Below are 57,671 nucleotides of genomic sequence, written 5' to 3'. Positions count from 1 at the left end.
CCATCTGTACGCCGAGTTCGCCGGCCTGGCGGATGAACAGACTTTACGTACGCGAGTGAGGCTTTATCCATGAAAGCACGATTCAACCGAGGCGCACGGCGTGCGCAGACCGGCAGCGTCGCTGTCGAGGCGGCGATCATCCTTCCAGTGTTGATCCTGTTCCTGGCGGTTCCCCTTTTTATGGCAAGAATATTCTGGTACTACAGTGTGGCTGAAAAGGCGGCCCACGACGGCGCACGATTCATGTCCCAGGCAACCCGCATGGAAATTCAGGATTCCACTGGCGGCGCGGAACCCGCCGTTGCGGCGCTCGCGAAGGCGATTGTCAACGCCGAGCTCGATGAGATCAGGCCCGGCCTGGTCGGGGTGACGCCGTCGGTCCTGTGTGATGGTCTGATCTGTGGTGGATTGAGCATTCCATCCACGGTACGTGTGGCCGTCCAGATACGTGTTCGTGACGATATCTTTGGATTCGTCACCGCCCCGCTCTTCGGCGAAGACGGGCTGCTCCTGACCGCAGACGTCACGGTGCGCTATGCGGGTAATTGAGCAGCGCCGCACGAGGCCGACGCGCAGCAGGAAGCAGCAGGGCGTTGCTGCCGTCGAGTTCTCGGTCGTGAGCATCGTCTTCTTTCTGCTGTTCTTCGGTATGGTCGAAATGTCGCGCGCGATGTACGTCATCAATACACTGCAGGAGGTGACGCGTCGTGCGGCCGCGCTTGCGACGAATACCGACTTCAGCAATGCCGCAGCTATGCAAGCGGTACGTCAGCGCGCCATCTTCCGCGACTCGCCAGGATTCCTGCTGTTCGCACAGCCGGTCACCGACACGCACATCATCATCGACTACATGTGGATTCAGCGCAGCGGTGGGGTGATGACCATGGTGGCAATTCCATCCGGATCGCTGCCCGCAAGCCCGGCCGCCAATTTTGCGAACTGTCTCGGCGATCCTTACAGTGAAGGCTGCATACGGCTGGTGCGCGTGCGCGTATGCCAGACAGCCAGCGCGGATGACTGCGATCCGGTGAGCTATCGGAGCCTGGTGTCGATGGTGCCGTTCTCGTTCGGGCTGCCGGTATCGATGACGATCGCGACCGCCGAGACATTGGGCATGCCGGCAGGCGTTCCCTGCGCGTGCCCATGATGATCCGGTAGCGCGCCGGCGCCGCCAGCGCCGCGTCGATCGCGTTGCCACAGCGATATTCCGGGCTGCTTAAAACCCTTCCAGCGCCCCGGGTCTGACCAACATGGTTTGCATCAGGGAAATCCTTGCCGTCCTGCTTGCGTCAAGCTGGGCCGGGATGGCCATCCCTTCGGCCGGGCCCATCGCTGCCGGGACTACCATCTGACCACGGCGGGAACTGCGTCCCGCAAACGCCATGGCCTGGACAGTCGCTGCCTTGCGTAGCTTTATATACGGATAAATATCTATCATCGGAAAGACATCGCCAGTATCACTGACACCGATATGGAAGACCTGTAGCTTGGCGAGCGCGCCGGCGGGAATGATCAAGGTTGCGCCAAAGGGTAATGCGGCCACTGTGCGCACCGTCGGCAGGTAACGCACTACATGGCCTTCGGGATGGAAATACATGCTGGCGGCCGCGGTCGGAACATACCGCGTTCGCCCGGGCCATGCCAGCCTGCGCACGGCGATCATGAGCTCGAGCCCCTGGAATCCTTTTTCGACCGCGAGCGGCGTCTCCAGTTTCAGGTGGCCTTGGACGGTCGACATCCCTGCCACATCGGTGAAATAGATATCCGTCACTGTTGTAAACGGTAGTTTCACATCGGCCACGACTTCGGCAACGCCTCGGGATGTGCTTTCGACAGCGACGATACCGGAAGTGCGGGCCCGGTAGCATGCCGAGCGGGAACATAACAGGATATCGCCGATACGCACGTTCCGCTCGGGCTGCTGCGCGTCGCCTGCGATGGTAATGCGCATCCTGATGGTGTCCTTATCTGCCTTGTTGCCAGCTGCAAAATTGTCCAGGACGGTGGTGTACCGCGATTCGATGGCGCCCACGGCGCCCAGGCCGAACATCAACATGAATGCTGCCCCAGGAATAAGCTTCGGCATGGTTGCTCACCAGGATCCCAATGCGTTCGAACGGCCGACCGACTTGATAGTCGGAAGAGCATAGCCGGCTTTCGGATTCCCGGGTTGACGGCGCGCAGCTGCCGGGACCGCCAGCACCAGGGGACGCGGGTTCGAAAGACTGCCTACTCCCGGTCCACCGCCTGCCGATCCAGCCACACCCCCAGCTGCGCCAGCAACTGCCCGCTATCCACCGGCTTCGACGCATAATCCGACGCCCCCGCCGCCAGGCACTTGGCGCGATCCTCCAGCATCGCCTTGGCCGTGAGGGCAATGATGGGCAGGTGGGCGAAGCGGGGATCGGCGCGAATCCGGCGCGTGGTCTCGTAACCGTCCAGGTCCGGCATCATGATGTCCATGAGGACGATGTCGATGCCGGGATGGATGTCGAGCTGCCTGAGCGCCTCCTTGCCCGATTCGACCGCATTGACCATCATGCCGGCATTCTCGAGCATCCCGGTCAGCGCGAACAGGTTGCGCACGTCGTCGTCGACGATCAGCGCGCACTTGCCGTGCAGGATCTCGGCGGCCTCCGGGCGTGCGGCCGGGTCGGGTGCGGACGCCTCGACGTCTTCCCTGATCCGTTCCAGGAAGGCGGATACCGCTGCCGTCTTCTCGGCCAGCGACTGCCCGTCATGGCCGAGCACCGCGGCATCCAGTTCGGCCAGTTGCTCGAGCGTGGCCGGATCGAGCATGCGCTCGGCGTACAGCACGGCCGGGATGTGCGCCAGGACCGGATCGCCGCGCATCTTGCGCAGTAAATCGATGCCGTTCGCGCCGGCCAGGTCGACGTCGATCACGATGCCCTGGTAGGCATGCCGTTCCAGCGCGGCCAGCGCCGCCGGGGCGTCGGCGACCAGGTCGAGCGCCCGTCCGGGCCCGGCCAGCACCTGGGTGATCGCCTCCCGGCGGGCGCGGTTGTCGGCCGCCAGCAGCAGGACCCGGATCGGCGGCGCCAGCTGGGCGGTCAGGTCGGCGAACACCTGGGCCAGCGTCGCCAGGTCGGCTGGCTTGGTGGTGTAGCTGGCCACGCCGTGCCGGGCGCCGCGTCCGGGGCGGTCGCGCACCGAGATCACGTGCACCGGAATGGCGCCCGTCGCATGGTCGGACTTGAGGCGGTCGGCGATGTCCCAGCCGTCGGTGTCGGGCAGCTCGAGGTCGAGCGTGATCGCATCCGGCCGGTTGCGCTGGGCCAGCATGAAGCCGTCCTCGCCGTTGTCCGCGACCAGCGTGTCGAAGCCGCGCTCGCGCGCCATGTCCTGCAGCGTGCGCGCGAACACCGGGTCGTCCTCGATCACCAGCAGCAGCGGGGCGCTCTGATGCGCCGGCGCACGCGGGAACCCGGCGGCGGAGGTGCCGCTGGTTTGGCCGGCGGGCGCGCCGTTGCCGCCGTTGTTGCCGTTGCCGCCATTGCGCATGCGATGGTTCAGGCGCTGGCGGATGGCGTCGCCATCCGGCGCAGCGGTCCCCGGGGCCTGCTGCGGCAGGAAGAAGGTGAAGGTGCTGCCCACGCCTTCCTCGCTCTCCACGCTCAGTTCGCCGTCGAGCAGGCGCGCAATCTCGCGGCTGATCGCCAGTCCCAGGCCGGTGCCGCCGTAGCGCCGCGAGGTGCTGGCGTCGGCCTGCTGGAATGCCTCGAAGATCATCTGGCGCTTGTCCAGCGGGATGCCGATGCCGGTGTCGGTGACGCTGAAGGCCACCACCCGCGGCGCATGCTCCAGCGCCGGCTGGTCGCGCGTCCAGCCGCTGCCGGCGATGCGCGCCGCCAGCGTCACGCCGCCCTTCGAGGTGAACTTCAGGGCGTTGGACAACAGGTTGGTCAGCAACTGCTTGACGCGCTGGCCGTCGGTGCGCAGCAGCGGCGGCAGGTCGGGCGCGAAGTCGATCCGGAACGTCAGCCCCTTGGCCTCGAACTGGTAACGCATGCTTTTCTCGAGGTCGGCCGCCAGCGCGGCCGGCGCCACGTCGGCCAGGTCGAGCGAGACGCTGCCGGCCTCGATCTTCGACAGGTCGAGGATGTCGTTGATCACGTTCAGCAGGTCGCGTCCCGACGAATACATCACCTTCACCATCTCGATCTGCCTGTCGCTCAGGTTGCGCTCGCGGTTCAGGCGCAGCTGCTCGGCCAGCAGGAGCAGGCTGTTCAGGGGCGACCTGAGCTCGTGCGACATATTGGCCAGGAATTCGGACTTGTAGCGCGAGGTCAGGGACAGCTGCTCGGCCTTCTCTTGCAGGCTGCGGCGGGCTTCCTCGATCTGGCGGTTCTTGGCTTCGACCTCGGTATTCTGGTCGGCCAGCTGGTGCGCCTTGCGTTCCAGCTCGGCGTTGATGTCCTTGAGTTCGGTCTGCTGCGACTTGAATTCGTTTTCGAGCTTCTGCGCCTGCTGGCGCAGCAGCATCTCGGTGCCGGACGCCGTCTCGATCGAATTGAACACGATGCCCAGGCCGTCCGACAGCTGGTCCAGGAAGTTCAGGTGGATCGCCTGGAACGCCTCGAACGAGGCCAGCTCGATCACCGCCTTCACCTGGCCCTCGAACAGGATCGGCAGCAGCACGATATTGCGCGGACTGGCCTGGCCCAGCCCGGACACGATCTGAATGTAGTCGTCAGGCAGGTTGGCGACCAGGATGCGCTGCTTCTCGAACGCGGCCTGGCCCACCAGGCCTTCGCCGACGCGCCACTCGCGCGACAGGTTCTTGCGCTCCTGGTAGCCGTAGCTGGCCATCAGGGTGAGCATGGGAGTGGAACCTGAGGCGCCCGGCGCCGCCTTGCCGTGGCGCGGCGCCTGCATCAGGTACAGCACCGCGTGCTGGGCCGCGACCAGCGGCGCGAGCTCCGACAGCAGCATGCGCGAGACCGTCATGATGTCGCGCTGGCCCTGCAGCATGCGGTTCAGGCGCGCCAGGTTGGTCTTGAGCCAGTCCTGCTCGGTGTTGCGCTCGGTGGTCTGCTTGAGGTTGCGGATCATCTGGTTGACGTTGTCCTTCAGGTCGGCCACCTCGCCGCGCGCCGCCACCGCGATCGAGCGCCCGAGGTCGCCCTTGGTGACGGCGGTCGCCACTTCGCCGATCGCGCGCACCTGGGTCGACAGGTTGGCGGCCAGCTCGTTGACGTTGTCGACCAGGTCGCGCCAGCTGCCGGCGGCGCCGGGCACGGTCGCCTGGCCGCCCAGGCGGCCCTCGACGCCCACCTCGCGCGCCACCCGCGTCACCTGGTCGCTGAAGGTGGCCAGCGTGTCGACCATGTCGTTGATGGTGTCGGCCAGCGCCGCCACCTCGCCCTTGGCCGGCACCACCATCTTCTGCTTCAGGTTGCCGACGGCGACCCCGGTCACCACCTTGGCCATGCCGCGCACCTGGTCGGTCAGGTTGGCGGCCATCAGGTTGACGCTGTCGGTCAGGTCCTTCCACACGCCCGAGACGCCCTTGACCTGGGCCTGGCCGCCCAGCCGGCCCTCGGTGCCCACCTCGCGCGCGACGCGCGTGACTTCGGCGCAGAAGGCGTTGAGCTGGTCGACCATGATGTTGACAGTGTTTTTCAGCTCCAGGATCTCGCCCTGCACGTCCACCGTGATCTTGCGCGACAGGTCGCCATTGGCCACCGCCGTGGTGACGGTGGCGATATTGCGCACCTGGCCGGTCAGGTTGCTGGCCATCAGGTTCACGTTGTCGGTGAGGTCCTTCCACACGCCGGCCACCGCCGGCACGTAGGCCTGGCCGCCCAGGCGGCCCTCGGTGCCGACCTCGCGCGCCACCCGCGTGACTTCGCCGGCGAAGCCGCGCAACTGGTCGACCATGGTGTTGATGGTCTGCTTGAGCTGCAGCACCTCGCCATGGACGTCGACCGTGATGGTCTTCGACAGGTCGCCGTTGGCCACCGCGGTGGTGACGGTGGCGATGTTGCGCACCTGGTCGGTGAGATTGCTGGCCATCAGGTTGACGCTGTCGGTCAGGTTCTTCCACACGCCCGACACGCCCGCGACCTCGGCCTGGCCGCCCAGGCGGCCCTCGGTGCCGACTTCGACCGCCACCCGCGTGACCTCGCCCGAAAAGCTCTTGAGCTGGTCGACCATCACGTTGATGACGTCCTTGATCTGCAGGATCTCGCCCTGGACCTCGACCGTGATCTTGCGTCCCAGGTCGCCGTTGGCGATGGCGGTCGCCACCTTCGACACGTCGCGCAGCTGCACCGTCAGGTTGCCGGCCATGGCGTTGACGCTGTCGGTCAGGTCCTTCCACACGCCCGACACGTCCTTCACCTCGGCCTGGCCGCCCAGCTTGCCCTCGGTGCCGACCTCGCGCGCCACCCGCGTCACCTCGCTGCAAAAGGCGTTGAGCTGGTCGACCATGATGTTGACCGTGTTCTTCAGCTCGAGCACCTCGCCGCGGGCGTCGGCCGTAATCTTGCGCGACAGGTCGCCGCGCGCCACGGCGGTGGTCACCTCGGCGATGTTGCGCACCTGGCCGGTGACGTTGCTGGCCATGGCGTTGACGCTGTCGGTCAGGTCCTTCCACACGCCGCCCACATCCTTGACCTCGGCCTGGCCCCCCAGCTTGCCTTCAAGGCCGACCTCGCGCGCCACCCGCGTGACTTCGCCGGCGAAGCCGTTCAGCTGGTCCACCATCAGGTTGATGGTGTCCTTCAGGCGCAGGATCTCGCCGCTGACGTCGACCGTGATCTTGCGCGACAGGTCGCCCTCGGCCACGGCGGTGGTCACTTCGGCGATATTGCGCACCTGGCCGGTGAGGTTGCTGGCCATGCGGTTGACGTTGTCGGTGAGGTCGCGCCACACGCCCGAGGCGCCCTCGACCTGGGCCTGGCCGCCCAGCTTGCCGTCGGTGCCGACTTCGCGCGCCACCCGCGACACCTCGCTCGAAAAATTGTTGAGCTGGTCGAGCAAGGTGTTGATCGTATTGGCGTTCCTGAGGAATTCGCCGCGCAGCGGACGGCCTTCGATCTCGAGCAGCATGCTCTCGGTGAGCACGCCGCGCGCGACGGCGCCGATCACCCGGCCGACCTCGCGCACCGGCTGCACCAGGTTGTCGATCATCGAATTGATGGCGTCGACCTCGTCGCCCCAGGCGCCGTCGGTCTTGTCGAGGGTCATGCGCTGGCCCAGGCGGCCCTCGATGCCGACCGCTACCGAGACCTGCTCGACCGCGCCGGCCAGCTTGCCGTGGGTGGCGACGATGTCGTTGACGGCGTCGGCGATCTTGCCGTCGATGCCGGTCCAGTCGTGCGGCAGGCGTACGCTGAAGTCGCCCGCGCGCAAGGCCATCAGCGCGTCCAGCAGCAGCGCCTGGGACGGCGCGCCGCCCGCGCCGTCGGGCGCGCTGATGCCGATGCCGGCCCCGGCGCGCCCGCCGCGGCGTTCGTGGGCGGCGGCGTCGAGCGCACGCCGGCCCGGCGTGCGACGTGCCTTGACGCGGCGCTCAGGCGCCGCCTGCTCGGTTGTCATCGTGTTCCCCGGTGGCCTCGATGCGGAACGGTCCGCGCCTGAGCAGGCCGACCGCATCTTCGTTGGAAACCGCGGCGCTGAAGTAGTTCCCCTGCAATTCGTCGCAGCCGTGGGCGACCAGGAAGTCCACCTGTTCCCGGGTTTCGACCCCTTCGGCGATCACGGTCAGGTCGAGCACGTGGGCCAGGCCGATGATGGCCAGCACGATCGCGGCGTCGCTGGGGTCGGTGGCGATGTCGCGCACGAAGGAGGCGTCGATCTTGAGCTTGTCGATCGGAAAGCGCTTCAGGTAGGCGAGCGAAGAGTAGCCGGTGCCGAAGTCGTCGATCGCGATCGTCATGCCCAGCGCGTGGATCTGGTGCAGGGTCTCGATCGCCTGGGCCGGGTTGCTCATCACGCCCGATTCGGTCAGCTCGACCTCGAGCATGGCCGGCTCGATGCGCGCCGCGTCCACCGCGGCGCCCAGGCAGCGCGCTACGTCCTCGCGCCGGAACTGCAGCGCCGAGACATTGACCGCGATCGGGACGTCGGCGAAGCCGAGCCCGGTCCAGCGCTGCAGCTCGGCCGCCACCTGGCGGATCGCCCAGGCGCCGATCGGGTCGATGCGCCCGGTTTCCTCGGCGATCGGGATGAACTGGCTGGGCGAGATCGTGGCCCCGTCGGCCTGCGGCCAGCGGATCAGGGCCTCGAAGCCGATGATGGCGCCGCTGGCGGCCTGCACCTTCGGCTGGTAGTGCATCACGAACTCGTCGTTGCGGATCGCGCGCTGCAGCGCGCTGCCGAGCGCCAGGCGGTGGCTGGCCACCTCCTGCATCTGCGCCGTGAAGAAGCAGTAGTGGGCGCCGCCGTCGCGCTTGGCGTGGTACATCGCGATGTCGGCGTTGCGCAGCAGCGTGTCGGGGTCGCCGCCGTCGCCGGGAAAGATGGCCATCCCGATGCTGGGCACGATGTGCAGCTCGCTGCCCTCGATCTGGCAGGCTTCCGAGACGGCGGAGATGATCTTCTCGGCCACCAGCGCTGCGTCGGCCAGCTGGTGCAGCTCGACCAGCATCACCACGAACTCGTCGCCGCCGACCCGCGCCACCGTATCGCCCTCGCGCACGCTGGCGGCCAGGCGCTCGGCCACCACCTGCAGCAGGCGGTCGCCGGCGGCGTGGCCGAGGGTGTCGTTGACTTCCTTGAAATGGTCGAGGTCGAGAAACAGCACCGCGACCTGGGCGCGCTGGCGTTCGCGCTGGGCCGTGGCCTGGCCCAGGCGGTCGAGCAGCAAGAGCCGGTTCGGCAGGCCGGTCAGGCTGTCGTGGAAGGACTGGTGCAGCACGTAGGCCTCCATTTCCTTGCGCTCGGTGATGTCGCGCGAGATCAGCACCAGTTGCGAGACGGCGCCGTTCGGCGCGCGGATCAGGCTGGCGTCGGATTCGAAATACCGCTCGCTGCGGCCCAGCACGCGGTACTGCAGGCGCCAGTGGGATTCGCCGGCGGGCGGGTGCTCGACCAGGGCGCGCACCCGCTCGCGATCGTCCACCTGCACGATCTCCAGGTAGCGCGCGCCGGGGCCGACGGCGGCGCCGAACTCGGCGCGGTAGCTGGGGCTGGTGTACAGCCAGGCCCCGGCAGGGTCGAGCAGCGCGACGTAGTCGCCCGCGTGCTCGAGGATCAGGCGTTCGATGCCGGCGTCCGGCGCCTCGCCGTGCGCCCCGGGCGCCAGGGCGCGCACGGGGCGCCGCTCGGGCGCGCCATCGAGGAAAGCCTGAACCTTCGCCTTGAGCACTTCGGGCGCCACCGGCATGAACACGTAGTCGCTCGCGCCGACCTCGAAGCCGCGGCTGCGATCGAGGTCGCTCGCGCGGTGCGAAGTCAGGAACACGATCGGCGTGGCGCGCGAGCGCGGCCGGGCACGCACCAGGCGCGCGGTCTCGAAGCCGTCCAGGCCGGCCATCTTGACGTCCATGAGGATGACGCAGAAATCCTGCTTGAGCAGGCGCAGCAGGGCCTGTTCGCCGGAGCTGGCGGTGACGAGGTCGGCGTCGAGGTCGCCAAGCACGCTGCGCAGGGCGAACAGCGCGCCCGGGTCGTCATTGACCAGCAGGACCGCCGGCGCCTCCTGGTTCGCGGCGGGGGCGACGCGGGCTTGGGGGATGAGCATGGCAGGTACTCCGCGGTCCAGCGGGCGCAGGTGTGCACTTTCCGTGGACATCTGAATCAGGTACGAATGCCGGGTGATTCTATGTCACCTGGCCACAAATATCGACCGGGCGCACGATACGCGCTGTCCTGGACAGGACCGTGGCCGGCAAGGGCCGGGCGTGAGCGGCCATATCGTGGCGCTCTCGGCCAACCTTCGCGAAAAGGACTATCATGAACGCTTTACCAACCGGACCTTGATGCTCATGACGACCTCCAGCTATCCCGACATCCGCCTCCTGATCGCCAACGAATGGGTCGACGCCACCGGCGGCAAGACCATTCCCGTGGTCAACCCGGCCACGGGACAGCCGATCGGCAACGTGGCCCATGCCGCCATCGCCGACCTGGACCGCGCGCTGGCCGCCGCCCAGAAAGGTTTCGAGGCCTGGCGCTTCGTTCCCGCCGCCGAGCGCGCCGCCACCATGCGCCGCGCCGCCAACCTGCTGCGCGAGCGCGCCGGCGACATCGCGCGCCTCCTGACCCAGGAACAGGGCAAGCCGCTGGCCGAAGCGAAGATGGAAGCCTTGGCCGGCGCCGAGATCATCGACTGGTTCGCCGCAGAAGGCATGCGCGTGTATGGCCGCATCGTCCCATCGCGCAATCCGGCCGCCCAGCAGTTGGTGCTGAAGGAACCGGTCGGCCCGGTCGCCGCCTTCACGCCGTGGAACTTCCCGATCAACCAGGTCGTGCGCAAGCTGGCCGCGGCGCTGGCCACCGGCTGCTCCTTCCTGTGCAAGGCGCCGGAAGAAACCCCGGCGTCGCCGGCCGCGCTGTTCCAGTGCTTCGTCGACGCCGGCGTGCCGCCGGGCGTGGTCGGCCTGGTGTTCGGCGACCCGGCCGAAATCTCCGGCTACCTGATCCCGCACCCGGTCATCCGCAAGGTCACCTTCACCGGCTCGACCCCGGTCGGCAAGCAGCTGGCCGCCCTGGCGGGCGCCCACATGAAGCGCGTGACCATGGAATTGGGCGGCCATGCGCCGGTGATCGTCGCGGCCGACGCCGACGTCGCGCTGGCCGTCAAGGCCGCCGGCGGCGCCAAGTTCCGCAATGCGGGCCAGGTGTGCATCTCGCCGACCCGCTTCCTGGTGCACAACGCGGTCAAGGACGAGTTTACCCGCGCGCTGGTCAAGCATGCCGAAAGCCTCAAGCTCGGTGACGGCCTGCAGGAAGGCACCACGCTCGGGCCGCTGGCCAATCCACGCCGCCTGACCGCGATGTCGCAGCTGGTGGACGACGCGCGCGCCAAGGGCGCGGTGGTCGCCACCGGCGGCGCGCGCGTCGGCGACGCCGGCAACTTCTTCGCGCCGACCATCCTGGCCGACGTGCCCCTGGAGGCGAGCGTGTTCAACGACGAGCCGTTCGGCCCGGTGGCGGCGATCCGCGGCTTCGACAGCCTCGAGGATGCGATCCAGGAGGCCAACCGCCTGCCGTACGGCCTGGCCGGCTATGCCTTCACCAGCTCGATCAAGAACGCCCAGCTCCTGATGAACCGCGTCGAAGTCGGCATGCTGTGGATCAACCAGCCGGCCACGCCAAGCGCCGAACTTCCGTTCGGCGGCGTCAAGGATTCGGGCTACGGTTCCGAAGGCGGTCCGGAGGCGCTGGAATCCTACCTCAACACCAAGGCCGTTTCGATGGTCGGAGTGTGATCTAGTTGTTGCAGCCCGGCGCCGGATTGGCCGCCGGGCCGGCGCGGGTCTGGGCGATGCGGGGAATCGCGCCGTCCTTCCCGTAGCTGAATTCCTCGACCGCGACCGAACGGCGGTAATCGGCGTTCGATACCATCTCGTTATGGTAGAACACATAGGATTTGCCGTTGAAGTCGGCGAACGCCTGGTGGATCGTGTGCGTCACCTTGTTCTTGTCCATGATCACGCCGCGATAGGTCCAGGGGCCGGTCGGGCTCGGGCCCGTCGCATAGGCGATCACCTCGGGCAGGCCGCTCGCATAGCTCAGGTAGTACACCCCGTCGCGCTTGTGCAGCCAGGGCGCTTCTTCGAAATTGAACAGGCCCACGGTCCGGATCGTGCCATCGAGCTCGATCATGTTCGGCTTGAGCCTGACGTACTTGAGCACCTTGTTTCCGAAGTACATATAGGCCTGGCCGTCGTCGTCCACGAACACGGCCGGGTCGATGTCGTCCCAGCCGTTCGGCGTTTCGCGCGTCATGTCGTTGGTCACCAGGGCCGAGCCGCGCGCATCCCTGAACGGTCCGGTGGGCGTGTCCGACACGCCGACGCCGATCGCGAAGCCGGGGATCGTGGCGTGCTTGACCGGCGCATACAGGTAATATTTTCCCTTGTGCCTGACGACGTCGGCGGCAAACGCATCGGCCTTGGCCCAGGCGAAGGTCTTGACCATGGCGGCGACGCCGTGATCGGTCCAGTTGCGCATATCGCAGGTCGAGAACACGCGCCACTCGTTCATCCTGTAGGTCGTCTCGCCCGGACTGGCTTCGTCGCGGCCCGTGTACAGGTAGAGGCGCTTGCCGTCGACCACCACGGCCGGGTCGGCGGTGAAGATGTCGGTCACGATCGGGTTGGCGGCATGTGCGCCGGCGGCGATGCAGAAGAGGAGGGCGGGCGGCAGGTGGCGCATCATGGCGGGCTCGCTGTGCGTGGCGCGGCAACAGGCCAGCGGGCCATGAGGCGCCGGTATTCGTCGCTGCTGATATTCAGGATGGCGCCGTGGCGCTTCTTGCTGTGGCCATGGTCGATCCTGGCCGGGTCCGCGCGCCGCAAGCGCTCTGGCCGCGTCAGGTCGTCGCTGGTCAGCGCCAGGTAGCCGGCCTTGCGCGCGTACTGGTCGACCCACATGGCCCATTCGCCGCTCTGCGCGACCCTGAACAGGATCGGCCCTTCGACGTCCTTGCCGGTCAGGCCGAGCGGCCGCAGGTCGCCCAGGATGTCCCACTGGCCCAGGAGTTCATTGGCGCCCTCCAGCGTCAGCTGGCCATCGCCGGAAGCGCGGACGTAGCGATACCGTGAGCGCGGATCGTCGATCTTGACGATCTGGGTGTCGATCAGCCCATGCGCGCCGGGACGGTCGATATACAGCGTGGCCGGCGTGAAGCGGACGAAGTCGCGCGTGCGTGAATAATAGATGCGCGGCTTGGTGACGCCGTTGGCCGGCGAAATCGTGGCCCAGTAGACGAGGTAGTCGCCGCTGCGCTCGTCGTAGATGGCTTCGGGCGCCCAGGCGCAGCCGGCATCGGGAATGGCGCCGGCCACGTCCACCAGGCGCGGCGCCGACCAGTCGACCAGGTTGGTCGATTCCCAGATCATCAGTTTCGTGCTGCCCTTGTGCATGGCGGCTTGCCAGCCCTTGCCGTTGGCGATGCGCAGATCGGTGGCGAGAATCCAGAACTTGTCGCCCCGCGGCGAGCGCACGATCGCCGGATCGCGCACGCCCTGTTCGCCCGTCGTGCTGCGCAGGATGGGCTTCGAGCCGTTCAGGTCGGACCAAAGATAGCCGTCCTGGCTGGTGGCAAAGTGGATCTGCTCGCCGTCGGCGGTCTCGCTGGTGAAGTGGGCGAGCAGGTAGTTGGGGCGGCCCGCGGACACGCCGCCGTTCAAGCCCTTGCCGTCGACGATCGGCTCGCCGACATCGCCAGGCTGGAAGGCCGGTTGCATCGGGTCCATCGGCAGGATGTTGCCGTCGGCGTCGAAGCTCATCTTCGCCAGCACGGTCTGGCGCTGGTAGCCGTTGCCGTCCGGGATGGCATGGCGGTGGTAGGCCACATACCAGCGGTCGGTGCCGGGCACCTGGACCACGCTGTGGTGGGCGGTGCCGACCGCCGCGCCGTTCTTTTGCAGGACGATGAAGTTCTTCGTCGCCGCTTTCACCGGTCCCAATGGCGAATCCGCCGTGCCCCAGCCGACCCGGTAATGTGGGCTGCGCGCGTCGTCGATCGACCACATGAAGTAATACTTGCCCTGGCGCTTGAACACCACCACGCCTTCGCGGAAATCCTTCATCGGGATGCGATGCACCTCGCCTTCGACGCTGACCATGTCCGGCTTGAGCTTGTAGGCGTTGGCCTCGATGCCGTTGCCCCAGTACAGATAGGCCTGGCCGTCGTCGTCGATGAAGGGGTAGGGATCGATCGTATTCGTCGTCATCGTGCTGGTGCGCACCAGCAGCGGCGCGCCGAGGGCGTCGACGAACGGTCCGCGCGGCGATTTGGCGGTGGCCACGCCGATCTTGTGGTCGGCGCTGAAGTAGAAATAATACGTGCCGTTGCGCTCGATGGCGTCGGGCGCCCAGGCCTTGATATTCGCCCACTTCACATCGTTGGCGACGTCCAGCACCATCCGCTCCTTCTTCCACTTGACGAGGTCCTTCGAGGACCAGACCGAGAAGTCGGTGGTCATCCAGTTCGGCTTGTCGGACGTCGGGTAAAGATAATACGTGTCGCCGAACACCCGGATCGACGGGTCGGCGGTGAAACCCTCGAGCGCGGGCGCGGGCGCCACGTCCTGCGCCTGCACCGGGAACAGGGCGGTGGCCGCGAATGCGATGATCGATGAGACGAGACGATGCATGCTGGGTCGGGTTCCGTACAGGATGGACAGACTGTCATTATGGGCGGTGTGTCCCAGGCCCGAACGGCAAGCGGAGGATTGCTCAGCATGTTGATCGGAGGATCGTCGCCGCAGGCGGCAGGTGGCTCTTATACTGCCGGACGGAGCGGGAAGGCCCGCATGCCCGGCGCGTCGGGCGCCACACTGGAGAACCGATGATCGAGCATTTCCGCCGCAGCGGCTGGATCGCCTGCCTGGCCCTTGCTGGCGCGACGCACCAGGCAGTCGCCGCCGAAACCACCATCCGTAATGGCGTCTTCTGGAAGGACAGCGCCGGCACGCCGATCTACTCGCAGGGCGGCGGCATGCTCAAGGTCGGCGCGAAGTACTACTGGTATGGCGTGAAGTATGCCGAAGCGGTGCGCTACGCCGACGCGCCCGGACAGGCGTTCGCTCAGCCGCACTTCAGCGCGGTCACCGCCTATTCGTCGACCGACCTGGTGAACTGGACCTTCGAAGGCGACGTTCTCACGCCGCAGGGCCTGGGCGCGCTGCACGATCCGAAGGCCTGGCTGGGACGCATGGGCGTGGTGTACCACAAGGCGACCGGCAAGTACGTGCTGCTCACCCAGTACAGCAGCAAGGGCACGGGCGGCGGCGTGCTGTTCGCCACCAGCGACAGTCCCAACGGCCCCTTCGTGTTCGCACGCCTGCAGGCGAGCATCGAGAACGTCGCCACTCCGACCTCGGGCGACCAGACCGTGTTCACCGACGACGATGGCCAGCCTTACCTGATCTTCAGCAGCAACGGCGACCGGCGCCAGTTGTACGTGGCGCCGCTGCGGCCGTCCGACTTCCTGCAGGTCGACGCGGCCACGAACATCCACAGCGCGCCGGCCGGCGGGCGCGAAGGCAATGCGATGTTCAAGCACCGGGGCCTGTACTATTTCTGCTCGTCCGACCTGCACGGCTGGAACGCCTCGCGCAGCTTCTACATGACGTCGCCGAACATCACCGGCCCGTATACGCCGGAGCGGATCATCGAGGGCACCGAGGCGGATTTTTCTCACGTGTCGCAGAACGGCTTCTTCATCCCGGTCCAGGGCAGCGCCGGCGCCACGGTCCTGTATGCGGGTGACCGCTGGAGCAATTTTGCCGGGAACGGGCTTGGCTACCATGTCTGGGCGCCGCTGTCGTTCGAGGGCACGGCGCCGCGCTTCAACTCGCTCAGCGAATTCACGCTGGACGCCGCGCGCGGCGCCTGGGCCGTCGGCAAAGGCAATAATTACCTGCTCAACCCCGGCTTCGAGGCGGACAGGGTGCGCCAGACGAGCGTCGCCGGATGGATCAGCAGCTGGACCAGCATCAAGGGCGATGCGCCGTTCATGAACGCGCCCGATGGTCGCACCGGGCGCTGGGCCTTGAGCCTGCGCCATGCGGGACAGACGATGGGCAGCGCGATCCAGAACGTCACGCTGCCGAACGGCCGCTACACGCTCAGGGCCTGGGTGAAAAGCGGCGGCGGCCAGCGCGTGGCGCGCCTGTACGCGTCGGGCCACGGCGGCGCAGAGATCGCCCGCTCCTTGCCGGACAAGTTGGCGCAGTGGACCGAGGTGACGCTGTCCGGCATCCAGGTCACTACCGGCAGCGTGCAGATCGGCGTCTACTCGGAAGGGAAGGATGGCGATTGGCTCGCCCTCGACGACTTCAGCCTGGTGCGCGAATGATGAACATTTCCATGATCTTGTTTGGCGCGGCTCGTGCGGCCCTGCTCGTGCTGACGATGGCGCCCGTCGCGCCGGCACAGGCGGCGGAGCTGAACCTGAACGCCTCCTGGCAGTTCTTCCGCGACGAGGGCGGCCAGCTCGCCAGCGCGGACCAGGTGCCAAACGGCGCCTGGACCGAGGTGAACCTCCCGCACGCGGCGCGCATCGAGCCGCGCGTGCCCACGGCGCCGTGGCAGGGCACGGTGTTCTACAGGAAGCGCCTGGACGTCAGGCTGCGGCCGGGCGAGCGCGCCATCCTGCGTTTCGAGGGCGTGATGAACGTGGCCGACGTCTGGCTGAACGGCCGCCACCTGGGACAGCACCTGGGCGGTTACCTGCCGTTCGCCTTCGACGTGACCGACGTTCTGCGTGATACGGGGGCGAACGAGCTCGTGGTGCGCGCCAATAACGAGGACAACCCGATCACCGGCCCCAAGCCGCTCAAGCAGCTCGACTACATCCAGCACGGCGGCATCTACCGCGACGTGCGGCTCGTGATCAAGCCGGCCGTGCACGTCACGGACGAAATGCTCTCGGCCACGCCGGGCGGCGGCGGGGTGTTCGTGACCTATCCGCGCGTCGCCAGGGACGAGGCGCGGGTCGAGGTCAAGGCCGAAGTCAGCAACACGTCGCGGAGCGCGCAGGCGGTCACCGTGCGCCACACGCTGGCATGGGACGGCAGGCAGGTGGCGCAGGCCGAGCAGCAGCTGCGCCTGGCGGCGGGCGAACGCCGCCACGTCACGCTGCCGCTCACCCTGCGCGCGCCGAGACTGTGGTCGCCGCGCTCGCCCAACCTGTACCGGCTGGAGACGAGGGTCGTTGCCGCCGGCAGCGAAGACATGGTCGCGACCCGCATCGGCGTGCGCCGCCTGGCCTTCGAGGACGGGCGCCTGCTGCTCAACGGCGAGCCCGTGCGCCTGCGCGGCGTCAACCGTCACCAGGAATACCCCTACGTCGGCTATGCGCTGTCGGCGCAGGCCGACGCGCGCGATGCGCTGCTGATCAAGCGCTACGGCTTCGACTTCGTGCGCCTGTCGCATTATCCGCAGTCGCCGGCCTTCATGGCGGCGGCCGACGAACTGGGCTTGCTGGTCTTGCCGGCCATCCCCGGCTGGCAGTTCCACAATCCCGACCCGGCCTTCGCGCGCCAGGTGGTGCGAACCTGCGCCGACCTGATCCGGCGCGACCGCAACCATCCCAGTGTCGTGGCCTGGGAATGCTCGCTCAACGAGACCGGCATGCCGGACCCGCTGGTGCGGGCGCTGCACGCCACCGTGCACCAGGAGTATCCGGGCGACCAGGCCTGGTCCGCCGGCTGGGTGCCGCAGACCTATGACCTCTACCTGCAGGCGCGCCAGCACAGGATCGGCAGCAAGCACGAGGCGCCGGCCAAGCCGCTGATCGTGTCCGAGTATGGCGACTGGGAATACTATGCGATGAACGCGGGCCTGAACCAGGACGCCTGGGCCGACCTCAAGCCGGCCGACCGTTCGAGCCGCCAGGCGCTGGGCAGCGGCGAAACGCGGTTGCTGCAGCAGGCCCGCAACGTGGCCGAGGCCCATGACGACAACGCCGCCACGCCGGCCTTCGCCGACGGCTACTGGGTGATGTTCGACTATGCGCGCGGCTATGCGCCGGACCTCGAGGAATCGGGATTGCTCAGCATCGAGCGTCTGCCCAAGTTCGCGGCCGAGTTCTTCCGCTCCCAGCGTAGCGCTTCGGAGAGTTCGCCGCGCTGGGGCGGCGGCCCGATGGTCTTCATCGCCAGCTATTGGCAGGCTGGCTCGAATCCGCGCGTCCGTGTGTTCAGCAATGCCGAGGAAGTCGAGCTGCGCCTGAACGGCAGGCCGATCGGCCGCCAACGAAGCGCGCCCTCAACAGTCCATCCGCGCCTGGCGCATCCGCCGCTCGAATTCGACACCGGCGGCTACGCGCCCGGCGAACTCGTGGCGCTGGCCTATGCGGGCGGGCGGGTCGTGGCCGAGCACCGGGTGCGCACGCCCCGGCAGGCGACGACGCTGGCCCTGGAACTCGACGACCTCGGCGTGCCTGTGGCCGAGGGCGACCTGGTATTCCTGCGCGCGCGCCTGCGCGACGCCGATGGCACTACGGTGCCTTCGAGCGGCGCACAGGTTGCGTTCTCCGGCATCGAAGGCGCCGAGATCGTCGGCAGTCAGGTCGTCGCGACCGAGGCCGGGATCGCCAGCGTGCTGGTGCGCGTGAACGGACCGCGCGCCGGCGTCGACGCCACGGCGCAGGCGGGCGCCCTGCGTGGCGCGCTTGCCGGCGCGCCGGCGTCGACGCGGTGAAGTGGCAGGCCGCTCGCACATGAATCGATCCATTGCTTGATTATTTCTGGTCAGGAAGCCCCAGGCGCTGGTCACGGCCGCATAATCCATCGCACTGAAATATCGGAGACGCCGCTTGCCACCATTCCTCCCTTCCCGCAGGCGTTTCGTGCAGATGGCGGCCGCGCTGGCCGCCGTGCCCGGCGCGCCGATCAATGCCCAGGCCGCGACCGCGAATGTCGGCGGCAAAGGCCAGCCGGTCGCAGGCACCGCGCTGCGCTGGCTCGATGGCCAGCCGCCGGCGCGCTTCGAAGGCGCGACCCTGGGCGTGCCCTGGCCGCGCGGCGCCCTGCGCCTGCCGGCCGACAAGACCCTGCGCTTTACCCTGGGCAGCAACGGGCCGGCGCTGCAATCGTGGCCGCTGGCCTACTGGCCGGACGGCTCGCTCAAGTGGACGGCGCATGCGGTGGCCGGCGGCGTGACCGCCTCCGGCTGGAATCTGGAAGCGGGCGCCGGCGCGGTGAAAGCAGGCGTTTCGGTCAGGCAGTCCGCCGACGCGCTGACGGTGAGTGCAGGCGAACTGACGTGGACCGTGCCGACGAGCGGCGAATACCTGGTCGAACGCGCGACCCGCGCCGGCCGCGTGACGATGCAGCACCTGCGCCTGGTCGCGCTGCGCCAGGACGGCGCCGAGCCGGAAGGCGCGGGCAGCGTGCGCCGCGAACTCTTCACCAGCAAGGTCACGCGCGTCACGCTGGAGCAGGAGGGGCCGGTGCGGGCCGTCGTCAAGCTCGACGGCGTGCACGCGGCGCGCGCGGCGCCCGGGCGCGACTGGCTCCCGTTCTCGGTGCGCCTGTACTTCTATGCCGGTTCGGACAGCGTGCGCATCGTTCACTCCTTCATCTATGACGGCGATCCGGCCCGGGATTTCATCGCAGGACTCGGCGTGACGGCGCGGGTAGCCATGCTCGACGCGACCCACGACCGCCACGTGCGCTTCGCCGGCGAAGGCGTCGGCGTGTGGGGCGAGGCGGTGCGGCCGGTGACCGGCCTGCGGCGCGATCCCGGCCAGGAATACAAGGACGCGCAGGTCGCCGGCAGGGCGCTGCCGCCACTGTCCGGCATGGCCAAGCCGGTGCAGGATGGCCTGCGCTGGATTCCCGAGTGGGGCGATTTTTCGCTCACCCAACCCACGCCGGACGGCTTCGTGCTGCGCAAGCGCACCCGCAGCGGGCATGCCTGGATCGACGCCAATGCCGGCGCACGGACGAAGGGACTGGTGTATGCCGGCGGCGCGACGGGCGGCGTGGCGCTCGGCTTCAAGGACTTCTGGCAGCGCACGCCCAGCCAGCTGGACGTGCGTAACGCTGCGACCGCCATGGCCGACGTCACCGCCTGGCTCTGGTCACCGTCAAGCCCGGCGATGGACATGCGCTCCTACCGCTCGGCCGACGGCATGGACACCTTCGAAGAACAGATCGCGGGCCTGAACATCACCTATGAGGATTACGAGCCGGGTTGGGACGCCTCGCCCGGTGTGGCGCGCACGACCGAGCTGCAATTGTGGGTGCTGGGCGCCACGCCTTCGCACCAGGATTTTTCAGGCATGGCCGAGCAGGTGGCCAATCCGGCCCGGCTGGTGCTGGCGCCGGCCCGCATCCACGCCTGCGGCGTGTTCGGCGACTGGGACGTGGTCGACCGCAGCACGCCGGCGCGCAGGCTGATCGAGGATCATCTCGCATTCAGGCTGGACCAGTACCTGCGCGAAGTCGAGCAGCACCGCTGGTATGGGTTCTGGTCGTACGGCGACGTGATGCACGCCTATGACAACGACCGCCACATGTGGCGCTACGATATCGGCGGCTATGCCTGGGACAATTCGGAGCTGTCGACCGACCTGTGGCTGTGGTACAGCTACCTGCGCACCGGCCGCGCCGACATCTTCAAGTTCGCCGAGGCGATGACGCGGCATACGGGCGAAGTGGACGTGTATCACGCCGGCCCGTTCAAGGGCTTCGGCACGCGCCATGGCGTGCAGCACTGGTCCGATTCGTCCAAGCAGCCGCGCGTGTCGAACGCCGCCTATCGGCGCATCCATTACTTCCTCACCGCCGACGAACGCACGGGCGACCTGATGCGCGAGCTGCTCGATTCCGACGCCGACCTGCACAAGGTCGATATCGGCCGCAAGCTGCGTCCGGGCGCCAAGCCAGGCGCGCTGCCGTCGGCCGGCAGGTCGGCCGATGCGCCGGCGCTGGTCGCCGCCTCGTTCGGCACCGTCTGGGGTTCGCTGGTCGCGGCCTGGCTGGCCGAATGGGAGCGCACGGGCGACACCCGCTGGCGCGACAAGATCGTGAACGGCATGCGCACCATCGGCGCGCTCGAGCGGCGCTGGTTCGCAGCAAGCGCGCCCTACGATCCCAGGACGGGCAAGTTCAGCGGGCCGGGCGACCAGGCCCGCATCTCGCAACTGAACGGCGTGTTCGGCGTGGTCGAGATGAGTTCCGAGCTCCTGACCCTGGTCGACGAACCCGGTTACCGCAAGGCCTGGCTCGAGTACTGTCGCTACTACAACGCACCGAAGGAAGAGTTGATCGCGCTGCTGGGCAGCGAGCCGCGCGGCCGGGCCCAGCCCGATTCGCACTCGCGCCTCTCCGCCTACGCCGCGCATCACGAGCGCGACCGGGCGCTGGCCCTGCGCGCCTGGCGCGAACTGTTCGCGTCCAACTTCATGAAGTCGCACGCGCAGGCTAGAAAGGTCGGGGGCGTCGCGGTCTTGCGCGAGCTCCACGAGCTGCCGAACATCGGCACCAACGGCTCGGCGCAGTGGAGCCTGGCCGCGATCCAGAACATGGCGCTGGTCGGGGACGCGCTGGACGAGGCGGCGCGCGCCGCCGGCCTGGTGGGACCATGACACGCAAGGAGACAAGATCATGCCGCACACGCATTCCACTCGCCGGCGCCTGACGCTCTCGCTCATGGCTGCGCCATTCTGCGCCGGCGCCGCGCCGGCCCTGGCTGCGGGCGCCGAGCGGTCCGACATCACGGCCTACGGCGCCGTGGCCGACGACAAGACCGTCAACACCGCCGCCATCCAGCAGACGATCGATGCGCTGGCCGCGCGCGGCGGCGGGACGGTGGTCGTGCCGCGCGGCGTCTTCGTCAGTGGGGCGTTGTTCTTCAAGCCCGGCGTCCACCTGCACCTGGCCAAGGGGGCGGTCCTCAAGTGCTCGACGGACCTGTCGCATTTTCCGGTCCGGCGCACCCGGATCGAGGGCCACTTCGCCGAGAACTTCAACCCGGCGCTGGTCAATGCCGACGGCTGCGACGGTTTCCATCTCAGCGGCGAGGGCACGCTCGACGGCGCCGGGCGCCCGATCTGGGATCGGTTCTGGACGCTGCGCAAGGCCTACAAGGATCCGGGCAACTTCCCGAACATCAGCGTCCCGCGCGCGCGCCTGGCCCTGATCGAGCGCTCGCGCGGCGTGACGGTCGAGGGCGTGACCTTCAAGGATTCGCAGTTCTGGAACCTGCACCTGTACCGCTGTCAGGACGTGACGGTGAAGCATGCGCGCTTCGTGGTGCCGGACGATTACGAGCAGGCGCCGAGCACCGACGGGATCGACCTCGACAGCTGTCAGCGGGTGACGATCGACGGTTGTTATTTTTCGGTGACCGACGACTGCATCGCCGCCAAGGGCTCCAAGGGACCGTTCGCGCTGCAGGACAAGGACAGCCCGCCGGTGGTCGGCGTCCATGTGCGCAACTGCGAATTCCGGCGCGGCCACAGCGTCATGACGCTGGGCAGCGAAGCGACCCTGGTGCGCGACATCCTGGTCGAGGATTGCCGGGTGACGGGCCACGTGCTCAACGTGGCGGTGCTCAAGCTGCGCCCGGACACGCCCCAGCACTACGAGAACGTTCACCTGCGCAAGCTGAGCCTGCAGTCGGAGCGCGGCGCCATCGTCTCGGTGCAGCCGTGGACGCAGTACGTGGACCTGAAGGGCGCGCCGCCGCCAAAGTCGATCGTGCGCAATATCCGGCTGGAGGACATCGAGGGTCGCTACGGCGGTTTCGGGCGCATCCGGCCGAATCCCGGCCAGACCGAGATCAGCGACATCGTGTTCAAGGACATCGCGCTCGCACTGCGCGACCCCAGGCCCGATATCGCCGGCGCCAGCGGCGTCCGGCTGGACAACGTGATCGTCAACGGCCGGAAGGTCTCGTTGTAGCGCCTACAGGCTGCCGGCGCCGGCCGCCGCGCGGCAGACGTGCACGGTGGCTTGCGCGCCGTTCGGCGCCCGGTAGTCGCGCGCCAGCGCCAGCCGCGCGACCTCCACCAATGCTTCCGGCACCAGCGCCACCACGCAGCCGCCGAAGCCGCCGCCGGTCATGCGCACGCCGCCGGCATCGCCGATCGCGTCCTTGACGATGTCGACCAGGCGGTCGATGGCGGGCACCGTGATCTCGAAATCGTCGCGCATCGACGCATGCGAGGCCGCCATCAGCTCGCCCATGCGCTCCAGGTCGCCGGCGGCCAGCGCCTCTGCCGCCGCGACGACGCGCGCATTCTCGCTGACGACGTGGCGCGCGCGGCGCAGCGCGACCGGATCGAGGCCGTCGCCTTTCTCCGCCAGCGTGGCCAGGTCGACGTCGCGCAGGGCCGGCACGCCGAAGTGGCGCGCCGCTTGCTCGCACTGCGCGCGGCGCGTGTTGTAGGCGCTGTCGACCAGGCCGCGCGTGATGTGCGATTCGACGATCATGATCGCCGCGCCGGCCGGGATCGGCACCGGGCTGACTTGCAGTGAACGGCAGTCGATCAGCAGCGCGTGGTCCTGGACGCCGCAGGCGGAGCTGATCTGGTCCATATTGCCGCACTTGCAGCCGACGAAGTCGTTCTCGGCGCGCTGGGCCACCAGCGCCGCCTCGATCGGGCCCAGGCCCGGGTGGTCGGGCAGGGTGGAGAACAGCGTGCACACCGCCACCGACAGCGAGGCCGAGGACGACAGGCCGGCGCCTTGCGGCACGTCGCCGGCGATGACCATGTCCATGCCGGGCAAGGAGTGGCCCGAGGGCTCGCGCTGCAGCAGCTCGTGCACCACGCCGCGCACGTAATTGGCCCACATCGGCGCGGCCAGGCGTTCGATCGGCGCGTCGAGCGCATATTCGTCGATGGCGTCGTCGTAGTCGGCGGCCACCACCCGCATGCGGCGGTCGGCGCGCGGGCGCGCCACGATCACCGTCCGGTAGCCGATGGCGCAGGGCAGCACCAGGCCGCCGTTGTAGTCGGTATGTTCGCCGATCAGGTTGACCCGGCCCGGGGCCTGGACCCGGATCGTGGCCGGCTGGCCGAAGGCGGCCAGGAAGACGTCGGCCGCTCTGGCCGTCAAAAGATCGCTCATCGTGCGCTCAAGGGTTGGAAGCGGGGGCATCGGGGGCGTCGAGGTAGTGCACCTCGTCGGAGACGGCGCGCAGCATGGCGGCCGCCTGTTCCGGCGTCAGGTCGCGCTGGGCCTCGGCCAGCATCTCGAAGCCGACCATGAACTTGCGCACCGAGGCCGAACGCAGCAGCGGCGGATGGAAGTGGGCATGCAGCTGCCAGGCCGGCCCGCCGTCGTCAGCGTCGTCTTGCCCGTAGGGCGCGCCGTGCCAGCCCATCGAATACGGGAACGAGGTCTGGAACAGGTTGTCGTAGCGGGTGGTCAGGCGCTTGAGGGCGAGCGCCAGGTCGGCGCGCTGCGCGTCGTCCAGGTCTTCCAGGCGCGCGACCTTGAAGCGCGGCAGCAGCAGCGTCTCGAACGGCCAGGCCGCCCAGTACGGCACCACGGCCAGCCAGTGCGCGGTCTCGACCACCACCCGCTCCTGTGCCTGCGCCTCGCGCTCCGCGACGTCGAGCAGCAGCGGACGGCCGTGCTCGGCGTGGTAGGCGCGCTGGTGGCGGTCTTCGCGCGCGGGCAGGTCGGGCAGGAAGCTGGTGGCCCAGACCTGGCCATGCGGGTGCGGGTTGGAGCAGCCCATCGCCGCCCCCTTGTTCTCGAACACCTGGACCCAGCGGTACCTGGCGCCCAGCTCGGCGGCTTGCTCGCACCAGGTGTCGACCACCTCGCGCAGCGCCGGCAGGGGCAGCTGCGGCAGCGATTTGGCGTGGTCGGGCGAGAAGCAGATCACGCGGCTGGTGCCGCGCGCGCTCATGTTCTGGAACAGCGGGTCGGCGCCCGGCGGCGCCTCCGGGGTGTCGGGTGTCAGGGCCGCGAAGTCGTTCGCGAACACATACGTGCCCTGGTAGTCGGGATTGCGCTCGCCATTGACGCGCACATTGCCGGCGCACAGGTAGCAGCCCGGGTCGTGCGCCGGCTTGGGGGCGCGGTCGGGGGCTTCCTGCTGCCCTTGCCAGGGGCGCTTGGCGCGGTGGGGAGACACAAGTACCCAGTCGCCGCCGAGCGGATCGTAACGGCGGTGCGGGTGGTCGGTAGGGTTGAACATCGCTTTCCTCGTCATGGTCGGTTGGCCTTGAGCTTACCACCCGATGCCATAGATGGCGACCAGCAGCACGCAGATCACGGCCGAGCCCAGCGCGAAGCCGCCATCGACGCGGAACAGCGAACGGTCGATGTGCATGCGCTTGAGCGCGCCGTCCTGCTCGGCCATCTTGCTCATCACGACCATGCCGATGACGACCATGATGAACACGATCAGCATGCGGTCGAGGAACGGGATCTCGTAGACACCGGCGCCGTTGTCGACCGCGAAGCCGATCGGCGCCAGGAACGACAGGTCCATCGCCAGCGGCAGGAACTTGAGGAACACCGAGAACACCAGGCCGCCGATGGTGGCGAACATCGCGGCCGCCGCCGTGGTCTTGCGCCAGTAGAAGCCGAGCAGGAACATCGCCAGGATGCCGGGCGAGACGAAGCCGGTGTATTCCTGGATGTACTGGAAGCCGCCTTTCTTGTCGATGCCCATCAGTGGCGCCAGCAGCACGGCAATGGCCATCGAGACTACCACCGACACCCGGCCGATCCACACCATCTTCTGTTCGCTGGCTTCGCGGTTGAAGTGCTTGTTGTAGATGTCGAGCGTGAAGATGGTGGCGATGCTGTTGGCCTTGCCGGCCAGCGAGGCCACCACGGCCGCCGTCAGCGCCGCGAAGGCCAGGCCCTTGATGCCGGCCGGGAGCAGGGCGAGCAGGGTCGGATAGGCGCGGTCCGGATTGAGCTCGCCGCCCGGGCGCATGGCGTCGCCCAGGGTGCCCGAGCGGTCGAGCGCATAGGCGGCGATGCCGGGCAAGACCACGATGATCGGCATCAGCAGTTTAAGGAAGCCGGCGAACAGCAGGCCCTTGCGCGCGGTGTGCAGGTCGGCGCCGAGCGCGCGCTGGATGATGTACTGGTTGCAGCCCCAGTAGTTGAGGTTCACGATCAGCATGCCGCCGATGATGGTCGACAGGCCCGGCAAGTCCATATAGCTCGGATTGTCGCGCGAGAGCACCATGTCGAAATGCTCGCCGGCGCGCACATACAGCTCGCTCATGCCGCGCAAGGCGCCCTGGCCGCCGGCCAGCGCCGCCACCAGGTCGAGCGCGATCCAGGTGGTGACCAGGCCGCCGATCACGAGGCACAGCACCTGCACCACGTCGGTGTAGCCGATCACCTTCATGCCGCCCAGCGTGATCACGGTGGCGAACAGCGCCAGGAACAGCATGCAGGCCATCACGTCCAGGCCCGCGATGCTGCTGATCGCCAGCGCGCCGAGGTAGAGGATGGCGGTGAGGTTCACCACCACGTAGAGGCCCAGCCAGAACACCGCCATGGTGGTGGCCACCGCCTTGCCGTAGCGCTGCTCGAGGAACTGCGGCATCGTGTAGATGCGGTTCTTGAGGTAGACCGGCATGAAGAACACGGCCACGATCACCAGCGTCACGGCCGCCATCAGTTCATAGACGGCGATCGCCATGCCGATGCGGTAGCCGGAGCCGCTCATGCCGATGAACTGCTCGGCCGAGATGTTCGAGGCGATCAGCGAGGCCCCGATCGCCCACCAGGTGAGGGACCCTTCCGCCAGGAAGAAATCGTGGGTGGCCTTGCCGCTGCTGCGCTTCTTGCGCCAGTAGATCCAGATGCCATAGGCCGAGATGGCCACGAAGTAAACCAGGAAGACGAAGGTGTCGAGCGTGGTGAATGGGGTCATGGGTCGATGTCTCTGTGCCGCCGGGGTCGATCGCCCCGGTCGTGTTCTCGATTAATCAGTCAGCCGGGCCCGGCGTTAGCCGCCGTGCCGTCGCCGCCGGCTCCGTAAAGACGCCGGCTCAGCGATAGTACCGCACGGCCGGCCGCCGGTCTGTTCAATCTGGTGATTGATCAGCAGACGGGCGGCAGTTGAGCGGAAGCAAAACTCGCGGTTGCTCACTATACCGTAAAACCTTGTCATAGAACTATTACGATTTTTGCAAGGCGATTACGCTGGGAAGCAGGCCATTGCCGGAGACATGCCATGCGCGATGCAACCCGCTTCCCCGAGCTTGCCAGCACGCTCAGCCAGCACAACCGCATCCTGCGGCTTTCCTTCCCGCATTGGGACGGCCCGGCCGCGCTGCTGCTGGTCGATACGCTGGAAGCGTCCGAAGGCCTGTCGCGGTCCTTCAGCTACACGCTCGGGCTGCTGTCCGACGACGCGCACATTGCGCTGAAAGACCTGCAGGGCAAGCTGGTGTGCGTGGAACTGGTGCGCCGCGACGGCACGCTGCGCCATTTCACGGGACGGGTATTCCGTTTCGCGCTGCTCAAGGTCGACGGTGGCTTCGCCTTCTACGAAGCACGGCTGGGACCATGGCTCGATTTTCTGGCGCTACGCAAGGACAACTACCTGTTCCACCACGCGAGCCTGTACGACCAGACGCGCAGCGTGTTCGCCGACTATGGCGTGCTGGCCGACTGGGACTGGCGCGTGAGGAGCGAAGAGCGCGTGATGACGCAGGCCTGCCAGTTCGACGAAAGCGACTTGAACTACCTGGCGCGGCGCTGGGCGGCGGCCGGGATCTACTACTGGTTCGAGCATGGCGCCGACGGCCACCGGCTGGTGCTGGCCGACGATTCGACGCGCGCCGCCGCCATCGACGGCGATCCGGCCGTCCCCTACCAGCGCCACGGCGGCGCGGTCGAGGAAGACGGCATCGGCGAGTGGTCGGCGGCGCGCCAACTGGTGCCTTCCAGCGTCGCCGTGAGCAGCTACGACTTCAGGAACGGCCGCGCGGCGCTGGCCTCGACCACGACCCTGAATCGCCAGGGCCAGGTGCCGGCGCTCGAATCCTACGACTATGCGGGAGCCTACGGCTTCGCCGGCCTGGCGGCGGGCGATGCGCTGGCGCGCCTGCGGATGGAGGAAGCCGAGGCGCGCGGCAAGCTGTTCGAGGGGGCGGGCAACAACCGCTGCCTGATGCCGGGCCGCTGGTTCCGCCTCGACGGCCACTTCGATACCGGCGGCGAGGGCGCCAGCGAGTTCCTCGTGCTCGACTGCCACCACCGCGCCACCAACAACTACCTGGCGCAGGACGAGGAACCGGCCTACGAGAACCGCGTCGCCTGCCAGCGCCGCGCGATCCCCTGGCGGCCGGGCCGCGGCTTTCATTGCGACGAGACCCGCATCTACGGCATCCAGAGCGCCACCGTGGTCGGCCCGCGCGGCGAAGAGATCCATACCGACGAATTCGGGCGGGTGCGCGTCCAGTTCCACTGGGACCGTGAAGGCCAACACGACGAGCGTAGCTCGGCCTGGATCCGCGTCGCCACCCCATGGGCCGGTTCCAACTTCGGCATGACCTCGATCCCGCGCATCGGCGCCGAGGTGATCGTGTCCTTCCTGGGCGGCGATCCGGACCGGCCGCTGATCACCGGCATGGTGCCGAACGCGCTGACGATGCCGCCGTGGGAACTCCCGGCCAACAAGACCCAGAGCGGCGTGCTGTCGCGCTCCTCGCCGGGCGGCGGCTACGACAACGCCAATGCGATCCGCTTCGAGGACAAGAAAGGCGGCGAGCAGCTGTGGGTCCAGGCCGAGCGCAACCTCGACACCGTGGTCAAGCACAGCGAAACCCGGACCGTCGGCGCCGACAGCAGCCTGCAGGTCGGCGGTACGCAAACGCAAGGCATCGGCGGGGACCGCACCCTCACGGTCGGCGGCGCGCAGACCCACACCATCCGGCGCGACCTGACGCTCAATGTGAGCGAAGGGCGCCACACCAGCACCGTCAAGGGCGACGTGAGCATCACCTCGCTCGACGGCGCGGTCACCGTCGTCTCGCCGCGCAAGATCACCTTCGCCGTCGGCGGCAGCACCATCACGTTGACGCCGGACGAGATCGTGATCAACGCGGGCAAGATTTTCCTCAATCCCTGAACCAGTCGAGCGAGGCATCCATGAGCGAGACGACAGTCCGAATCCACCTGCACGAGGGCAGCGTTGCGCTGCCGCCCGGCTTCGCGGACCGCAGCGCGAACCTGTTCGTGCCGGGCGACCCGCAGCGCCAGCCCAACCTGAGCATCGCGCGCGACTGGCTGGAGCGCGGGGAGACCCTGGGCGCCTACGTCGAGCGCCAGCTCGGCATGCTCAAGGCGCGGCTGCCGGGCCACAAGCTGCTGGCCCGGGACGAGGAGCGCCTCGGCCCGGGGCCACGAGCCCACGCCGGCATGCGCATCGACGCCCAATACCGCAGCGGCGCGCAACAGGTGCGCCAGCGCCAGGCCGCGTTCGACATCGGCGACGGCCGCGTGCTCGTGTTCAGCGCCGCGACGCCGGGCGCGTTCGACGACGCCTTCGAGGCGCTGTGGCGGGCCTGGCTGGATAGCTTCCAGCTCCAGGTGCGCTAGTGGCTGGCGCCATGTTCGAAGCCGCCCGCCTGACCGACCCGATCGCGCATACCTGCGCGCTCGAAGGCTTCCTGGTCGGGGCCGTGATCGGCATTGCGCTGATCGCCGCCGTGGCCTTCGCCACCTTTACCTGCGGCTTCGGCGTGGCGCTGCTGGCCGGCCTGGCCGCCGGGATCGGCGCGACCGCCATTCTCGGACTCGGGGAAGCGATCGGCCGGATGTTCTCGAATCCCTCCGGAACGCTCGGCAGCGCCTCGCCCGACGTCTTCGTCAACCGCCTCGGCGCGGCCTGCACCACCATGAGCACGGCCATCTGCGACAAGCACAATCCGGCGCCACTGGTGGCGGAGGGTTCCGGCTCGGTATTCATCAACGGCTTGCCGGCGGCCCGCAAGGACGACGCCATCACCTGCGGCGCGAAGATCGACGACGGCTCGCACGACGTGTTCATCGGCGGCGGCCGGGTCGGCTACCTGCCGGTCGAGGACGAGGTGCCCGAGTGGCTGCGCACGACGGTCGGCTGGGCCTTCGCCCTGGCGGGCCTGGTCGGCGGGCTGGCCGGACTGGTCAAGGCGGCCGGCGGCCTGTCGCGTGCGGTCGTGCCATGCGCGGCGAAGTTTATCGGCGGCTTCATGCTTGGCGAGGCGGTCGGCCATTATGTCGCCGAACCGGTGGTCAGACGCGTGATGGGAGGACTCTACGGCAGGCCGGTGGAGGTCGCGACCGGCCGCAAGGTGTTGCTGGCCCAGGACGAAGTCGATTTCGTGGTGCCGGGGCCGCTGCCGATCGTGTTGGCGCGCTTCTATGCGAGCGACCTCGCGCTGGATGCGAGCCCGGGTGGCGGCCTGGGCGCCGGCTGGGTGCTGCCATGGGAACTGCGCCTGCAGCGGCGCGACGAGCGGCTCTGGCTGCGCGACGCGCAGGGGCGCGAGACGGGCTTTCCGCCCATGGCGCCCGGACAGGCGCTGTACAGCGCGGGCGAACAGCGCTACCTGGTCCGCGCGCGCGACGGCCGCTACCTCATGGTCGACCTGAACGAGCGCTACTACGACTTCGGCCAGCTCGACCAGGGCCCGGATGCGGTGGCATGGTTGCAGCGCATCGAAGACCGCTGCGGGCAGTGGCAGGCATTCGCGCGCGACGACGCCGGGCGGGTGCGGGCGATCCGCGCCAGCGGTGGCCTGGACCTGCGCCTGGATTACTGCCCCGCGCACCCGGAGCGCCTGGCCGGCATCGTGCGCCTGGACGGCGACCCGCGCCAGCTGGTGCGCTACGACTACGATGCGCTCGGCCAGCTGGTCGCGGTGACCGATGCGAACGGGGCGGTCGTGCGCCGCTTCGGCTACCAGAACGGCGTGATGACGAGCCATACGGGCGCCCTGGGCCTGGTCTCGCACTACGCCTGGGCCGACATTGGCGGGCGCCAGCGCGTGGTCGCCTGCTGGTCCAGCGAAGGCGAGCGCGCCGGATTCACCTATGACCTTGAGGCGCGCCAGACCACGGTGCGCGATGAACTGGGCCGCGAGGCGTGCTGGCGCTACGACGAGCAGTTGCGGATCGTGGCCTGCACCGACCTCGATGGCGGCGCCTACCGGATACGCTACGACGACGCCGGCCAGCCCACCCACATCGCGCTGCCGGGCGAACGCAGCGTCGCTTTCGAGTATGACGCGGCGGGCCGGATCGTCCTGGAAACCGACCCGCTCGGACGGCGCACCGCGACCAGCTATGACGGCGACAGCCTGCGCGTCACGCAGACGATCCTGCCGGGCGGCGCGCGCTGGCGCGCCGGGTATGACCATCTCGGGCGCTTGCTGAACACGACCGATCCGCTGGGGCGCGTCGAGCGGCATGAGTACGCGCCGGGTCTTGGTCCGTGGCCGGTGGCGCATGTCGACGCGCGCGGCGCGCGCCGGACGATGGCCTGGAATGCGCTGGGACAGCTGACCGCCTACACGGACTGCTCCGGCAAGACCACCCGCTACGCTTATGATGCCGCCGGCTACCTGGAGACCGTGACGGATGCGTTGGGACAGCAAACGCGCTTCGAGCGCCTGCCGACCGGCGAGCCGGCCAGGATCATCCTGCCGGACGGCAGCGTGCAGGAGTTTGCGTACGACGCGGCCGGCCTGCCCGTCGGGCAGCGCTACAGGGAGGTCTCGATGCGCTGGCGCCGCAATGCGCGCGGCCAGGTGGTCGAGGCGCTCGATCCGGCCGAGCGGCGGCTGAGCTACCGCTACGATCCGCGCGGCCGCTTGGTCGAGCTGGCGTCCGGCCCCGACACCCGGTACGACTTCGCTTACGACAGCGGCGATCGGCTGGTGCGCGAGATAAGGCCGGATGGCGTGGAGCGGCAGCTGGGCTATGACGCCGCGGGCGAGCTGGTCGAACTCGAGAAGCTGGGCGCATCGGCGGGCGATCCGCTCGCCCGCGCGCGCCGCACCATGCGCTTCGAGCGCGACGGGATGGGCAGGCTGCTGCGCCAGACGTGCGCGACCTCGGTGTCCACCTATGCCTGGAACGATGCCGACCGGCTCGTCGCGGCGACCCGGGCGCCGCTCGCCGCCGGCAGCGCGCTTGGGGTGACGTCCAGCAGCGTCGGCTTCGACTACGACGTGGCCGGGCGCCTGCTGGCCGAGCACGGCGCCGAGGGCACGGTGCGTTATGAGCTGGATGAACTCGACAACCTCGCGGCCATCGACCTGCCGCATGGCCAGCGCATCGAGCAACTCTGTTATGGCGCGGGCCACGTGCACCAGGTGCGGGTGGGCGGGCGCGTGGTCAGCGACATCGAGCGCGACGACCTGCACCGCGAAATCCTGCGCACGCAGGGGCGCATCGTGCAGCGCACCGGTTACGACGTGCTCGGGCGGCGCAGCTGGCAGGCTGCGGGCCTGCTCGGTCATGCGCTCGGCCCCGGCGATGGGCAGCTGTGGCGCCGCTACCGCTACGACCTGCAGGGGGAGTTGGGAGAAGTGCACGACAGCGTCCGTGGCCGCATCGACTATCGCTACGACCGCGCCGGCCACCTGCTGCGCCAGAGCCGCGCGGCCGACCTGGAAGACGAGCGGTTCGCGTGGGACGCGGCCGGCAACCTGCTCGACGGCTCAGGGAAGGCGGGCGTGGACGGGAGCCGGGGCCGGGTCGAAGGCACCCGGCTCAAGGTCTGGCGCGATATCCGTTACGAGTACGACCCTTGGGGCAACGTCAGCCACAAGCGCAAGGGCGCGCGCCAGGATCAGCGCTTCACCTTCGACGCCGAGGACCGCCTGACGGGCGTGTGGACCGAGGATGCGCAGGGAGTGGTCGAGACGCGCTTCGAGTACGACCCGCTCGGCCGGCGCATCGCCTGCAGCGAAACACGGCGCGACGCCTCGGGACTGGCGCGCAGCCAGCGCCGGCGCTTCGTCTGGCAAGGGCTGCGCATGGCGCAGGAGGTGCGCGAGGGGAGCGTCAGCAGCTACGTGTACAGCCCGGATGCGATGTACACGCCGCTGGCGCGGGTGGATGCGGTCGTCGCCGGCGCCATCGCAGGTGTGACGATCGACAAGGCGCGCTCGTCGTCGAGGGTGTATCACTTCCACACCGATCCGGTGGGGACGCCGCTGGAGCTGACCGACGAGGCGGGAGAGCTGGCGTGGGCCGGGAAATACGGCGCCTGGGGCCGGGTGGAGCGCGGGGAAGATGCCATGCTGCTGGAGCGCACCGAGCAGCCGCTGCGCTATCCTGGGCAGTATGCGGACAAGGGGACGGGGCTGCATTACAACACGTTCAGGTATTACGATCCGGATGTGGGGAGGTTTGTCAGTCAGGATCCGATTGGGTTGTCAGGCGGTCTGAACCTGTACGCTTATGCGTTGAATCCAACTGCGTGGATCGATCCGTGGGGTTGGATCTCCGAAAGTGCTCCAGGCTACGCGGTATATGGCCTGTATGCGCCGGGCAGCGACAAACCTTACTATGTTGGCGTTACGGATGATCTGCTTCGGAGAAGCCGCGAGCATCGCTTGAGTGGACGAATGCCTGAGGGCGCCAAAATGAGCCCAATCGCGAGAAATGTCACTTATGGCACAGCCCGAGGCATTGAGCAGGCGCACATCGAGTACTTGGGTACCAAGACAGGAACCGTCGGGTTTGATTTGCAACAAGCAGTGACTTATGAACAGCGCGGAAATAAAGTGGCTTCATTCGCGCACGACAACACGACACGGCCTCGCGGTCGACAGGCCTATTTCGAGTCGGCATATCGAAACGCCCGTTCGACACTTGGTGGTGGGTGTGGGTAACCGAATGACCGGCATGGCGTACCAATCACGGAGGGAGTATGGGATGGTGGAGCGCGCAAGGCAGTACGGATGTGGTCATTGGTGACGCAGTGCTGGATTCGGTACGCCACTTTCTACATGATTTCAGTCTGGCGTATCAAGAAGATCTGTCGAGGCGGCCGTCGTTACAGGAACTGGAATACGCATTGGATCTTGCATTCAAGGCAAACCTGGATAACGACGTACTTGCTGGCTTCGACGAACTCGAGGTCAAGCAAGTTTCGATCAAGACGGCCAAGCGAAGGAAGAGGCAGAAAGTAACGCCAGGAGATATTTTCGCCTATAGACTCGACGATGGTAGATTCGGATTTGGCAGGATCGTTGCCAATGTCTCGATCGGCGCGATTGCGGAGATCTTTGATTATTTCTCGCGCCAGCCCATTTTCGACCACAGTAAAGAGAAAACGTGGCTGGTGCCGCCGGTCCCAATCGAGAGCTATTCTTTGTTGGAGGTCGGTGACCTGGGAGACTGGCGGATCATAGAGCACCAGACTGATTTCGTACCTGGGGACGAGTACGCCACATTGCGCTACGTGTATGGTACGCCGCCTTTCGCCCTGACCGTCACGGATATTTATGAGAACGAGAGGGAGATCGATATCCGCGAGGCAGAGGGGCTACCGAAATACGCCGCCTATGATGACTTCAATTTCAAAAAAATGATAGTTGATCATCTGAAAAAGCCAGAAGTTTGAACTCACCGTCGATGATGATTTGATCGAGTGCTTCTTGGGAATCAACGTCGGCGATAATCTCGATGGCCGTCTTGTCAGGCGTGGGGCGTGCATGCTCAGGAGGAATGCGGGATGCTGAAGAAGACCGGTTGCAAAGAAAACGATGTCGTCGTTCTCGAGATCGGTAATGAAGCGTTCACGCTTGCGCAGATGCGCAAGAACGGCATCATGCAGTTCTTCGACATTGTCCAGCCCAGGAACGCATGGGATGGCGTCGATCTGAATGACGTCCCCTCGCTATTTTTCATCTACGTCGCAGAGAAAAATCTGGATTCGCTGATCGTCGTTAAGCTCGGTCAGGCGGGAGTGATCCCGAGTTCCGCTCCTATTCCAATGGTGATGTTGAGCGCGGTGTTCAAGGGCGCCGGGACCTATGGCGCGGATCTGATCCGATTGACCGATCAGTTTTCGTCCTGTGGCGCCGCCATTATCAAGGCCGACCTCGATCCGAGAACGGATCTGGATGTGATTTATCGCCATGAGCTCAGCGGGGTGTATGGAGACGCCGGCAAGATCCGCAAGCGCCTGCGCAGATACTTCGCTACAGGGGTCAACTGGGATGATTCAAAGGAACTTCTGTTCAAGGGAATCGCGCTGCCCCCGCCGCACTATGGACAGTCGTCCGTGAGGCATACCAGTCAGTGAGTTCCTGCAATGGCAATGCAGGCAGAGGGCGAGGTGGCCGACGATGAGCCTTACACTGGTTCTAAATTGGGTGGTAAAGCGGGTCTTCTTCAGGCCGAGCCCCTCGGCTTGAACGACGAGTGTTTCGCGTTACAAATCTATGGAGCCAGGTTTCCTCATCCATTCCGGGGAGCTCTTGGCCTATCCGACGCAGTCGGCTATCTGTTCATCCGCCCGAAAGCAAGCCCGGGCGATCTGGGCAAGGACGCTGGAACATTCTTCGTCCAGACTACCTAGCCTAGTTGCTACAGCGAAGTCAATGTAGCCATATTCCAAAAAAAGGATGGAATCGGATGCAGAACTTTGAACTGATCGTCGACTTCAACGGGATTGTGATATTCGATCCCAGTGTCCTGGCGGGGTATTTTTGCGAGATTAATCTTGGCGATAATCTCTACGCGCGCTTCGTCGGATCGGATGAAGGAGAACGAGTGGTCGAGCAAGGGATCGTCCTGCCTGTTCTCGGCTTGGATGATGGTATCTACTCGATCATCCTGCGGACCGATAAGGAACCTCGAGGGATTGATCCGAAAACCATTATTGTTTCTAACGCTACGTTTCCATTAAAAATCGTCACCAAAGCCGTGATATCGGACATGGCAACGCTTCGAGAATGGGCCCCAGGAGAGAACTGGCGCGAAGTCATGCTCAGGCCAGGGAACTACGCCGTGACGGTCAATGGCTTTCGCGTGATCGCCCGGCGCGAAATCATCGACTTTGGTTTCGAGTTCGTGTTCGAAGAGACAGCAGAGCTACCGACATTGAGCGGAGCGCTCGAGAAGAACATGCAAGTGCTGGAACTGCCCGGCTGAAGCGATCGGTCCGACCTCGGCGCGCCGACACTGGCCGCCATGGTAGCCGCGATTGGCCACACTGCGCCATGCAGCGTCAGTCCATCGGCGGCATCCCATAGTACTCCGGCGCCCCATCCATCACCACGTCGACACGATCCAGCACCACGCCCGGATCGAGCGCATAGATGCGCACGGTGTGCACGCCTGGATCGAGCCGCGCCAGCGTGCTGCTGCGCACCGCCATATTGCCCAGCACATTGCGCTTCCATTCATCGCTGCGGCCGACCGTCGTGTAATCGAAGACCTCGAGCGGCCCATCGTCCAGCTGCACCGCGATGCGCAGGCGGTTCTCGGACGTCAGTGCATGCACGGGCACGGCGACCAGGCGCAGGGTAGCGCCGCCTTCGCTGCGGGTCTGGAAGCGGTACTCGAGCGGCGCCACGCCCGCGAGCGCGTCCACCCCGCGTGAAGGCAGCTCCAGGCGCGCGCGCATGGCCCTGCCGGACGTGCCGAGGCCGGGCAGGGCTTCCCAGTCGGATGACACCGGCACTGAAGCGCTGGCCGCCGGCAGCACGACGATGCGTTCGCGCTCGCCCGGCAGGCCACCGTCAAGGGCCTGCACCTGCAGGTTCACCTTCAGCGTCTGCGCGCCGCAACGCAGGGTGAGCGCGGGGTTGGCGCTTCCATCGACATGCAGGACCAGGCGCTGCTCGTGGCCGTTGCCGGCGTCGAGCCGGCCGGCCGCGAGGCTAGGGCGCACCCCGTGCGCCTCGGGACCGACCGACCAGGCCACATCCTGGCCGCCATGGCTGACCACCGTGAGCGTGCGGCTGACCGCACGCCCGGCCGGCACCACCAGCTGGTTTGCCTCGACCGAATGCGGTGCAGGGTATACCAGCCCGCAGCCGCGCCGCGTGGACGTGTCGTAGCTCGGGTACAGCGGTTCGGCGAACACCGGCAGCCGGCGCGGCGCGACGTCCATGAAATGGGCCCACTTGCCGTTGGCCAGCGTGTCATAGGCGGCGGCATCGGCCGCGATGGCGGCATGCGCCCGCCGCGCCTGGCGCACGTACAGGTTCGACGAGGGGCGCTGCTGGCGCGCGTACTCGGCGGCCAGATCGAGTTTCAGGATGCGCTCGTTCAGGCTGGCGCTGGAGCGCACCGGGTACAGCACCAGCTGGAAATAGGCGTCGTGCAGCAGCGACGGCAGCCGGGCCTGGAGCGCCTCGGCGCGGCGCACCAGCGCGCGGTAGGCCGCCAGACGCCGCTCGGCTTCCTCGCCGCCGGTGCGGATGTAGTCGGTCGCGCGCACCGGGCGCGTGGGTTCGGTCTGGCTCCAGCCCATGAATTCCGGGCGCCGTTCCCAGGCCAGGCGATAGTATTCGAGCTTGATCGCCGCGATCTCTTCGCCGTGAAAGGCGCCGAATTGCCGTCCGGCCCAGGCGGCCAGGTGGCGCGCCGGGTCCTGGCGCAGCACGCCGGCGTCGAAGGCGGCGTCGAGGAAGTACTCGGCCAGGTACTCGTTGGGCTTGATGTCGCCCACGTTCAGCATCCACAGGCGTTGCGCGCCGGTGGTCCAGGCGCGCTGGAGCTGGTCGCGGATCAGCGCCGGGTGGGTGGTGCCGAGCCACAGGTAGTCGTGCGGGCGGCCCCAGTACGACACGTGGTAATAGATGCCGTTGCCGCCGCCGCGCGCGCGTTCGCGCGCCGTGCCGAGCTGGTTCAGGTAGCCGTAGTTATCCTCCGGCCAGACCAGGGTGACGTCATCCGGCACCCGCAAGCCGCGGTTGTAGTAATCCAGCACCTCCTTGTACATCGTGAACGCTTGCGGGATGCGCTCGGCGCTCCGGCCCAGCGTGTGCGCCAGCATGGCGCGCTGCGATGCGATGACTTCCTCCACCGTGGCGCGGGCCTGGTCCGGTCCGCTGGCGCCTTCCATGGCCGAGTCGTGCACGCCGCGCAGGCCGAGGGTGTAGACGTTCTCGAAGCCCTTCACCTCGTCCACACGCTGCCGCCAGTAGCCCAGCAGCGCATCGCGGTTGGTGAACCAGTTGAATTCCCCGAAGCCGGCTTGCCATTCGCCGACGTTATTGCGCGCCATCGGCTCGGCGTGCGAAGTGCCGACCACGATCGCATGGTCGTCGGCCGCCTGGGCGTTGCCGGGGATCGTATAGAAGGCCCTGGTGCTGTCATGCATGGCCGGCCACAGCAAATTGGCCTTCAGGCGCCACATCAGCTCGAACACGCGGGCATAGGTGCGCGGGCCGATGTCCTTCGCGGGGTCATGCGTCCTGGCGGCCCACGGCTGCAAGCCCCAGTCTTCGTCGTTGATGAAGATGCCGCGCCAGGCTACCGACGGCGCGGCGGACAGGCGCGGCGCGCCGTCGAGCGCGAGCCCGGTCTTGCGCGCCGGCCTGACGTCGGCCCACCATTCCCACGCCGAAATCCCCAGTTCGCGCGAGGCGTCGACCACGCCATACACGGCGCCGCGCCGGTCGGCGCCGGCGATCAGCAGCACGTCGCGTCCGTCGGCGCGGCCCATGGAGCGGATGTAGCGCTCTCGTTGCCCGGCCAGCGGCGCCAGGTCGGCGCCGATGGCGCTGGCGACGTCGCGCACCAGCGCGGTGTCGGCGCTACCGACCACGATGCAGCGTTGCGGGCAGTCGCTCAACCCTTCCACGCGCCGGCCGGCGATGCCGGTCAGCGCGGCCAGGTCGCGGATCAGCAGATCGGCCGCCAGGCGAGAGGTGGCGCTGCCGTCGGTGACGAGCACGGGCAGGGCGCCATTGCGGTCCAGCGCGAATGGCCTGGCATGGGCGGCGCCGCTCGCCACCAGTGCGCCAAGCGCGAGCAGGGCGAGTATCTTCATCGACGCCTTATTGCGGATATTTCGGGCCGGTGGTCACGAACGCGCCGCCCTGCAGGAAGGTGCTCAGGTCGTCCTCCGCCGGATAGGCGAACGGCTGGCCGCCATCCAGGGTGAACCGCGCCGAAGTGCAGCTCCGCGTCGACGCTGTCGCACATGCGCATCACCTGCGCGCGGTCGGCCAGGTCGCACTGCACCACTTCCTCGTTCGCCCCGGCGAGGCCGATGTCGGCCACGTCGGCCAGGCGCACGACGTCGGCGAAGTCGTGCAGGCGCTTGCGCAGACAGCGGCCCAGGTTGCCGCCCGTGCCGGTGAAGAGGATGCGTTTGAAAGGTTTGCTCATGATCTCGGTGCCGGTAGATGAAAAAGCAGGTCGGTCGGAGCGCCATTACCGGATGATTCAGCGCGCCCGTCAATCCGGCCGGCGCGATCGGTCACGATGTTGAGTGATTCGCGCCCGGGCCGCACAGGCGGGGCCGGATGCTGAACAATACAGGCGCTGGCGTACGAAGACATCAGCTGGACCAGCATCGACGGATGGCGACACGCATGGATCGCACCGCATTGCCCATCCCGGGCGCCTTGGCCCTGGCGGCCCCGTCGATCGCGGCATCGGCATGCCTGCCTGGGCCGCCCGCACCCAGTACGATTTCTCCCCGGCTGGGAGCTGACGGTCGGCGACCCGCCGGCGCCTACCAGCCCGGTTTCCACGACGGCGCCAACCTGGCCCTGGTGCAGGCGGAGGCGGTCGATGCCGCCGGACGGCGCAATCCGGTTAGCGCTCGACAGCGTGCGGTTCGAACTGGCGGGGTCGGCCGAATGGCGCGGCGGCATCGCGCAGAGCGCCGGCAACCACGCGCTGCGGGCGCGCGCCGACGGCCTGGCGCCGGCCGGGCTCGCGCTGGCATCGACACCGGTCGCGGTGCCGGTGGCTGGCAGCACGGCGGCCAGCATCGGCGAGCGCGCCGCGCAGTCGGTCGACGATGACGAAACCACCAGCTGGGCCAACGCGCCCGGTGCGCCGGCCGAGATCACGTATCGCCTGGCGCGCCCGGCGTTGCTGCGCGAGCTGGTGCTGAAGCTGACCGGCTGGCGCGAGCGCAGCTATCCCTTGCGCGTGTTTGCCGCTGGCGCCGAGGTGTACCGGGGCACGACGCCGAAGAACCTCGGTTACGTCACCTTGCCGCTGGCGCCGCGCCACGGCAGCGAGGTGAGGATCGCGCTCGACGGGCAGGCCGATGACGCGGGGGCGATCCGGATGCTCGAAGTGGCCAACCAGGCCAACGCCGACACCGGCGCGCGGCAGGTGGCGCGTTCGCAGCTGTCGATCATCGAGGCCGAATTCTACGAGCTGCCGTGATGCGGGCGGTGCGGCGCGTGCGCCATGCAAACCCAGGGAATCGCTCAATCGCTTGAGCGATTCCAGGTCGAATGCGCCCCTTTCGATCAGGTGCATGATTCTTTCAATGCCATATGGAATCAGGCGACTGTACGCACATAGAATGTTTTCAAGGCCAAGCAGTACACCTATAACAGAGCCCTTGGAGACGACGACAGATGAACCAAGCAACGACACGCACGCACGTGCTTCACCCGACCCGCTGCGCGCGGGCGGTAGCCGCAGTGATCGCCCTCCTGGCCGCGCATGGCGCGCTGGCGCAGGAAGCGGCGCAGACGCCGGCGAATCCAGCCCCGGCTTCGACCGCGCCATCGGCCAGCACCCCGCCAGCCACCATCAGCGACGGCGAGACCGCGCCGGCCGTGGTCTACATCGCCGGCACGCGCCGCTCGGTGGCATCGGCCATCGATCGCAAGCTGCGCGCCAGCACCGTGTCCGATTCGATCGTGGCCGAAGACATCGGCCAGTTCCCCGACAAGAACGTGGGCGAAGCCTTGTCGCGCGTGACCGGCGTGCAGCTGTCGCGCGATTTCGGCGAAGGCTCGCAGATCTCGATCCGCGGCGTCGAGCCGGACCTGAACCGCATCGAGATCAACGGCATGTCGGTGCTGAACACGAGCGGCACCGCGGGCCGCGGCGCCGAGCTGCGCGAGCTGGCATCGGAGCTGATCGGCTCGATCGACGTTTACAAGGGCATCACCGCGGACATGACCGAAGGCGGCGTCGGCGGCTCGGTGTCGATCAAGACGCGCAAGCCGCTCGACTTCAAGGAGCCGACCATCGGCACCAGCATCTCGGCCGAACACGCGACTTCGCGCGGCGGCATCCAGCCGCGCGGCAACCTGTACATGGCCGACAAGTACCTGGGCGGCAAGCTGGGCCTGATGGCCAACTTCGTCTACGACGAGGTTCACACCCGCAATGACTACGCGCGCAACACCTCGTGGCGCTTCATCCAGGACTGGGACAAGTCGCCCGAGAAGACCGTGGTCAGCACCGATCCGCGCCTGGCCGCGATCGGCGATGCGGCCAGCTGCGCCACCTCGGGCTTGAGCTCCGCCCAGGCGGATGCCTGCCGGCGCCAGTGGTTCGACTACTCGCCGGGCATTGCGCGCTACGGCATCTGGACCCGCGACCACAAGCGTTCGTCGGGCGAGGTCACTGCGCAGTACGAGTTCAGCAAGAACTTCAACGCCTGGGTGAGCTACCAGGCCAATACCCAGCGTCAGCGCCTGAACGACCGTAACTTCGGCACCGACTTCCCGGATGCGAATCGCCTGGCGAACGCCGGCCAGGCGCCGGTCTACAACCCGGCCACCGGCGTGCCGACCACGGTCGGCACGTGCGTGCCGGCGGCCACGACGCCGGACGATATGGTGATCACGAACCACCACGTCACCTCCTACACCGTCGGCAACTGCCTGTACGCGGCTGGCCGGGGCGGGCAGGGCGCCTTCGGCACCTCGGCGCGCGACTTCCAGCTCGACATCGATTCGCGCTATGCCACCTCGGGCTTCCTCTACAAGCGCGACCGCCTCGAGGTCGAGGGCCTGTTCGGCACCTCGCGCTCGCACTACGACAGCGACAGCAACAACATCGCGCTGACCCAGAATGCGCCGGGGCTGAAAGTGACCCTGGACGACCAGGGCCTGCCGCGCTTTACCTTCCCGTCCGGTTACAGCCCGGATGATCCGGCCTCCTACGTCCAGGCGCAGCTCCAGTACCGCCCGAGCGAGACCAAGAACCAGGAAGACCAGGCCAAGGTCGACCTGCGCTATCGATTGACGACGCCGTTCTTCACCAAGCTGTGGTTCGGCGCCCAGGCGCGCAAGGCCGAATCGACCCAGTACAACGGCGGCGGCTACCTCGCCAGCACTGGCGCCAACCCGGCGTCGACCGCCGACGACATCAATGTGCGCGGCGCCAACATCAACCAGACCGCGATCTACGATCCGTTCTATACCGGCGGCGCGCAGCGTCCGAACGACGCCCAGTCCTTCATCAATTCGGGCTATTCGACCCGCTACATCAACGCCGCGCAAATGGCGCAGCTGATCAGCGCCGTCAGCGGCCGTTCGCCCGGCACCTTCTTCGGCGGCCTGGGGGACGTCAAGGGCATGCCGTCCGGCTGGATGTCGCCGGTGTTCGCGAATGCCTTGCCGTTCTTCGACACGTCGGCCTTCAACCACGACTACCTGTATGACTCGCCCGGCAGCGACGGCAACGTCTATCCGCAGATCCCGGCGTTCGGCGTGGAAGAAAAGATCGCCGCCACCTATCTGCGCCTGGACTGGGCCACGCAGTTGTTCGGCTACGAGGTCGACGGCAATATCGGCATGCGATATACCCGCACCGACAACAAGTCCTCGGGCCTGCAGCGCTATTCGGTGCGTACCGAAACCTCCCCCGGCTCCACGACCTACACCGACGTCGTCATGAGCAACGGGGTCGTCACGGTCGACAACACCTACCACGACTGGCTGCCGAGCTTCAATGGCGCCTTCTGGTTCATCGACAACAAGTTCCTTGCCCGTGTCGGCTGGGCCAAGGCGATGGCGCGCCCGCGCATGGACCTGCTGGCGCCGAACGCCACCTGCGTCCTGGGCAGCGGCAACCCACAGTTCGGCGGCGAAGGCGTCGACACCTGCACCGCCGGCAATCCGGACCTGAAGCCCTACCGCTCGACCAACACCGACTTCAGCCTCGAGTACTACCCGACGCCGGACAGCCAGCTGTCGCTGGCCGTGTTCGAGAAGGACATCTCGAGCTACGTGATCGAGCGCGTGCTCACCCGTGACGTCGACCTGTTCAAGAACGGCCAGCGCTTCAACGTCACCCAAGCCGTCAACGGCGAGGGCGCCACCACCAAGGGCATCGAGCTGGCCGGCCGCACCGCGCTGACCTTCCTGCCGGGCTGGCTGAGCGGCTTCGGCATCGACGCCAACTACACCCGCATGGATTACAAGTACGCGCCGGGCAAGGAGCGCCTGAACCTGCTCGACGACACCGTGCTGCCATATCCCGGCATGTCGAAGACCGCCTACAACCTCTCGCTGTGGTATGACCAGGGCCCGGTCAATGCGCGCCTGGCCTATACCTACCGCGACCGCTTCTTCACCGGCGCCAACGACGTCTCGGGCAACCCGGTATTCCAGGAAAAGACCGGCTTCCTGGACGCGAAGATCCAGTGGCGCTTCAATGACCGCGTGTCGATCGCGCTGGAGGGCAAGAACCTGACCGACGAAGTGCAGCGCAGCGATGCGGGCGACCCGTTCCGGATCAACGAACTGGCCTGGTCTGGACGCCGCTACTTCCTGACCCTGGGCGTCAAGATCTGATCTCGTTCCCGATGTCTGCAGCCAGCCGACCTTGATGGGGTGGCTGGCTTTTTCGCTTGAGAGGACACCATGAAATCCCATGCATTGCCAATCCTGTGCGTGCTGCTGGCGCTGGCCGGCTGCCAGGCCCCGGCCGCATCCGACGATGATGCCGGCTTCGCCAACCCCCTGGTGCGCCAGCGCGCCGATCCCCACGTCACCCTGCATCCGGACGGCTGGTACTATTTCACGGCCACGGTGCCCGAGTACGACCGCATCGAGCTGCGCCGCGCGCGCAGCCTCGCCGAACTCGGGAAGGCCGAGGCCCGGGTCGTCTGGCGCAAGCACGCCAGCGGCGAGATGGGCGCCCACATCTGGGCGCCCGAGCTGCACCGCATCGACGGCAAGTGGTATCTGTACTTCAGCGCCGGCCGCGCCGACAAGGTGTGGGAGATCCGGCTCTACGTGCTGGAGAACAGCGCGGAGAATCCGTTCGAGGGCGAATGGATCGAGCGCGGCCAGCTCAAGACCGGCTGGGAGAGCTTCGCGCTCGACGCCACCACCTTTGCGCACCGCGGCCAGCGCTACCTCTCATGGACCCAGGTCGCGCCGGACGGCAGCAAGGGCACCAACATCTACCTGGCGCGGATGGACGGTCCGCTGGCGATCCGCCAGCCGGCCGTGCTGCTGACGCGTCCCGAGCACGCCTGGGAAAGGATCGGCCACTGGGTCAACGAAGCGCCGGCGGTGCTGGTCAAGCATGGCCGCGTCCTGATGACCTATTCGGCCAGCGCCACCGACGCCAACTACGCGCTCGGCCTGCTGTGGGCGCAAGAGGACGCCGACCTGCTCGACCCGGACGCGTGGACCAAGTCGCCGCAGCCGGTCCTGCGCAGCAGCGAGAAGACCGGCCAGTATGGACCTGGCCACAACAGTTTTACCACCAGCCGGGACGGCAAGACCGACATCCTGGTCTACCATGCGCGCGACTATCGCGACATCGTGGGCGAGCCGCTGCGCGACCCGAACCGCCACACGCGCGCGAAGGCGATCATCTGGCGCGACGACGGCATGCCCGACTTCGGCGAGCCGGTCGCAGACAGGGAGGCAGCGAAGCAATGAACAGCGTGGATATGCAGCAAAGGAGTGCGATATGAAGTGGTATCACTCGATGGCGGCGGCCTGCGCCGCCCTGTGCGCGGCAGGCTTGCCCTCGGCCCAGGAGCTCGGCATTCCCCAGGGTTCGGGGATGCAGGCGGCGCGTGACGCCGCCAAGGCAGGCGACAGCGATGGCCGAGTCGTCCTGATGCCGGCGCTGACGGCCGGCGCGGCCAATGCGCTGAGCATCCTGGTCTCGAACGACGGCGCCGATTTTACCTCGCTGGCTTCCGAGACCTGGACTCCGCCCGCCGGCGACCTGCGCGATCCGGCGCTGGCGCGTCACGCCGACGGTCGCTACTACCTGGCGTATGCGAACGGCGCAGGCGGCATCGGACTGGCCCGCTCGCCCGATCTGCGGCAGTGGGAGTTCTTGCGCGACATCCCGCTGGGCGGCGCCGGCCAGTCCGGCAAGCCCGGCTGGGTGCGCGAGCGCGACGGCACTCTCAAGCTCGTGTTCGCGAACGCCGGGGGCGTCCACATGGTCGCGCCGGACGCGCAACTGGCCAACTGGTCGGCGCCACGGCGGCTGGAAGGGCTGGCCGGCCACCTTGACGCGGCCGTTCTGCTCGATGGCGAAGGCTATGTGGCGGTGGCGCGCCACCAGGGCGGCCGGCTGGCGCTGGCGCGCGCCGCCTCCCTGGCCGGCCCATGGAAGGTCGAGGCCACCCTGGACAAGCTCGGCGCCGGCGTGACGGCGGCGGCCCTGGTGCGTCATGGCCCGGCCCTGCGCCTGTACGGCGTCGACGCCGGTCGGCGCGCATGGCACGCCGACAGCCTCGATGGCGGCCGCACCTGGGGCGAACGGCGGCGCCTGACCGGCACCGCGGCGATGGCGTCGGGGTTTGGCGCGTTGGCGGGCGATGCCGGGGAGCTGGTCGGCGTGTCGGCGCCCAAGGGAGCGCCACGGAAGGTGAGCTGGGATCAGTATTCCCTCAAGATCGATGGCAAGCGGGTGGTGGTGTGGTCGGGCGAGATCCACCCGTTCCGCCTGCCCAACCCAGCCCTGTGGCGCGACGTGATGCAGAAGATGAAGGCGCTCGGCTTCAATGGCGTGGCCTTCTATTTCGACTGGGGCTACCATTCGCCGGCGCCCGGGGTCTACGATTTCTCGGGCATCCGCAACGTCGAGCGCGCGCTGCAGATCGCAAAAGAGGAGGGCCTGTACGTCATCGCCCGCACCGGCCCGTACATCAACTCGGAATTGACCGGCGGCGGCTATCCGGGCTGGATGTTCCGCAACCGCGGTGAGGCGCGCACCGACGACCCGGTGTACCTGGCGGCGGTGGACGAGTGGATGACCCGGGTGAACGCGATCATCGCGCGCCACCAGGTCACCGATGGCGGCGGCAACGTGATCGCCTACCAGCTCGAGAACGAACTGGGCAAGGTGGAGCCCAAGCACGTGCGCCAGATGGAGCACCTGGCGCGCAAGGCGCGCCGTGACGGCATCACGGTGCCGTTCTTCCACAACGCCGCCGGCCGCCTGCCCGACTGGACGCCGAAGGACTCGAGCGCGGCGTGGGCCAATCCCGGCCCGACCGACATCTATGCCTTCGACGGCTACCCGGGCGGCAGCTGCGACGTGCACGCCAACCCCGCCGGCGCCAACAAGGCGCCCGACTGGGGCATCCATGGCGCGCCTGGCCCGCGCGCCGGTGCGCTGTCTTCCCCCGGCACGCCGGGCTTCGCGGCGGAACTGGGCGGCGGCTGGTTCGACTACTGGGGCTCGAACGGCACCTATGCCTGCACCGCCGAGCGCCAGGGCAAGGGCTACCAGCGGGTGTTCTATGGGACGAACCTGATCAACCGGATCACGATCCACAACGTCTACATGACCTTCGGCGGCACTTCGTGGGGCTGGCTGGCCGGTCCGGTGGTCTACACCTCGTACGACTACGGCGCGGCGATTGCGGAAGACCGCGGCCTGCGTCCCAAGGCCTATGCGCTCAAGCAGCAGGGCATGTTCGTCCAGGCCGCCGAAGCGGTGCTGGCCGAGATGGACAAGGGGCCGCCGCTGGCGCCGGCGGACGGCAAGGTCAGGGTTTACCACAACGTCAACAAGCGCCTGGGCGCCCACGTGGTGTTCGCGGCCCACAATCCCCTCGATGGCAAGGGAGAGGAGCGTTTCAGCGTCAGGCTCGCCACGCGCGACGGCGAGTACACGATCGCCTCGACCCTGCGCGGGCAGGACGCGCGCATGCTGCTGGCCTCCTACGATATGGAACGCCAGCGCCTGGTGTATTCGACCTCCGAGCTGCAGACGCACCTGCGCGACGGGGAACGCGACATCGTGCTCCTGCACGGACGCGATAGCCTCGAGGGCGAGACCGTGCTGCGCTATGCCGGCGCGCCGAAGGTCGAGGTGCTGGCGGGCCGGGTGCAGTCGCGCTGGGACGCGGCGAAGGGCGACCTGGTGCTGAACTACGTGCACGAAGGCCTGGCGCGGGTGCGCATCTCGGGCGGCGGGCGAGCCCCGATGCTGCTCCTGCTGGCGGACGAACAGACCAGCATGCAGTTCTGGACCCAGGACACCGGGGCCGGACGCGCCTTGCAACTGACGCCGGCGCTGGTGCGTTCGGCGCGGCTCGCCGGCGGCCTGCTTGCCATGACGGGCGACGTCGACCAGGATGGCGCCATCGAGATCTGGGGGCCGGCGTTCGAGGCGGCCAGCTTTAACGGACAACCACTGGCGCTCACGCGCCAGCCGGACGGCAGCATGCGCGCGGCCGGACTGAAGGGCCCGGAGGCGGTGCGCGTGCCGGACCTGGCCCGGCTGGCCTGGACCCGGCGCATGGACAGCCTGGAGGCGGCGCCGCGCTTCGACGACAGCGCCTGGGTGCGGGCCGACCGGCGTCCATCGGCGGCCCAGACCTGGACCATGCCGGAACGCGGGCAGCCGACCCTGGCGATGAGCGACTACGGCTTCCACCACGGCGACGTGTGGTATCGCGGGCGCTTCACCACCTCAGACCCGAAGGCCCAGCAGCTCGAGCTGTTCTACGGGGCCGGCGGCGCCGGCATGATCCAGGTATGGATCGACGGCCGCTTCGTCGGCCAGCACGAGCTGGACACCGGCCGCTCGTTCCCGGAGACGACCGACAGCGTCAAGCTCGACCTGGGCAAGCTCACGCCGGGCGAGCACGTGATCGCGGTCATGGTGCGCAACAACGGCCATAACTGGAACCTGATGGCGGACGACTTCCATCGCGAGGCGCGCGGCCTGATCTCGGCCTCGTTGACGAGCCGCGGCGGCCAGCGCTTCGGCACGCCGATCGCCTGGCGCATCCAGGGCCGCCAGGGCGGCGAGGAACTGGTCGACCGCGTGCGCGGCCCGATGAACAACGGAGGCCTGTATGGCGAGCGCGCCGGCTGGCACCTGCCGACCGCGTCGTCCCAGGTTTGGCAGTCCGCTCGCCCGACCGACGCCCCGCCGGCCGCCGGCACCTATTGGCTGCGCACGCAATTCAAGCTCGACCTGCCGCGCGACCACGACGTCCAGCTGGCCCTGGCCTTCGGCGACACCGACAAGCCACGCTCCGAACGCGACAACCGCGCGCTGATTTTCGTGAACGGCTGGAACATGGGCCAGTTCATCGCCCATATCGGCCCGCAGCGCACCTTCGTCATCCCGCCCGGCATCCTGAACCCGCACGGCGAGAACACGATCGCGCTGGCGGTCACGACCGACGGCCGCCCCGAGAACGCGCTGGAACCCATAAGGCTAGTCACTTTGCGCACGACCCGCGGCGGCGTCCCCCTCGAGATAATGACCGTCCAGGATGGGCAACCCCAAAAATAGCGATCCTTATTCCACCATTAATGAGGGTCAGTGAGCGTGGGATAGTTGTGGGGTGGCTGTGGAGAGTGCGGCGCGCCACGCGGCGCGGTAGGCGGACAGGCCGGCGACCGCGCGCGGCGGCTTGGGGTGGTGCTGGCCGGTCGGGGTGGCGTCGCGGTAGCGCAGAAGCCAGCCGCCGCAGGTGGTGCCGCTGGCGTCGTCGGAGTAGGCCAGCGCCTGGTGGGGACGCAAGCTGGCCAGCAAGGGGCCGAACCAGGGATTCGCCGTGAAGCTGCCTTCGACGGTGATCGGGCCGCGCGCGCCGAGCGCGTCGAGGCAGTAGTCGGTCATCAGGACACAGTACAGCGTGGCGAGCGCGAAGCGTTCGCCGACGTCGGCGGGGGGCGGTCCCTCGATATGGCCTTGCCGGCCTGCGAATGGGCCGCCGCCATCGGCGAAGCACGGCAGCGCCATCGTGCCGCGCGCGATCAGCCGTTCGAGCTGCTCGAATGAACAGGTGCCTGGCTGGTCGCCCGCCAGCGCGCCAAATTCGCGTCCGCCCATGAAACGCATGCAGGCCACTGGCTGGCCGAGGGCGTTGGTATTGGCCAGCATGTCGGCGTCTTCGCGCAGGCCGGCGAGACCGACGCCGAAGGCGGCCGCGATCAGCCAGGTGCCGGTCGACAGCACGGTGCGCGGCGCGCCGGGGGCATCCGCGCCATCGCGGCCCAGGTGGCGCAGCAGCGAGGCATTGCTGTCGTGGATGCCGCACAGGACTTCGCAGCCTGGCGCCAGCCCGGTGGCTTGCGCGACCTCGGGACGCAGCACGCCGAGCGCCGCCCAGGCGGGCGCCAATGGCGGCAGCTGGGCTTCCCAGCCCATGCGCGTCACCAGTGACGAATAGTCCTGGCGCACCGGGTCCCACATATCGGTATGGCAGCCGAGCGACGTCGCTTCGCCGGCGGCGACGCCGCACAGGCGCCAGGCCCAGTACTGCGGATACATCAGGATGTGGCGCGCCCGCGCGAAGGGTTCGGGGTGCTCCTGCTGCAGCCAGGCCAGCTGGCGGCCCAGGTTCAGGCCTGCCGGCAGCAGCGGCGAACAGGTCTGCGCATAAGCTGGCCGCAGTGCGGCGTAGTCGAGGTCCGGCAGCGCCGCCTCGTAATCGAGCACCGGCAGCACCAGGCCGTCGTCGTCGACCAGGGCGGCGGTGGCGCCGTGGGTGACGGGCACGATCGCCGTCACCCGCGCCTGGCCGGCGAAGGCGCGGCAGGTCGCCAGCATCCAGTCCCAGATGCCGTCGGTATCGTGGTGCGGATAGGGGCCGTCGTGCAGGATCGCATTGGGCCGGCGCCGTTCGGCCAGCAGCCGTCCGGCCGCATCGACCAGGGCCAGCTTGACGTTCGTCTTGCCGATGTCGAGTACGATCAGCGCGTCGTCCGGGGTCGCTTGCATGGGGGCGCGCTCCATCAATGGCGGGTCGGCTTGCCGCGCAACAGGCGCGACAACGCGATGGTCGCCAGCAGCAGCACGCCGACCACGATCGTCATGTAGATGCCGGGCACGTTGGCCAGCGCCAGGCCATAGGTCACCGCGCCCATCGTCAGCACCGCCAGCAGCACGCCGCCGATGGTGCCGGCGCCGCCGGCGATGCTCACGCCGCCCAGGATCACCATGGTGATGATCTCGAGCTCCCAGCCGGTGGCGATGTTCGGCCGCGTGCTGCCGATGCGGCCGGTCAGCAGGAAGGCCGCCAGGCCCGCCATGGCGCCGGTGAGCATGAACAGGCCCAGGCGGTAGCGGTCGACCGCGATGCCCGAGAAGCGCGCGGCGTCCGGATTATTGCCGATGGCGTAGATGCGGCGGCCCGCCGTGGTGGCATGCAGCACCACCGCGAACAGCAGCGCGAAACCGAGCAGGATCACGAAGGCGCGTGGCACCACGCCGAAGAAGGTGCCCTGGCCCCAGTCGGCCATGAGCTGCGGGTAGTTGGTGAAGGCCTGGTCGCCCAGCGCCACGCTGGCCAGGCCCCGGTACAGGGCGATGGTGCCGATGGTGACGACGATCGAGGGCAGCATGAAGCGCGTGACCAGGAAGCCATTGAGCCAGCCGCAGGCCAGGCCGGTGCCGACCGCCACGAACAGCAGGGTCTCGGCCGGCAGGCCGGCCGTATGCGCCAGGCCCATGGCGACCGACGACAGCGCCAGCGTGCCGGCCACCGAGATATCGATCTCGCGGCAGATGATCAACAATGCCATCGGCAGCGCGATCAGCGCCTTCTCGCTGAAGTTGACGGTGCCATCGAGCAGGTTGTAGGGATCGAGGAAGTGCTCGAGCGTGACGCCGCCGGCGACGAACACCGCCAGCAGCAGCAGGGCAAGCAGGGTCTCCCAGCGCGCCAGCACATGGCGCAGGCCCGGCTTCTTGCGGTCGAGGATCGTATAACGCGATGTGTGGCTGGAGTCGTTCACGGTCTTGATATCGAGTGGGGGTTCGACCTGGGCGATGCTGGTCGCATTCATGCTGGGCTCCTTGCGGCCGGAACGTCGGTGCGGTGCAGCGGCAGGATCTGGCGGCTGCGCTTGCGGTTGCCGCCGGCATTGAGCAGCACGGCCACCAGGATCACGGCGCCGGTCAGCGCGCTTTGCCAGAACGGCGAGACCTGCAGCACCGGCAGGGCATTGCCGATCACCGACAGGAACAGGGCGCCGAGCACGGTGCCGAGCACCGAGCCGACGCCGCCGGCGATGCTGGCGCCGCCGATCACGCAGGCGGCGATCACGGTGAATTCGAAACCATAGGCGATCTCGGTATACGCGACCGCATAGCGCGCCACCCACAGGTAGCCGCACAGGCCCGCCACCATGCCCGACAGGCCATAGGTCCAGAGCAGGCGGCGCGCGGTCGGAATGCCGATGTAGGCGGCGCATTGCGGCGCATTGCCGATCGCGTACAGGTCGCGCCCGAAGCGGGTGTAACGGGCCAGGAAGGCCATCGCCAGCACCGCGCCGAAGGCGATCCACACCAGGTGCGGCAGGCCGAACAGGCGCTGCAGCGGGAAGCCGATGAAGTTGGCCGGCATCTGGTGCGCCGACACCCAGGCGCCGCCCGAGATCACGAACACCAGGCCGCGGTACACGCTCATGGCGCCCAGCGTGACCACGATCGGCGGCAAGGCCAGATAGCCGATCAAGCCGCCGTTGACGAGGCCAAGGGCCAGGCCCGTGCCGGCCGCGGCCAGCATCACCAGCGCCAGCGGCAGCTCTGGATTACCCGACGCCAGCATGGCCGCGACCATGCCCGACAGGGCCAGGTTCGAGGCCACCGACAGGTCGATGCCGCGGGTGACGATCACCAGCATCTGGGTCAGGGCCAGCATCACGAGCAGGGTGCTGTCGGTGAGCAGGTTGGCCAGCGAGGCGGTGGTGAGAAAGACCCGGGCGCGCAGGCCGACCAGCAGCACCAGGGCCACCACCATCACGGCCAGCAAGGCCTCGCGCTGCCTGAATACCTCGCTCATGGGGACACGCTTGATCATGGCGCCACCTCCAGTCCCAGGTCGACCCCGGATGCGGCTGCGACCACGGTCTCGGGCGTGGCCTCGCCGCGCGCGAATTCGCGCACCACGCGGCCCTGGCGCATCACGACCACGCGGTCGGCCAGGCCCAGCACCTCGGGCAGTTCGGACGAGACCAGGATCACCGACAGGCCGCGTTCGACCAGGCCGCTCACGAAGCGGTGCACGGCGGCCTTGGAGCCGATGTCGATGCCCTTGGTGGGTTCGTCGAGGATGATGACCTTGGGATCGGTGGCCAGCCACTTGCCGAGCACCACCTTCTGCTGGTTGCCGCCCGAGAGCTCGTCGACGTTCTGGCTCAGGTAGGCGGCCTTCAGTTCCAGCTGTTCGGCGAAGCGGCGCGCCAGCGCGGCCTCGGCCCGGGCACGGGGGAAGAAACCCAGCTTGGACAGGATCGGCAGCGTGATGTTGTGCATGATCGGCATGGTCAGGTGCGCACCATGGTGCTGGCGGTCCTCGGGCACATACGCCAGGCCGCATGCGATCGCTTCGCCCGGGTTGCCAAATACCGCCGGCTGGCCCTCCAGCCGCACGCTGCCAGTCACCCGCGTCGTCAATCCGAACAGCGCCTGCATCACCTCCGAACGCCCGGCGCCCACCAGTCCATAAAAGCCGAGGATTTCCCCCTTGCGCAGGGTGAAGCCGACATCCTGGAATTCGGTCGGGTGGCTCAAGCCCTCGACCTCCAGCAGCGGCGCGCCGATTGCTACCTCGGCCTTCGGATAGGCCTGGTGCACCGCGCGGCCGACCATCAGCGCCACCAGCTCCGGCTCCTTCACGTCGGCGAGCCGGCCTTCGGCCACGAACTGGCCGTCGCGCAGCACCGTGTAGCAGTCGGCCACTTCATAGATCTCGTCGAACTTGTGCGAGATGAAGATGACGGCGGTGCCGCGCGCCCGCAAGCCGTCGATGATGCGATACAGCTCGCGGATCTCGCGCTGCGACAGCGCGGCGGTCGGCTCGTCCATGATCACCACGCGCGCATCCTGCGACAGGGCGCGCGCGATCTCGACGAAGTGGCGCTGGGCCACCGACAGGTCGCGCACGCGGGCGCGCACCGGCAGCGACACCTCCAGGCGCGCGAACAGCTCCTCGGCATCGGCTTCGATGCCGGCCCAGTCGATGCGCCGCGCCGGGCCGCGGGTCGGGTGGCGCCCCACATAGATGTTCTCGGCCACCGACAATTCGTCGAACATCACGGTTTCCTGGTGCACGGCAGTGATGCCGGCGGCCATCGCTTGCTGCGGGCTGCCGAAGGACACCGGCTTCCCGTCGAGCAGGATCGCGCCTTCGTCGGGACGGTGGATGCCGGTCAGGGTCTTGACCAGGGTCGACTTTCCGGCCCCGTTCTCGCCGATCAGGGCCATGACTTCGCCGGGGCGGATGGACAGGCGCACGCCATTCAGGGCGCAGACGCCGTTGAAGCGCTTGGTGATGCCGGTCAGCTGCAGTACCGGCGCGGCGGGCGCGCCGTCGTGCGGGCGCAGGGGAGGGCTTGTCAGTTGGGTCACTGGCATATGGGTGCTGCAAACGGATGAAAGGCGCCGCGCGCCGATCTTGCAAATCGCATCGATCGCGCGCGGCGGACGGGCCGGGTCAGAACAGCTTGGCGAACTTGTCGACGTTGCCGGCGTTGTAGGTGAACGGCGGGCCGAGGGCGGTTTCGCCGTTGGCGTCCAGGGTCACGGCGCCCAGGCGGCCGACCGCGACGGTCGCGCCAGCGCTGGAAGTCGCCTTGCCGGCCACGAACTGGTGGGCCGCATAGGTGGCGGCGTAGCCCAGGTCGATCGGGTTCCAGATCGCGAATTCGCGCACCGCGCCGCTCTTGACGTGGCCGGCCATCTCGGACGGCAGGCCCAGGCCGGTGACGAACACCTTGCCCACCAGGCCCTCGTCGGCCACCGCCTTGCTGGCGGCGACGATGCCGACCGTGGTCGGCGCAATGATCGCCTTCAGGTTCGGATGGCTGCGCAACAGGCCGATCGCTTCGCGGTAGCTCTTGTCCGACTGGTCGTCGCCATACACGGTCGCCACCAGCTTCAGGCCCGCGTACTGGGGCTGCTCGAGCGTCTTCTTCATGACGCCGATCCAGATGTTCTGGTTGGTCGCCTGGGCCGACGCCGACAGGATCGCCAGCTCGCCCTTGCCGTCCAGTTCCGCCGCCGCCATCTCGATCTGCTTCTGGCCGATCAGTTCCGCATTGGAGGGATTGAGCTGCATCTGGCGCCCGTCGGGGGCCAGCGCGCTGTCGAACGAGATCACCTTGATCCCGCGCTGCATCGCCTTCTTGGCGATCGGCACCAGGGCATTCGGGTCGTTGGCCGAGACCACGATCGCATCGACCTTCTGGCTGATCAGGGAATTGATGATCTCGATCTGGCCTTCCGCGCTGGGCGTGGTCGGGCCGGTATAGATGATCTCGACCCCGCCGATCTCGGCGGCGGCATCCTTCGCGCCCTGGTGGGCGGCGTCGAAGAAGCCGTTGCCCAGGCTTTTGACGACCATCGCGATGCGGGTCGGTTCAGGCGCATCCGCGGCCTTCTTGTCGGCGCAGCCGGCCAGGCCGGCGAACACGCCGACGGCCGCCGCGGCGAGCAGGAGCTGTTTGATCTTCAATGCGAAATCTCCATCAGGGCTGCGGACTGGAAGTCATATTGGGGGCTGTAGCGCGTGGTGCGCAGCGCCGGCATCTCGCCGTCGGGTTCGACGGTGACGACCTTCACGCCATACTGCTCGAGCAGCTGCACCGCCTTGTCGGAAGCGTCGGTGTCGGTGATCACGGTGGACACGCGATCCAGGCCGCACAGGATCAGGCCGGCCTTGCGCGCGAACTTCGAGCTGTCGGCCAGCACCACCAGTTCCTCGGCCTGGCTGATCAGGCGCTTCTCGGCCTGGATCAGGAGCGGGTCGGCTTCCATCAATCCCAGCAGCGACAGGCCGTAGACGCTCATGAACATCTTGGTGGCATAGTGGTGCTGGGTGATGTCGTTGTCGAACGGCGAAAGGATGACGTTCTGCTCGCGGTACACGCGCCCGCCCGGCACGATGATCTCGTTCTCGCTCGAGACCAGCAGGCGTTCGGCCATCAGGAAAGAGTTGGTCAGGATCTTCAGCTGCTTCTCGGTGAGGAACTCGGCCATCATGAAGGTGGTGGTGCCACCGTTGATGATGATCGTCTCGCCGTCGTTGCACATGCCGGCCGCATGGCGGGCGATGGCGCGCTTGCGCGAGGCGAAGCACTGGATATTGTTCTGGAACGTTTCGCTGGTCAGCGGGAACTGGCGCGTCTTGGGCAGCAGGTTCTCGGCGCCGCCCCGGGTGCGGGTGAGCAGGTTGCGTCCCGCCAGCCAGCTGATGTCGCGCCGGACCGTCGCCGGGGACGCATTGAGCCATTCGACAAGCTGCTGGACCGTCGCCGTCTGGTGCTCGGCAAGCAGTTTCAGCAAACGCTTGCGGCGTTTGTGATTCACCATATTGTGTCTCCTCCGTAAGCCGTCTGGTTGTGTGCGGCATGGGACCCGTCGTTCCAGGCCTCTTGTGGGCAGGAATCGCGGGGTGTTCGAAAAGAGTAGTTTCTAGATGCAATATCGTCAATCACCAAATGATCATTTGACTGATTATTTCCCGGCGCTGCAGCGCACAAATGCTCAAATCGCTCAAGTCGGTGATTGATTCTTACTTGGTCAGCAAGTTGATTGTTTCCGCGTTGACACCCCGTGGGCCGCTGCTTTCTACTGTCTGCCGATGCCGTAGCGCTGCCCGGGCAGCATGCGGACGCAGGACATGGATGAGACGCATCGATTCGATGACAAAACAATCAACTAGGAGATACAGATGGGCGCCTTGAGCGAAACGAAGCAGCGCGAACCGATCACCTCGCGCTGGGATGAAGCCGTTGCCGCCACCTTGAGTGAGCCGGAACTGCTGCTGTACCGGTCCAACCTGCTGGGTTCCGACCTGCGGATCACCAATTTTGGCGGCGGCAATACCTCGGCCAAGATCGACATGGTCGACCCGCTGTCGGGCGAGCAGGTCGAGGTATTGTGGGTGAAGGGTTCGGGCGGTGACCTGGGCAGCATCAAGCTCGATGGCTTCTCGACCCTCTACATGAGCAAGCTGCATGCGCTCAAGGCACGCTACCGCGGCCTCGAACACGAAGACGAGATGGTCGGCTACCTGCCGCACTGCACCTTCAACCTGAATCCGCGCGCGGCCAGCATCGACACGCCGCTGCACGCGTATATCGCGCGCCGCCACGTCGACCACATGCACCCGGACGCCTGCATCGCGATCGCCGCCTGCAAGAACAGCAAGGAGCTCACCGCGAAGATCTTCGAGGGCGAGCTGGGTTGGCTGCCGTGGCAGCGTCCCGGCTACGACCTGGGCCTGAAGCTGGAGGCCGTGTCGCAGGCCAATCCGCAACTGAAGGGCATCATCCTCGAAGGCCACGGCCTGTTCACCTGGGGCGACACTTCGCAGTCGTGCTACGAGACCACGCTGGCGATCATCAAGCGTGCCGAGGATTGGCTGGCGCAGAACGTCCAGCAGCCGGTATTCGGCGGCCCGGCCAGCCCGATCCTGCCGGCGCCCGAGCGCGCGGCGCTGGCGGCGCGCCTGATGCCGCTCCTGCGCGGCAAGATCAGCAAGGACGAGTACAAGCTGGGCCACTTCGACGACAGCGACGCCGTGCTCGAATTCGTGAGCAGCGCCCACCTGGCGCCGCTGGCGGCGCTGGGCACCTCGTGCCCGGATCACTTTTTGCGCACCAAGATCCGCCCGCTGGTGCTGGACTTCGACCCGGGCGCGCCCGATTTCGAGCGCCTGGCCGCGAGTCTCGACCAGGCCCTGGTCGACTACCGCGCCGACTACACCTCCTACTACGAGCGCTGCAAGCGCGCCACCAGCCCGAAGATCCGCGACGCCAACCCGATCATCTACCTGATCCCGGGCGTGGGCATGCTGTCCTTCGCCAAGGACAAGGCCACCGCGCGCATCGCCGGCGAGTTCTACGTCAACGCCATCAACGTGATGCGCGGCGCGAATGGCGTCGACACCTATGTCGGCCTGCCGGAACAGGAAGCCTTCGACATCGAGTACTGGCTGCTCGAGGAGGCCAAGCTGCAGCGCATGCCCAAACCGAAAAGCCTGGCCGGCCGCATCGCGCTGGTGACCGGCGGCGCCGGCGGCATCGGCCAGGCGGTCGCGCGCCAGCTGCTGCAGGAGGGCGCCTGCGTGATGCTGACCGATATCGATCCCGAGGCCCTCGAACAGGCCGGCAAGGACCTGGCCAAGGTGGCAGGCAAGGACAGCATCGGCACCGTGCGCGCCAACATCACGAGCGAGGAAGAAGTGGCCGGCATCCTGGAAGCGGCGGCGTTGCGCTTCGGCGGCCTCGACCTCCTGATCTCGAACGCCGGCATCGCCTCGGCGGCGCCACTGGACGAGACCACGCTCGACATTTGGAAGCGCAACCAGGACATCCTCGTCACCGGCTACTTCCTGGCCACCCGCGCGGCTTTCCGCATCATGAAGCAGCAGGGCCTGGGCGGCAGCATGGTCTTCGTGGGCAGCAAGAACGGCCTGGTCGCATCGGCCGGGGCCTCCGCCTACTGCACCGCCAAGGCGGCCGAACTGCACCTGGCGCGCTGCGTGGCGCTGGAAGGGGCCGAACACGGCATCCGCGTCAACGTCGTCAATCCGGATGCCGTGATCCGCGGCTCGCGCATCTGGGACGGCAAGTGGAAGGAAGAACGCGCCGCCTCCAACAAGATCGAGGCCGACGACGTCGAGGAGTTCTACCGCAAGCGCAGCATGCTGAAACTCTCGGTGCTGCCGGAGGACATCGC

Annotated in this window: 35 protein-coding genes (2 of these 35 cut by a window edge); 19 read left to right on the top strand and 16 right to left on the bottom strand. The window is 67.7% G+C overall.

The features are described from left to right. The 3 genes in view from ABIB42_RS18570 to ABIB42_RS18560 are tightly spaced (each overlapping or abutting the next) and all read left to right on the top strand, a layout consistent with a single transcriptional unit that may run on beyond the window. Positions 1-73, top strand: the end of a protein-coding gene (locus ABIB42_RS18570) for a pilus assembly protein TadG-related protein (RefSeq protein WP_429248785.1). The gene continues 1,400 nt to the left of window position 1, outside the view; the window shows 73 of its 1,473 coding nt (coding positions 1,401-1,473); the start codon falls outside the window, past its left edge; the stop codon is at positions 71-73. Next, positions 70-549 carry a TadE/TadG family type IV pilus assembly protein gene (locus ABIB42_RS18565; RefSeq protein WP_005667577.1) on the top strand — a complete coding sequence of 160 codons (480 nt, stop codon included), beginning with the start codon at positions 70-72 and terminating at the stop codon, positions 547-549. Before ABIB42_RS18570 ends, ABIB42_RS18565 begins: the two co-directional genes overlap by 4 nt. Beyond that, positions 536-1,147 (top strand): TadE/TadG family type IV pilus assembly protein, encoded by a 612-nt coding sequence (locus ABIB42_RS18560; protein ID WP_040776316.1) that lies wholly within the window; start codon positions 536-538, stop codon positions 1,145-1,147. Before ABIB42_RS18565 ends, ABIB42_RS18560 begins: the two co-directional genes overlap by 14 nt. 69 nt (positions 1,148-1,216) lie before the next feature. On the opposite strand, the gene ABIB42_RS18555 is transcribed toward ABIB42_RS18560, so the two are convergent. The 3 genes from ABIB42_RS18555 to ABIB42_RS18545 form a co-directional block, all read right to left on the bottom strand. Beyond that, positions 1,217-2,086, bottom strand: a complete 870-nt coding sequence (locus ABIB42_RS18555) for a hypothetical protein (protein WP_040776313.1) — start codon at positions 2,084-2,086, stop codon at positions 1,217-1,219. Positions 2,087-2,229: 143 nt separating this feature from the next. Continuing rightward, on the bottom strand, positions 2,230-7,563 hold the full coding sequence (locus ABIB42_RS18550; protein ID WP_429248784.1) for a HAMP domain-containing protein: 5,334 nt from the start codon (positions 7,561-7,563) through the stop codon (positions 2,230-2,232). Further along, positions 7,538-9,709 carry a putative bifunctional diguanylate cyclase/phosphodiesterase gene (locus tag ABIB42_RS18545; protein WP_429248783.1) on the bottom strand — a complete coding sequence of 724 codons (2,172 nt, stop codon included), beginning with the start codon at positions 9,707-9,709 and terminating at the stop codon, positions 7,538-7,540. The genes ABIB42_RS18550 and ABIB42_RS18545 overlap by 26 nt, the downstream gene beginning before the upstream one ends. A gap of 244 nt (positions 9,710-9,953) precedes the next feature. On the opposite strand from ABIB42_RS18545, the gene ABIB42_RS18540 reads away from it, so the two are divergent. Continuing rightward, positions 9,954-11,399, top strand: coding sequence for an NAD-dependent succinate-semialdehyde dehydrogenase (locus ABIB42_RS18540; RefSeq protein WP_040776774.1), 1,446 nt, complete (start codon positions 9,954-9,956; stop codon positions 11,397-11,399). A gap of 1 nt (position 11,400) precedes the next feature. Here the strand turns inward: ABIB42_RS18540 and ABIB42_RS18535 are convergent, their stop codons facing one another. Both ABIB42_RS18535 and ABIB42_RS18530 read right to left on the bottom strand, forming a co-directional pair. After that, positions 11,401-12,351 (bottom strand): glycoside hydrolase family 43 protein, encoded by a 951-nt coding sequence (locus ABIB42_RS18535; RefSeq protein WP_005667565.1) that lies wholly within the window; start codon positions 12,349-12,351, stop codon positions 11,401-11,403. Further along, on the bottom strand, positions 12,348-14,294 hold the full coding sequence (locus ABIB42_RS18530; protein ID WP_005667562.1) for a family 43 glycosylhydrolase: 1,947 nt from the start codon (positions 14,292-14,294) through the stop codon (positions 12,348-12,350). Before ABIB42_RS18530 ends, ABIB42_RS18535 begins: the two co-directional genes overlap by 4 nt. A gap of 194 nt (positions 14,295-14,488) precedes the next feature. Here ABIB42_RS18530 and ABIB42_RS18525 point away from each other — a divergent pair, with 194 nt between their 5' ends. The 4 genes from ABIB42_RS18525 to ABIB42_RS18510 all read left to right on the top strand — a co-directional run bounded on the left by ABIB42_RS18525 (position 14,489) and on the right by ABIB42_RS18510 (position 22,559). Further along, entirely contained in the window at positions 14,489-16,000 is a 1,512-nt protein-coding gene (locus ABIB42_RS18525) for a family 43 glycosylhydrolase (protein WP_429248782.1), read from the top strand. Between the two features lie 11 nt (positions 16,001-16,011). Next, positions 16,012-18,348, top strand: a complete 2,337-nt coding sequence (locus tag ABIB42_RS18520; protein WP_429248781.1) for a glycoside hydrolase family 2 TIM barrel-domain containing protein — start codon at positions 16,012-16,014, stop codon at positions 18,346-18,348. A 115-nt stretch (positions 18,349-18,463) separates the two neighbouring features. Continuing rightward, positions 18,464-21,241, top strand: a complete 2,778-nt coding sequence (locus tag ABIB42_RS18515; RefSeq protein WP_429248780.1) for a Tat pathway signal sequence domain protein — start codon at positions 18,464-18,466, stop codon at positions 21,239-21,241. Positions 21,242-21,260: 19 nt separating this feature from the next. Then, a complete protein-coding gene (locus ABIB42_RS18510) occupies positions 21,261-22,559 on the top strand; it encodes a glycoside hydrolase family 28 protein (RefSeq protein ID WP_429248779.1) in 1,299 nt (432 codons plus the stop codon). A gap of 3 nt (positions 22,560-22,562) precedes the next feature. Here the strand turns inward: ABIB42_RS18510 and galK are convergent, their stop codons facing one another. The 3 genes from galK to ABIB42_RS18495 are packed head-to-tail and all read right to left on the bottom strand — an operon-like array spanning position 22,563 to position 26,514. Then, positions 22,563-23,729 carry a galactokinase gene (galK, locus tag ABIB42_RS18505; RefSeq protein WP_429248778.1) on the bottom strand — a complete coding sequence of 389 codons (1,167 nt, stop codon included), beginning with the start codon at positions 23,727-23,729 and terminating at the stop codon, positions 22,563-22,565. A 7-nt stretch (positions 23,730-23,736) separates the two neighbouring features. Further along, positions 23,737-24,810 carry a UDP-glucose--hexose-1-phosphate uridylyltransferase gene (locus ABIB42_RS18500; protein ID WP_313634072.1) on the bottom strand — a complete coding sequence of 358 codons (1,074 nt, stop codon included), beginning with the start codon at positions 24,808-24,810 and terminating at the stop codon, positions 23,737-23,739. 33 nt (positions 24,811-24,843) lie between these two features. Continuing rightward, on the bottom strand, positions 24,844-26,514 hold the full coding sequence (locus ABIB42_RS18495; protein ID WP_005667550.1) for a sodium:solute symporter family transporter: 1,671 nt from the start codon (positions 26,512-26,514) through the stop codon (positions 24,844-24,846). Positions 26,515-26,817: 303 nt separating this feature from the next. Between ABIB42_RS18495 and ABIB42_RS18490 the strand changes: the two genes are divergently transcribed. The 6 genes from ABIB42_RS18490 to ABIB42_RS18465 all read left to right on the top strand — a co-directional run bounded on the left by ABIB42_RS18490 (position 26,818) and on the right by ABIB42_RS18465 (position 35,744). Next, the gene (locus ABIB42_RS18490) at positions 26,818-28,719 is read left to right on the top strand and encodes a type VI secretion system Vgr family protein (RefSeq protein WP_429248777.1); all 1,902 of its coding nucleotides are present in this window, start codon (positions 26,818-26,820) and stop codon (positions 28,717-28,719) included. Between the two features lie 20 nt (positions 28,720-28,739). Continuing rightward, positions 28,740-29,189 (top strand): DcrB-related protein, encoded by a 450-nt coding sequence (locus ABIB42_RS18485; protein ID WP_005667547.1) that lies wholly within the window; start codon positions 28,740-28,742, stop codon positions 29,187-29,189. An 11-nt stretch (positions 29,190-29,200) separates the two neighbouring features. Continuing rightward, a complete protein-coding gene (locus ABIB42_RS18480) occupies positions 29,201-33,475 on the top strand; it encodes an RHS repeat-associated core domain-containing protein (RefSeq protein WP_429248776.1) in 4,275 nt (1,424 codons plus the stop codon). Between the two features lie 38 nt (positions 33,476-33,513). Then, the gene (locus ABIB42_RS18475) at positions 33,514-34,209 is read left to right on the top strand and encodes an Imm26 family immunity protein (RefSeq protein WP_005667545.1); all 696 of its coding nucleotides are present in this window, start codon (positions 33,514-33,516) and stop codon (positions 34,207-34,209) included. A 111-nt stretch (positions 34,210-34,320) separates the two neighbouring features. After that, complete coding sequence (locus ABIB42_RS18470; RefSeq protein ID WP_005667544.1) at positions 34,321-34,893, top strand: hypothetical protein; 573 nt, start codon at positions 34,321-34,323, stop codon at positions 34,891-34,893. 332 nt (positions 34,894-35,225) lie between these two features. After that, positions 35,226-35,744 carry a hypothetical protein gene (locus ABIB42_RS18465; protein WP_219864289.1) on the top strand — a complete coding sequence of 173 codons (519 nt, stop codon included), beginning with the start codon at positions 35,226-35,228 and terminating at the stop codon, positions 35,742-35,744. Between the two features lie 76 nt (positions 35,745-35,820). Here ABIB42_RS18465 and ABIB42_RS18460 read toward each other — a convergent pair whose 3' ends face one another. Beyond that, positions 35,821-38,595 carry a glycosyl hydrolase 115 family protein gene (locus tag ABIB42_RS18460; protein WP_429248775.1) on the bottom strand — a complete coding sequence of 925 codons (2,775 nt, stop codon included), beginning with the start codon at positions 38,593-38,595 and terminating at the stop codon, positions 35,821-35,823. Further along, entirely contained in the window at positions 38,592-38,936 is a 345-nt protein-coding gene (locus ABIB42_RS18455) for a hypothetical protein (protein ID WP_429248774.1), read from the bottom strand. Before ABIB42_RS18455 ends, ABIB42_RS18460 begins: the two co-directional genes overlap by 4 nt. A 408-nt stretch (positions 38,937-39,344) precedes the next feature. Here ABIB42_RS18455 and ABIB42_RS18450 point away from each other — a divergent pair, with 408 nt between their 5' ends. From ABIB42_RS18450 to ABIB42_RS18435, 4 genes are all read left to right on the top strand, one after another. Next, a complete protein-coding gene (locus ABIB42_RS18450; RefSeq protein ID WP_005667540.1) occupies positions 39,345-39,953 on the top strand; it encodes a hypothetical protein in 609 nt (202 codons plus the stop codon). 197 nt (positions 39,954-40,150) lie between these two features. Continuing rightward, the gene (locus ABIB42_RS18445) at positions 40,151-43,330 is read left to right on the top strand and encodes a TonB-dependent receptor (protein ID WP_312485180.1); all 3,180 of its coding nucleotides are present in this window, start codon (positions 40,151-40,153) and stop codon (positions 43,328-43,330) included. Between the two features lie 69 nt (positions 43,331-43,399). Continuing rightward, positions 43,400-44,431 (top strand): glycoside hydrolase family 43 protein, encoded by a 1,032-nt coding sequence (locus ABIB42_RS18440; RefSeq protein WP_429248773.1) that lies wholly within the window; start codon positions 43,400-43,402, stop codon positions 44,429-44,431. A gap of 31 nt (positions 44,432-44,462) precedes the next feature. Next, a complete protein-coding gene (locus ABIB42_RS18435) occupies positions 44,463-48,269 on the top strand; it encodes a beta-galactosidase (RefSeq protein WP_429248772.1) in 3,807 nt (1,268 codons plus the stop codon). 27 nt (positions 48,270-48,296) lie between these two features. Here ABIB42_RS18435 and ABIB42_RS18430 read toward each other — a convergent pair whose 3' ends face one another. The 6 genes from ABIB42_RS18430 to ABIB42_RS18405 all read right to left on the bottom strand — a co-directional run bounded on the left by ABIB42_RS18430 (position 48,297) and on the right by ABIB42_RS18405 (position 55,298). Further along, on the bottom strand, positions 48,297-49,703 hold the full coding sequence (locus tag ABIB42_RS18430) for an FGGY-family carbohydrate kinase (RefSeq protein WP_184235760.1): 1,407 nt from the start codon (positions 49,701-49,703) through the stop codon (positions 48,297-48,299). Positions 49,704-49,717: 14 nt separating this feature from the next. Next, entirely contained in the window at positions 49,718-50,770 is a 1,053-nt protein-coding gene (locus ABIB42_RS18425) for an ABC transporter permease (protein ID WP_005670395.1), read from the bottom strand. After that, positions 50,767-51,786 (bottom strand): ABC transporter permease, encoded by a 1,020-nt coding sequence (locus ABIB42_RS18420; RefSeq protein WP_005670396.1) that lies wholly within the window; start codon positions 51,784-51,786, stop codon positions 50,767-50,769. The genes ABIB42_RS18425 and ABIB42_RS18420 overlap by 4 nt, the downstream gene beginning before the upstream one ends. Then, positions 51,783-53,342 (bottom strand): sugar ABC transporter ATP-binding protein, encoded by a 1,560-nt coding sequence (locus ABIB42_RS18415; RefSeq protein ID WP_005670398.1) that lies wholly within the window; start codon positions 53,340-53,342, stop codon positions 51,783-51,785. The genes ABIB42_RS18420 and ABIB42_RS18415 overlap by 4 nt, the downstream gene beginning before the upstream one ends. A gap of 79 nt (positions 53,343-53,421) precedes the next feature. Further along, entirely contained in the window at positions 53,422-54,441 is a 1,020-nt protein-coding gene (gene rhaS, locus ABIB42_RS18410; RefSeq protein ID WP_005670399.1) for a rhamnose ABC transporter substrate-binding protein, read from the bottom strand. Then, the gene (locus ABIB42_RS18405; protein ID WP_005670401.1) at positions 54,438-55,298 is read right to left on the bottom strand and encodes a DeoR/GlpR family DNA-binding transcription regulator; all 861 of its coding nucleotides are present in this window, start codon (positions 55,296-55,298) and stop codon (positions 54,438-54,440) included. The genes rhaS and ABIB42_RS18405 overlap by 4 nt, the downstream gene beginning before the upstream one ends. 361 nt (positions 55,299-55,659) lie before the next feature. Between ABIB42_RS18405 and ABIB42_RS18400 the strand changes: the two genes are divergently transcribed. Further along, a protein-coding gene (locus tag ABIB42_RS18400; RefSeq protein WP_429248771.1) for a bifunctional rhamnulose-1-phosphate aldolase/short-chain dehydrogenase crosses the window boundary here: on the top strand, positions 55,660-57,671 show its 5' portion. 97 nt of this gene lie beyond the right edge of the window; the window shows 2,012 of its 2,109 coding nt (coding positions 1-2,012); the start codon lies at positions 55,660-55,662; its stop codon lies beyond the right edge, outside the window.

The organism is Massilia sp. UYP32 (assembly GCF_050434365.1).
GTDB classification, from domain to species: Bacteria; Pseudomonadota; Gammaproteobacteria; order Burkholderiales; family Burkholderiaceae_D; genus Telluria; species Telluria timonae.
This window is presented reverse-complemented; position numbering and strand designations above follow the sequence as displayed.

Coding starts and splice junctions, on each gene's coding strand:
- ABIB42_RS18440 (WP_429248773.1), top strand. CDS start 43,400: ATGAAATCCCATGCATTGCCAATCCTGTGCGTGCTGCTGGCGCTGGCC.
- ABIB42_RS18425 (WP_005670395.1), bottom strand. CDS start 50,770: ATGAATGCGACCAGCATCGCCCAGGTCGAACCCCCACTCGATATCAAG.
- ABIB42_RS18455 (WP_429248774.1), bottom strand. CDS start 38,936: ATGAGCAAACCTTTCAAACGCATCCTCTTCACCGGCACGGGCGGCAAC.
- ABIB42_RS18555 (WP_040776313.1), bottom strand. CDS start 2,086: ATGCCGAAGCTTATTCCTGGGGCAGCATTCATGTTGATGTTCGGCCTG.
- ABIB42_RS18420 (WP_005670396.1), bottom strand. CDS start 51,786: ATGATCAAGCGTGTCCCCATGAGCGAGGTATTCAGGCAGCGCGAGGCC.
- ABIB42_RS18535 (WP_005667565.1), bottom strand. CDS start 12,351: ATGATGCGCCACCTGCCGCCCGCCCTCCTCTTCTGCATCGCCGCCGGC.
- ABIB42_RS18430 (WP_184235760.1), bottom strand. CDS start 49,703: ATGCAAGCGACCCCGGACGACGCGCTGATCGTACTCGACATCGGCAAG.
- ABIB42_RS18415 (WP_005670398.1), bottom strand. CDS start 53,342: ATGCCAGTGACCCAACTGACAAGCCCTCCCCTGCGCCCGCACGACGGC.
- ABIB42_RS18460 (WP_429248775.1), bottom strand. CDS start 38,595: ATGAAGATACTCGCCCTGCTCGCGCTTGGCGCACTGGTGGCGAGCGGC.
- ABIB42_RS18560 (WP_040776316.1), top strand. CDS start 536: ATGCGGGTAATTGAGCAGCGCCGCACGAGGCCGACGCGCAGCAGGAAG.
- ABIB42_RS18495 (WP_005667550.1), bottom strand. CDS start 26,514: ATGACCCCATTCACCACGCTCGACACCTTCGTCTTCCTGGTTTACTTC.
- ABIB42_RS18450 (WP_005667540.1), top strand. CDS start 39,345: ATGCCGCCGGACGGCGCAATCCGGTTAGCGCTCGACAGCGTGCGGTTC.
- ABIB42_RS18435 (WP_429248772.1), top strand. CDS start 44,463: ATGAAGTGGTATCACTCGATGGCGGCGGCCTGCGCCGCCCTGTGCGCG.
- ABIB42_RS18565 (WP_005667577.1), top strand. CDS start 70: ATGAAAGCACGATTCAACCGAGGCGCACGGCGTGCGCAGACCGGCAGC.
- ABIB42_RS18405 (WP_005670401.1), bottom strand. CDS start 55,298: ATGGTGAATCACAAACGCCGCAAGCGTTTGCTGAAACTGCTTGCCGAG.
- ABIB42_RS18500 (WP_313634072.1), bottom strand. CDS start 24,810: ATGTTCAACCCTACCGACCACCCGCACCGCCGTTACGATCCGCTCGGC.
- ABIB42_RS18525 (WP_429248782.1), top strand. CDS start 14,489: ATGATCGAGCATTTCCGCCGCAGCGGCTGGATCGCCTGCCTGGCCCTT.
- ABIB42_RS18445 (WP_312485180.1), top strand. CDS start 40,151: ATGAACCAAGCAACGACACGCACGCACGTGCTTCACCCGACCCGCTGC.
- ABIB42_RS18465 (WP_219864289.1), top strand. CDS start 35,226: ATGCAGAACTTTGAACTGATCGTCGACTTCAACGGGATTGTGATATTC.
- ABIB42_RS18545 (WP_429248783.1), bottom strand. CDS start 9,709: ATGCTCATCCCCCAAGCCCGCGTCGCCCCCGCCGCGAACCAGGAGGCG.
- ABIB42_RS18520 (WP_429248781.1), top strand. CDS start 16,012: ATGATCTTGTTTGGCGCGGCTCGTGCGGCCCTGCTCGTGCTGACGATG.
- ABIB42_RS18475 (WP_005667545.1), top strand. CDS start 33,514: ATGGGATGGTGGAGCGCGCAAGGCAGTACGGATGTGGTCATTGGTGAC.
- ABIB42_RS18490 (WP_429248777.1), top strand. CDS start 26,818: ATGCGCGATGCAACCCGCTTCCCCGAGCTTGCCAGCACGCTCAGCCAG.
- ABIB42_RS18540 (WP_040776774.1), top strand. CDS start 9,954: ATGACGACCTCCAGCTATCCCGACATCCGCCTCCTGATCGCCAACGAA.
- ABIB42_RS18550 (WP_429248784.1), bottom strand. CDS start 7,563: ATGACAACCGAGCAGGCGGCGCCTGAGCGCCGCGTCAAGGCACGTCGC.
- ABIB42_RS18530 (WP_005667562.1), bottom strand. CDS start 14,294: ATGCATCGTCTCGTCTCATCGATCATCGCATTCGCGGCCACCGCCCTG.
- ABIB42_RS18510 (WP_429248779.1), top strand. CDS start 21,261: ATGCCGCACACGCATTCCACTCGCCGGCGCCTGACGCTCTCGCTCATG.
- ABIB42_RS18480 (WP_429248776.1), top strand. CDS start 29,201: ATGTTCGAAGCCGCCCGCCTGACCGACCCGATCGCGCATACCTGCGCG.
- ABIB42_RS18470 (WP_005667544.1), top strand. CDS start 34,321: ATGCTGAAGAAGACCGGTTGCAAAGAAAACGATGTCGTCGTTCTCGAG.
- ABIB42_RS18485 (WP_005667547.1), top strand. CDS start 28,740: ATGAGCGAGACGACAGTCCGAATCCACCTGCACGAGGGCAGCGTTGCG.
- galK (WP_429248778.1), bottom strand. CDS start 23,729: ATGAGCGATCTTTTGACGGCCAGAGCGGCCGACGTCTTCCTGGCCGCC.